Annotated in this window: 43 protein-coding genes and 1 pseudogene; 33 read left to right on the forward strand and 11 right to left on the reverse strand. The window is 33.7% G+C overall.

Translation table 11 applies throughout. The annotated features are described in order from the left end of the window. Nucleotides 1–53: 53 nt before the first annotated feature. The 9 genes from cntK to cntE all read left to right on the forward strand — a co-directional run bounded on the left by cntK (nt 54) and on the right by cntE (nt 9,312). Nucleotides 54–875 carry a histidine racemase CntK gene (cntK, locus tag IDG65_RS09335; RefSeq protein ID WP_001081683.1) on the forward strand — a complete coding sequence of 274 codons (822 nt, stop codon included), beginning with the start codon at nt 54–56 and terminating at the stop codon, nt 873–875. A 10-nt stretch (nt 876–885) separates the two neighbouring features. Then, complete coding sequence (gene cntL, locus IDG65_RS09340; RefSeq protein ID WP_001058843.1) at nt 886–1,704, forward strand: D-histidine (S)-2-aminobutanoyltransferase CntL; 819 nt, start codon at nt 886–888, stop codon at nt 1,702–1,704. After that, nucleotides 1,697–2,998: a staphylopine dehydrogenase CntM gene (gene cntM, locus IDG65_RS09345; protein ID WP_052997674.1), complete on the forward strand. Its 1,302-nt coding sequence runs from the start codon at nt 1,697–1,699 to the stop codon at nt 2,996–2,998. The genes cntL and cntM overlap by 8 nt, the downstream gene beginning before the upstream one ends. 142 nt (nt 2,999–3,140) lie before the next feature. Next, on the forward strand, nt 3,141–4,739 hold the full coding sequence (gene cntA / locus IDG65_RS09350) for a staphylopine-dependent metal ABC transporter substrate-binding lipoprotein CntA (RefSeq protein WP_001229093.1): 1,599 nt from the start codon (nt 3,141–3,143) through the stop codon (nt 4,737–4,739). A 12-nt stretch (nt 4,740–4,751) separates the two neighbouring features. Next, nucleotides 4,752–5,687, forward strand: a complete 936-nt coding sequence (opp1B, locus tag IDG65_RS09355) for a nickel/cobalt ABC transporter permease (protein ID WP_000472245.1) — start codon at nt 4,752–4,754, stop codon at nt 5,685–5,687. Further along, nucleotides 5,684–6,553, forward strand: coding sequence for a staphylopine uptake ABC transporter permease subunit CntC (cntC, locus tag IDG65_RS09360; RefSeq protein WP_000584770.1), 870 nt, complete (start codon nt 5,684–5,686; stop codon nt 6,551–6,553). The genes opp1B and cntC overlap by 4 nt, the downstream gene beginning before the upstream one ends. Continuing rightward, the gene (cntD, locus tag IDG65_RS09365; RefSeq protein WP_000173863.1) at nt 6,550–7,365 is read left to right on the forward strand and encodes a staphylopine uptake ABC transporter ATP-binding protein CntD; all 816 of its coding nucleotides are present in this window, start codon (nt 6,550–6,552) and stop codon (nt 7,363–7,365) included. The genes cntC and cntD overlap by 4 nt, the downstream gene beginning before the upstream one ends. Further along, nucleotides 7,358–8,107: an ABC transporter ATP-binding protein gene (locus tag IDG65_RS09370; RefSeq protein WP_000590511.1), complete on the forward strand. Its 750-nt coding sequence runs from the start codon at nt 7,358–7,360 to the stop codon at nt 8,105–8,107. Before cntD ends, IDG65_RS09370 begins: the two co-directional genes overlap by 8 nt. A gap of 11 nt (nt 8,108–8,118) precedes the next feature. Continuing rightward, nucleotides 8,119–9,312 carry a staphylopine family metallophore export MFS transporter CntE gene (gene cntE / locus IDG65_RS09375; RefSeq protein WP_000675402.1) on the forward strand — a complete coding sequence of 398 codons (1,194 nt, stop codon included), beginning with the start codon at nt 8,119–8,121 and terminating at the stop codon, nt 9,310–9,312. Between the two features lie 465 nt (nt 9,313–9,777). Here the strand turns inward: cntE and lnsB are convergent, their stop codons facing one another. Then, nucleotides 9,778–10,527 carry a CPBP family lipoprotein N-acylation protein LnsB gene (gene lnsB, locus IDG65_RS09380; RefSeq protein ID WP_000072439.1) on the reverse strand — a complete coding sequence of 250 codons (750 nt, stop codon included), beginning with the start codon at nt 10,525–10,527 and terminating at the stop codon, nt 9,778–9,780. A 194-nt stretch (nt 10,528–10,721) separates the two neighbouring features. Here lnsB and IDG65_RS09385 point away from each other — a divergent pair, with 194 nt between their 5' ends. Then, nucleotides 10,722–12,299 (forward strand): FMN-binding glutamate synthase family protein, encoded by a 1,578-nt coding sequence (locus IDG65_RS09385; RefSeq protein WP_000143486.1) that lies wholly within the window; start codon nt 10,722–10,724, stop codon nt 12,297–12,299. 167 nt (nt 12,300–12,466) lie between these two features. Here IDG65_RS09385 and IDG65_RS09390 read toward each other — a convergent pair whose 3' ends face one another. Then, nucleotides 12,467–12,922, reverse strand: a complete 456-nt coding sequence (locus tag IDG65_RS09390) for a YehR family lipoprotein (protein WP_000732082.1) — start codon at nt 12,920–12,922, stop codon at nt 12,467–12,469. Nucleotides 12,923–13,280: 358 nt separating this feature from the next. Here IDG65_RS09390 and IDG65_RS09395 point away from each other — a divergent pair, with 358 nt between their 5' ends. The 6 genes from IDG65_RS09395 to IDG65_RS09420 all read left to right on the forward strand — a co-directional run bounded on the left by IDG65_RS09395 (nt 13,281) and on the right by IDG65_RS09420 (nt 18,593). Next, nucleotides 13,281–13,538: a type II toxin-antitoxin system Phd/YefM family antitoxin gene (locus tag IDG65_RS09395; RefSeq protein WP_000587616.1), complete on the forward strand. Its 258-nt coding sequence runs from the start codon at nt 13,281–13,283 to the stop codon at nt 13,536–13,538. Continuing rightward, a complete protein-coding gene (locus tag IDG65_RS09400) occupies nt 13,538–13,804 on the forward strand; it encodes a Txe/YoeB family addiction module toxin (RefSeq protein ID WP_000074048.1) in 267 nt (88 codons plus the stop codon). Before IDG65_RS09395 ends, IDG65_RS09400 begins: the two co-directional genes overlap by 1 nt. Nucleotides 13,805–14,158: 354 nt before the next feature. Next, on the forward strand, nt 14,159–15,235 hold the full coding sequence (locus IDG65_RS09405; RefSeq protein WP_001076687.1) for a M42 family metallopeptidase: 1,077 nt from the start codon (nt 14,159–14,161) through the stop codon (nt 15,233–15,235). Nucleotides 15,236–15,580: 345 nt separating this feature from the next. Next, nucleotides 15,581–16,243, forward strand: a complete 663-nt coding sequence (locus tag IDG65_RS09410) for an ABC transporter ATP-binding protein (protein WP_000923509.1) — start codon at nt 15,581–15,583, stop codon at nt 16,241–16,243. After that, on the forward strand, nt 16,236–17,012 hold the full coding sequence (locus IDG65_RS09415; protein ID WP_000072155.1) for an ABC transporter permease: 777 nt from the start codon (nt 16,236–16,238) through the stop codon (nt 17,010–17,012). The genes IDG65_RS09410 and IDG65_RS09415 overlap by 8 nt, the downstream gene beginning before the upstream one ends. Nucleotides 17,013–17,405: 393 nt before the next feature. Next, complete coding sequence (locus IDG65_RS09420; protein ID WP_052997677.1) at nt 17,406–18,593, forward strand: MFS transporter; 1,188 nt, start codon at nt 17,406–17,408, stop codon at nt 18,591–18,593. 61 nt (nt 18,594–18,654) lie between these two features. On the opposite strand, the gene IDG65_RS09425 is transcribed toward IDG65_RS09420, so the two are convergent. Both IDG65_RS09425 and IDG65_RS09430 read right to left on the reverse strand, forming a co-directional pair. After that, nucleotides 18,655–20,007, reverse strand: coding sequence for a carboxylesterase family protein (locus tag IDG65_RS09425; RefSeq protein ID WP_000700931.1), 1,353 nt, complete (start codon nt 20,005–20,007; stop codon nt 18,655–18,657). Nucleotides 20,008–20,313: 306 nt separating this feature from the next. After that, complete coding sequence (locus IDG65_RS09430; RefSeq protein ID WP_001030710.1) at nt 20,314–21,951, reverse strand: APC family permease; 1,638 nt, start codon at nt 21,949–21,951, stop codon at nt 20,314–20,316. A 180-nt stretch (nt 21,952–22,131) separates the two neighbouring features. On the opposite strand from IDG65_RS09430, the gene IDG65_RS09435 reads away from it, so the two are divergent. From IDG65_RS09435 to IDG65_RS09480, 10 genes and pseudogenes are all read left to right on the forward strand, one after another. Continuing rightward, complete coding sequence (locus IDG65_RS09435; protein ID WP_001291515.1) at nt 22,132–22,731, forward strand: YdeI/OmpD-associated family protein; 600 nt, start codon at nt 22,132–22,134, stop codon at nt 22,729–22,731. A gap of 34 nt (nt 22,732–22,765) precedes the next feature. Continuing rightward, a pseudogene (locus IDG65_RS09440) lies at nt 22,766–22,875 on the forward strand (hypothetical protein). 79 nt (nt 22,876–22,954) lie between these two features. Beyond that, complete coding sequence (locus IDG65_RS09445) at nt 22,955–23,074, forward strand: hypothetical protein (protein WP_031789445.1); 120 nt, start codon at nt 22,955–22,957, stop codon at nt 23,072–23,074. Between the two features lie 326 nt (nt 23,075–23,400). After that, entirely contained in the window at nt 23,401–24,627 is a 1,227-nt protein-coding gene (locus IDG65_RS09450) for a betaine/proline/choline family ABC transporter ATP-binding protein (protein ID WP_000948977.1), read from the forward strand. Then, nucleotides 24,624–25,259, forward strand: coding sequence for an ABC transporter permease (locus IDG65_RS09455; RefSeq protein WP_000569113.1), 636 nt, complete (start codon nt 24,624–24,626; stop codon nt 25,257–25,259). Before IDG65_RS09450 ends, IDG65_RS09455 begins: the two co-directional genes overlap by 4 nt. A 16-nt stretch (nt 25,260–25,275) precedes the next feature. Beyond that, nucleotides 25,276–26,217, forward strand: a complete 942-nt coding sequence (locus tag IDG65_RS09460) for an osmoprotectant ABC transporter substrate-binding protein (RefSeq protein ID WP_000721549.1) — start codon at nt 25,276–25,278, stop codon at nt 26,215–26,217. Next, the gene (locus IDG65_RS09465; protein ID WP_000398941.1) at nt 26,217–26,912 is read left to right on the forward strand and encodes an ABC transporter permease; all 696 of its coding nucleotides are present in this window, start codon (nt 26,217–26,219) and stop codon (nt 26,910–26,912) included. Before IDG65_RS09460 ends, IDG65_RS09465 begins: the two co-directional genes overlap by 1 nt. A 293-nt stretch (nt 26,913–27,205) precedes the next feature. Continuing rightward, a complete protein-coding gene (locus IDG65_RS09470; protein ID WP_000381259.1) occupies nt 27,206–28,606 on the forward strand; it encodes an MFS transporter in 1,401 nt (466 codons plus the stop codon). Nucleotides 28,607–28,831: 225 nt separating this feature from the next. Next, nucleotides 28,832–29,767, forward strand: a complete 936-nt coding sequence (locus tag IDG65_RS09475) for a 2-dehydropantoate 2-reductase (protein WP_000684063.1) — start codon at nt 28,832–28,834, stop codon at nt 29,765–29,767. A gap of 323 nt (nt 29,768–30,090) precedes the next feature. Continuing rightward, on the forward strand, nt 30,091–30,942 hold the full coding sequence (locus IDG65_RS09480) for an NAD-dependent epimerase/dehydratase family protein (RefSeq protein WP_000034519.1): 852 nt from the start codon (nt 30,091–30,093) through the stop codon (nt 30,940–30,942). A gap of 90 nt (nt 30,943–31,032) precedes the next feature. Here the strand turns inward: IDG65_RS09480 and IDG65_RS09485 are convergent, their stop codons facing one another. After that, complete coding sequence (locus tag IDG65_RS09485; protein ID WP_000208572.1) at nt 31,033–32,529, reverse strand: serine hydrolase FLP; 1,497 nt, start codon at nt 32,527–32,529, stop codon at nt 31,033–31,035. A gap of 231 nt (nt 32,530–32,760) precedes the next feature. Here IDG65_RS09485 and IDG65_RS09490 point away from each other — a divergent pair, with 231 nt between their 5' ends. After that, the gene (locus IDG65_RS09490) at nt 32,761–34,590 is read left to right on the forward strand and encodes an APC family permease (RefSeq protein ID WP_000483052.1); all 1,830 of its coding nucleotides are present in this window, start codon (nt 32,761–32,763) and stop codon (nt 34,588–34,590) included. Between the two features lie 139 nt (nt 34,591–34,729). Here IDG65_RS09490 and IDG65_RS09495 read toward each other — a convergent pair whose 3' ends face one another. Both IDG65_RS09495 and IDG65_RS09500 read right to left on the reverse strand, forming a co-directional pair. After that, nucleotides 34,730–36,808 carry a cation:proton antiporter gene (locus IDG65_RS09495; protein WP_001185680.1) on the reverse strand — a complete coding sequence of 693 codons (2,079 nt, stop codon included), beginning with the start codon at nt 36,806–36,808 and terminating at the stop codon, nt 34,730–34,732. Between the two features lie 137 nt (nt 36,809–36,945). Continuing rightward, nucleotides 36,946–38,355, reverse strand: a complete 1,410-nt coding sequence (locus tag IDG65_RS09500; protein ID WP_000101538.1) for an amino acid permease — start codon at nt 38,353–38,355, stop codon at nt 36,946–36,948. 285 nt (nt 38,356–38,640) lie between these two features. Between IDG65_RS09500 and IDG65_RS09505 the strand changes: the two genes are divergently transcribed. Continuing rightward, nucleotides 38,641–39,447 carry a metallophosphoesterase gene (locus tag IDG65_RS09505; RefSeq protein WP_000690194.1) on the forward strand — a complete coding sequence of 269 codons (807 nt, stop codon included), beginning with the start codon at nt 38,641–38,643 and terminating at the stop codon, nt 39,445–39,447. Between the two features lie 62 nt (nt 39,448–39,509). On the opposite strand, the gene IDG65_RS09510 is transcribed toward IDG65_RS09505, so the two are convergent. Beyond that, complete coding sequence (locus tag IDG65_RS09510) at nt 39,510–40,166, reverse strand: C39 family peptidase (protein WP_001080281.1); 657 nt, start codon at nt 40,164–40,166, stop codon at nt 39,510–39,512. Nucleotides 40,167–40,278: 112 nt separating this feature from the next. Between IDG65_RS09510 and IDG65_RS09515 the strand changes: the two genes are divergently transcribed. Continuing rightward, nucleotides 40,279–40,752 (forward strand): GyrI-like domain-containing protein, encoded by a 474-nt coding sequence (locus IDG65_RS09515; protein WP_000456498.1) that lies wholly within the window; start codon nt 40,279–40,281, stop codon nt 40,750–40,752. Between the two features lie 122 nt (nt 40,753–40,874). On the opposite strand, the gene IDG65_RS09520 is transcribed toward IDG65_RS09515, so the two are convergent. From IDG65_RS09520 to IDG65_RS09530, 3 genes are all read right to left on the reverse strand, one after another. Next, nucleotides 40,875–42,086 carry a putative multidrug effflux MFS transporter TcaB gene (locus IDG65_RS09520; RefSeq protein WP_001191976.1) on the reverse strand — a complete coding sequence of 404 codons (1,212 nt, stop codon included), beginning with the start codon at nt 42,084–42,086 and terminating at the stop codon, nt 40,875–40,877. 178 nt (nt 42,087–42,264) lie between these two features. Continuing rightward, on the reverse strand, nt 42,265–42,924 hold the full coding sequence (locus tag IDG65_RS09525; protein WP_000831298.1) for a membrane protein: 660 nt from the start codon (nt 42,922–42,924) through the stop codon (nt 42,265–42,267). A gap of 59 nt (nt 42,925–42,983) precedes the next feature. Beyond that, nucleotides 42,984–44,126 carry a glycerate kinase gene (locus IDG65_RS09530; RefSeq protein WP_001176863.1) on the reverse strand — a complete coding sequence of 381 codons (1,143 nt, stop codon included), beginning with the start codon at nt 44,124–44,126 and terminating at the stop codon, nt 42,984–42,986. Between the two features lie 267 nt (nt 44,127–44,393). On the opposite strand from IDG65_RS09530, the gene gtxA reads away from it, so the two are divergent. The 4 genes from gtxA to IDG65_RS09550 all read left to right on the forward strand — a co-directional run bounded on the left by gtxA (nt 44,394) and on the right by IDG65_RS09550 (nt 49,302). Next, on the forward strand, nt 44,394–44,780 hold the full coding sequence (gene gtxA / locus IDG65_RS09535; RefSeq protein ID WP_000779356.1) for a flippase GtxA: 387 nt from the start codon (nt 44,394–44,396) through the stop codon (nt 44,778–44,780). 133 nt (nt 44,781–44,913) lie between these two features. After that, entirely contained in the window at nt 44,914–45,021 is a 108-nt protein-coding gene (locus IDG65_RS09540) for a type I toxin-antitoxin system Fst family toxin (protein WP_000482647.1), read from the forward strand. A 759-nt stretch (nt 45,022–45,780) separates the two neighbouring features. Next, nucleotides 45,781–47,544: an ABC transporter ATP-binding protein gene (locus tag IDG65_RS09545; protein ID WP_001064811.1), complete on the forward strand. Its 1,764-nt coding sequence runs from the start codon at nt 45,781–45,783 to the stop codon at nt 47,542–47,544. 24 nt (nt 47,545–47,568) lie between these two features. After that, a complete protein-coding gene (locus IDG65_RS09550; RefSeq protein WP_000486501.1) occupies nt 47,569–49,302 on the forward strand; it encodes an ABC transporter ATP-binding protein in 1,734 nt (577 codons plus the stop codon). Nucleotides 49,303–49,519: the final 217 nt, after the last annotated feature.

Raw genomic sequence — 49,519 nt, forward strand, 5'->3', positions numbered from 1 at the left:
CGAAAATATCATTTCTGTCCCACTCCCTAAAAATACATCTAAAGGAGTGTCGTATGAATCGGCAGGTTATAGAATTTTCTAAGTATAATCCTTCGGGGAATATGACGATACTTGTTCATTCAAAACATGATGCTAGTGAATATGCATCTATCGCCAATCAGTTGATGGCCGCAACACATGTATGTTGTGAACAGGTAGGCTTTATAGAATCAACACAAAATGATGATGGCAATGATTTTCACTTAGTTATGAGCGGTAATGAATTTTGCGGTAATGCGACGATGTCATATATACATCATTTGCAGGAAAGTCATTTGCTTAAAGACCAACAGTTTAAGGTGAAGGTATCTGGCTGTTCGGATTTAGTGCAATGCGCAATTCATGATTGCCAATACTATGAAGTTCAAATGCCACAAGCCCATCGTGTTGTACCAACAACAATTAATATGGGTAATCATTCATGGAAAGCAATAGAAATTATTTATGAAACATATGTACATTATGTGATTCCAGTTAAACAAGTAACAACAGAAATTCAACATTTGGTTGAATCGTATGTTCGTAAGCAACAATGGAATCACAAATATAAAACAGTAGGTATGATGCTTTTTGATGAACAACGTCAATTTTTACAGCCATTAATCTATATACCAGAAATCCAAAGTTTAATTTGGGAAAATAGCTGTGGTTCTGGTACAGCATCAATTGGGGTTTTTAATAATTATCAACGTAATGACGCATGTAAAGATTTTACAGTACATCAGCCAGGGGGCAGTATTTTAGTGACATCAAAGCGATGTCATCAATTGGGATATCAAACTTCAATTAAAGGACAGGTTACAACTGTAGCTACAGGAAAAGCATATATAGAATAAGGAGCCTACAATGAATAACTTTAATAATGAAATCAAATTGATATTACAACAATATTTAGAAAAGTTTGAAGCGCATTACGAGCGTGTATTACAAGACGATCAATATATCGAAGCATTAGAAACATTGATGGATGACTATAGTGAATTTATTTTAAATCCTATTTATGAACAACAATTTAATGCTTGGCGTGACGTTGAAGAAAAAGCACAATTAATAAAATCGCTGCAATATATTACAGCGCAGTGTGTTAAACAAGTGGAAGTCATTAGAGCGAGACGTCTATTAGACGGACAGGCGTCTACCACAGGTTACTTTGACAATATAGAACATTGTATTGATGAAGAGTTTGGACAATGTAGTATAGCTAGCAATGACAAATTATTGTTAGTTGGTTCAGGTGCATATCCAATGACGTTAATTCAAGTAGCAAAAGAAACAGGTGCTTCAGTTATCGGTATTGATATTGATCCACAAGCCGTTGACCTAGGACGTAGAATCGTTAACGTCTTAGCACCAAATGAAGATATAACAATTACGGATCAAAAGGTATCTGAACTTAAAGATATCAAAGATGTGACGCATATCATATTCAGCTCGACAATTCCTTTAAAGTACAGCATTTTAGAAGAATTATATGATTTAACAAATGAAAATGTCGTAGTTGCAATGCGCTTTGGTGATGGCATCAAAGCAATATTTAATTATCCGTCACAAGAAACAGCGGAAGATAAGTGGCAATGTGTGAATAAACATATGAGACCACAGCAAATTTTTGATATAGCACTTTATAAAAAAGCAGCTATAAAGGTAGGTATTACGGATGTCTAAATTATTAATGATAGGCACTGGTCCGGTCGCAATCCAATTAGCGAATATTTGCTATTTAAAATCAGATTATGAGATTGATATGGTTGGACGTGCCTCAACATCAGAAAAATCAAAACGCTTATATCAAGCGTATAAAAAAGAGAAACAATTTGAAGTCAAAATACAAAACGAGGCGCATCAACATCTGGAAGGTAATTTTGAAATTAATCGTTTGTATAAAGATGTTAAAAACGTTAAGGGTGAATACGAAACGGTTGTCATGGCATGCACAGCAGATGCTTATTATGACACACTACAGCAATTGTCGTTAGAAACTTTGCAAAGTGTCAAACATGTCATTTTAATATCACCGACATTTGGTTCGCAAATGATTGTCGAACAATTTATGTCTAAATTTAATAAAGATATCGAAGTGATTTCATTCTCAACTTATCTTGGCGATACACGTATTGTTGATAAAGAAGCGCCTAATCATGTGTTGACAACAGGTGTAAAAAAGAAATTGTACATGGGATCGACACATTCAAACTCAACAATGTGTCAACGAATCTCTGCTTTAGCTGAGCAATTGAAGATTCAATTAGAAGTCGTTGAATCGCCACTGCATGCTGAAACACGTAACAGTTCGCTTTATGTGCACCCACCACTATTTATGAATGACTTTTCATTGAAAGCCATTTTCGAAGGAACGGATGTACCGGTTTATGTGTATAAGTTATTTCCTGAAGGACCGATAACGATGACACTAATCCGTGAAATGCGTTTAATGTGGAAGGAAATGATGGCTATTTTACAAGCATTTAGAGTGCCGTCAGTCAACCTGATTCAATTTATGGTGAAGGAAAATTATCCAGTACGTCCTGAAACTTTGGATGAAGGTGATATTGAGCATTTCGAAATCTTGCCAGATATCTTACAAGAATATCTGCTTTATGTAAGATATACCGCAATCCTCATTGATCCATTTTCACAGCCAGACGAAAACGGACATTACTTTGATTTTTCAGCTGTACCATTTAAGCAAGTCTATAAAAATGAACAGGATGTTGTTCAAATTCCAAGAATGCCAAGTGAAGATTATTACAGAACGGCGATGATTCAGCATATTGGGAAAATGCTAGGTATCAAAACGCCAATGATTGATCAGTTCCTAACTCGCTATGAAGCAAGTTGCCAGGCGTACAAGGATATGCATCAAGATCAACAACTATCTTCTCAATTTAATACAAATCTTTTTGAAGGAGATAAGGCACTCGTCACAAATTTTTTGGAAATCAATAGAACGCTTTCATAATAAGGGTTTGAAGTTTTATAATAGAAAAAAATTATTGAATTATGTTTGACATTTACATAAAAATAAGCAAATAATTGAGAAAAATAATCATTACGATTTGATTAAGTAATGCAACTTATCAATTTAGAAAGAGGAAAAGCAAATGAGAAAACTAACTAAAATGAGTGCAATGTTACTTGCATCAGGGCTAATTTTAACTGGTTGTGGCGGTAATAAAGGTTTAGAGGAGAAAAAAGAAAACAAGCAATTAACGTATACGACAGTTAAAGATATCGGTGATATGAATCCGCATGTTTACGGTGGATCGATGTCTGCTGAAAGTATGATATACGAGCCGCTTGTACGTAACACGAAAGATGGGATTAAGCCTTTACTATCTAAAAAATGGGATGTGTCTGAAGATGGGAAGACATACACGTTCCATTTGAGAGATGACGTTAAATTCCATGATGGTACGCCATTTGATGCTGACGCAGTTAAGAAAAATATTGACGCAGTTCAAGAAAACAAAAAATTGCATTCTTGGTTAAAGATTTCAACATTAATTGACAATGTTAAAGTTAAAGATAAGTACACGGTTGAATTGAATTTGAAAGAAGCATATCAACCTGCATTGGCTGAATTAGCGATGCCTCGTCCATATGTATTTGTGTCTCCAAAAGACTTTAAAAACGGCACAACAAAAGATGGCGTTAAAAAGTTCGATGGTACTGGTCCATTTAAATTAGGTGAACACAAAAAAGATGAGTCTGCAGACTTTAACAAAAATGATCAATACTGGGGCGAAAAGTCTAAACTTAACAAAGTACAAGCAAAAGTAATGCCTGCTGGTGAAACAGCATTCCTATCAATGAAAAAAGGTGAAACGAACTTTGCCTTCACAGATGATAGAGGTACAGATAGCTTAGACAAAGACTCTTTAAAACAATTGAAAGATACAGGTGACTATCAAGTTAAGCGTAGTCAACCTATGAATACGAAAATGTTAGTTGTCAATTCTGGTAAAAAAGATAACGCAGTCAGTGACAAAACAGTCAGACAAGCGATTGGTCATATGGTAAACAGAGATAAAATTGCCAAAGAAATTTTAGATGGTCAAGAAAAACCAGCAACTCAATTATTTGCGAAAAATGTAACAGATATTAATTTCGATATGCCAACACGTAAGTATGACCTTAAAAAAGCAGAATCATTATTAGATGAAGCTGGTTGGAAGAAAGGTAAAGACAGCGATGTTCGTCAAAAAGATGGTAAAAACCTTGAAATGGCAATGTACTATGACAAAGGTTCTTCAAGTCAAAAAGAACAAGCAGAATACTTACAAGCAGAATTTAAGAAAATGGGTATTAAGTTAAACATCAATGGCGAAACATCAGATAAAATTGCTGAACGTCGTACTTCTGGTGATTATGACTTAATGTTCAACCAAACTTGGGGATTATTGTACGATCCACAAAGTACTATTGCAGCATTTAAAGCGAAAAATGGTTATGAAAGTGCAACATCAGGCATTGAGAACAAAGATAAAATATACAACAGCATTGATGACGCATTTAAAATCCAAAACGGTAAAGAGCGTTCAGACGCTTATAAAAACATTTTGAAACAAATTGATGATGAAGGTATCTTTATCCCTATTTCACACGGTAGTATGACAGTTGTTGCGCCGAAAGATTTAGAAAAAGTATCATTCACACAATCACAGTATGAATTACCATTCAATGAAATGCAGTATAAATAAAGGAGCAATTAGATGTTCAAATTTATCTTAAAACGTATTGCGCTCATGTTTCCATTAGTGATTGTAGTAAGTTTTATGACATTTCTATTGACGTATATTACAAATGAAAATCCAGCTGTGACAATTTTACATGCACAAGGGACGCCAAATGTAACACCAGAGTTGATTGCAGAAACGAATGAGAAGTACGGTTTCAATGATCCATTATTAATTCAATATAAAAATTGGTTACTTGAAGCGATGCAATTTAATTTTGGTACAAGCTACATTACAGGTGATCCTGTTGCTGAACGCATTGGTCCAGCATTTATGAATACATTGAAATTAACAATAATTTCAAGTGTTATGGTGATGATTACATCAATTATTTTAGGTGTAGTTAGTGCATTAAAAAGAGGAAAGTTCACTGATCGTGCGATACGTTCAGTGGCTTTCTTTCTAACTGCATTACCATCATATTGGATAGCTTCAATACTTATTATTTACGTTTCAGTGAAGTTAAACATATTGCCGACTTCTGGATTAACAGGTCCAGAAAGTTACATATTGCCAGTGATCGTTATTACGATTGCCTATGCTGGTATTTACTTTAGAAATGTTAGACGCTCGATGGTGGAACAATTAAATGAAGATTATGTACTTTATTTAAGAGCAAGCGGTGTGAAATCTATCACATTAATGTTGCATGTGTTGCGTAATGCTTTACAAGTTGCGGTATCAATCTTTTGTATGTCTATACCAATGATAATGGGTGGACTAGTTGTTATCGAGTATATCTTTGCATGGCCTGGACTAGGTCAATTAAGTTTAAAAGCAATACTTGAACATGATTTTCCAGTTATTCAAGCATATGTATTAATTGTAGCGGTATTATTTATTATATTTAATACATTAGCAGATATCATTAATGCGCTATTAAATCCAAGATTAAGGGAGGGCGCACGATGATAATTTTAAAACGATTATTACAAGATAAAGGTGCAGTGGTTGCTTTAGGCATTATTGTATTATATGTCTTTTTAGGATTAGCAGCACCACTTGTGACATTTTATGATCCTAACCATATCGATACAGCAAACAAATTTGCTGGCATGAGTTTTCAACATCTACTAGGTACTGACCATTTAGGTAGAGATATTTTAACTAGGTTAATTTATGCGATTAGACCAAGTTTGTTATATGTCTTTGTTGCGCTATTTGTTTCTGTACTTATTGGATCTATTTTAGGATTCTTATCAGGATATTTCCAAGGGTTTGTTGACGCCTTAATCATGCGTGCGTGTGATGTTATGTTGGCATTCCCAAGTTATGTTGTAACGTTAGCATTAATTGCATTGTTTGGTATGGGTGCCGAAAATATTATCATGGCATTTATTTTGACGCGTTGGGCATGGTTCTGTCGTGTTATACGTACAAGTGTTATGCAGTACACTGCTTCTGACCATGTAAGATTTGCTAAAACAATCGGTATGAATGATATGAAAATTATTCACAAACATATTATGCCGTTAACATTAGCAGATATTGCTATTATCTCTAGTAGCTCGATGTGTTCAATGATCTTGCAAATATCTGGCTTTTCATTTTTAGGATTAGGTGTCAAAGCGCCTACTGCAGAGTGGGGCATGATGCTTAACGAAGCTAGAAAAGTGATGTTTACACATCCTGAAATGATGTTTGCGCCAGGTATTGCCATAGTGATTATAGTGATGGCATTTAACTTCTTATCCGATGCTTTACAAATTGCCATTGATCCCCGCATCTCTTCTAAAGATAAACTTCGTTCTGTGAAAAAAGGAGTGGTGCAATCATGACATTGTTAACAGTTAAGCATTTGACGATTACAGATACCTGGACAGATCAACCACTCGTGAGTGATGTGAATTTTACATTAACTAAGGGTGAAACTTTAGGCGTTATTGGAGAAAGTGGTAGTGGTAAATCAATCACTTGTAAATCGATTATTGGTTTGAATCCCGAACGACTCGGGGTGACAGGTGATATAACCTTTGATGGTAAGCCAATGTTGTCGTTATCCGAAGCACAATTGAAAAAATACCGTGGTAAAGATATTGCGATGGTCATGCAACAAGGTAGTCGTGCATTTGATCCATCGACAACAGTAGGTAAACAAATGTTTGAGACTATGAAAGTACATACGTCAATGTCTACACAAGAAATTGAAAAGACATTGATTGAATATATGGATTATTTAAGTTTGAAAGATCCTAAACGTATATTAAAATCATACCCTTACATGTTATCAGGAGGAATGTTACAGCGATTGATGATTGCTTTAGCGTTAGCTTTGAAACCAAAGTTAATCATTGCTGATGAGCCGACAACGGCTTTAGATACAATTACACAATATGATGTACTGGAAGCATTTATAGATATTAAAAAACACTTTGACTGTGCGATGATTTTCATTTCACATGATTTAACGGTTATTAACAAGATTGCAGATCGTGTTGTTGTGATGAAAAATGGTCAACTGATTGAGCATGGTACGCGTGAATCAGTCTTGCATCATCCAAAACATGTTTACACGAAGTATTTATTGTCAACCAAGAAGAAGATTAATGATCATTTTAAACATGTGATGAGGGGTGATGTACATGATTAAAATTAAAGATGTTGAAAAGTCATATCAAAGCGCACATGTTTTTAAGCGTCGTCGAACACCTATCGTGAAAGGTGTGTCATTTGAGTGTCCAATCGGTGCGACGATTGCGATTATCGGAGAAAGTGGTAGCGGTAAATCGACGTTGAGTCGTATGATATTAGGTATTGAGAAACCGGATAAAGGTTGTGTAACCTTAAATGATCATCCGATGCATAAGAAGAAAGTGAGACGTCATCAAATTGGTGCAGTGTTTCAAGATTATACGTCATCATTACACCCATTTCAGACTGTTAGAGAAATCTTATTTGAAGTGATGTGTCAATGTGATGGACAACCTAAAGATGTTATGGAAGTCCAAGCAATTACATTGTTGGAAGAAGTCGGTCTATCTAAGGCATACATGGATAAATATCCTAATATGTTATCAGGTGGAGAGGCGCAACGTGTTGCGATTGCGCGTGCAATATGTATTAACCCTAAATATATTTTGTTTGATGAAGCCATTAGTTCACTCGACATGTCAATTCAAACACAAATATTAGATTTATTGATTCATTTACGTGAAACGCGTCAGTTGAGTTATATTTTTATCACACATGATATTCAAGCTGCCACGTATTTATGTGATCAATTAATTATTTTTAAAAACGGAAAAATAGAAGAACAAATTCCGACAAGCGCATTGCATAAAAGTGACAATGCTTATACAAGAGAATTAATAGAAAAACAACTATCATTCTAAGGAGTGAGATAATGAAAGGTGCAATGGCTTGGCCCTTTTTGAGATTATATATATTAACATTGATGTTCTTTAGTGCCAATGCAATCTTAAACGTGTTTATACCTTTGCGAGGTCATGATTTAGGCGCAACGAATACGGTTATCGGTATCGTTATGGGGGCATACATGTTAACAGCAATGGTATTTCGACCATGGGCAGGACAAATTATTGCTCGTGTCGGTCCCATTAAAGTATTAAGAATTATTTTGATTATCAATGCCATAGCTTTAATTATTTATGGTTTTACTGGCTTAGAAGGTTATTTCGTAGCACGTGTTATGCAAGGTGTGTGTACGGCATTCTTTTCTATGTCTTTACAGCTAGGTATTATTGATGCATTACCAGAGGAACATCGTTCTGAAGGTGTATCATTGTACTCGCTATTTTCAACGATTCCAAACTTAATCGGCCCATTAGTTGCCGTAGGTATTTGGAATGCAAATAATATTTCACTATTTGCAATTGTCATTATCTTTATCGCATTAACAACAACATTCTTTGGCTATCGCGTGACCTTTGCTGAACAAGAACCCGATACGTCAGATAAGATTGAAAAAATGCCATTTAACGCTGTAACTGTTTTTGCGCAATTTTTCAAAAATAAAGAGTTGTTGAACAGTGGTATTATCATGATTGTTGCATCGATTGTATTTGGTGCAGTTAGTACATTTGTACCGTTATACACAGTGAGTTTAGGATTCGCGAATGCGGGAATCTTTTTGACAATACAGGCCATCGCAGTTGTTGCGGCAAGATTTTACTTAAGGAAATACATTCCGTCAGATGGTATGTGGCATCCTAAATATATGGTATCTGTACTATCATTATTAGTGATCGCGTCATTTGTAGTGGCATTTGGTCCGCAAGTAGGTGCAATTATTTTCTATGGTAGTGCGATATTAATAGGAATGACGCAAGCAATGGTGTACCCAACATTAACATCATACTTAAGTTTCGTCTTACCAAAAGTAGGTCGTAATATGTTGTTAGGTTTATTTATTGCCTGTGCAGACTTAGGTATATCGTTAGGTGGCGCATTGATGGGACCTATTTCCGATTTAGTAGGATTTAAATGGATGTATCTAATTTGTGGTATGTTAGTCATTGTAATAATGATTATGAGTTTATTGAAAAAACCAACACCACGCCCAGCAAATAGTCTTTAATGAAGTGAATTAAAGCATATTAAGTTAATGAATATTTAAATTTTAAAAGGTATATTGAGCATGGCGATTCATGGGAGTGGGACAGAAATGATATTTTCGAAAAATTTATTTCGTCGTCCCACCCCAACTTGCATTGTCTGTGGAAATTGGGAATCCAATTTCTCTTTGTTGGGGCCCACACCCCAACTTGCATTGTCTGTAGAAATTGGGAATCCAATTTCTCTTTGTTGGGGCCCCTGACTAGAATTGAAAAAAGCTTGTTACAAGCGCATTTTCGTTCAGTCAACTACTGCCAATATAACTTTGTAGAGCATTGAACATTGATTTATGTCTCAGGCTCTCTATATGGCTCGTTTTTAGAACGACAGTATATCTAAATAAAGCACGCTTAGAAGTGAGTTGCGATACTGACTTTTAAGTGTGCTTTTTGATGTGTATGGATAATGGATAATGCTCTGAAAAATTTTACATGAAAATATGCAAAACGAGTATAACTGCTAATTGATAGAAATAGCTCACCATAAAATTACGGTTTGATTTTAAATATAAGTAAGTCGCACTACTAGCTAGTATCAATGCTGGAATGAATTCCCACCATGTATTAATGTATGGATAATAGTACAGTGTTTCAAGGATAACGGATAATACTATTGTAATCTTTAAAGGTATTAATCTGCTTAATTCTTGAATTAAAATATGACGGAAAATAAGTTGACAAATCAAAGTATTTAATATAATGGTTAACGAAAATATAGCTATTAAACTGATGGAACCATATTCTCTAATGAGCGGGTAAATGTCAAAGACAGTAAAGGAATCTACATTTAGTGCGAAAATTTCGAAATGATTTAAAAGTAAAAAGAGTACGATACTTAATGTAAATGATATAAGAATATGCCATTTATATTTGGTGCTGGCAACGATTTGCGAACGTATCATTGGAATAAACGCATCTTCATGCATCCGACGAAAAATAGCTAATGAAAGAATAACTGCGAGTAAATAGCTAATGTTCATTGAAATAGGAAAAGAGAAATCCCACGGAGCTTGTTGAGTGAATATAGCTACTAACCCAAAAGTTAAAAAAACGATAATGATCGGCAAGATGTTAACCAAAAATATGTAAAGGAAAATAAATCCAATATCACGTTTGAAAAAACGCGATTGTTCGGTAGCGTATTCTTCTTCTATGTAATGTTTATTTGTATTTGACATAGTATACCTCTTAAATAGTTGTATTATATAGATACTTTAGCACATATTACTTTGTATTGTATGTTTTATACATTAAAATTTAAAATGAAAAACATATCATAAAATTGTTTTATAAAATGAAGCGCTTCCATTGTGTTTTATTTTGTAAGGTGTATCATAAATATTGAATTGAAATTTTGGGGGGAGGTATTGTAATGACGTTTCTTACAGTCATGCAATTTATAGTTAATATTATCATTATAGGCTTCCTGCTTACGGTTATTGTTATCGGGCTTATTTGGTTAATTAAAGATAAAAGACAATCACAACATAGTGTATTAAGGAATTATCCTTTACTAGCACGTATTAGATATATTTCAGAAAAAATGGGGCCGGAATTACGTCAGTATTTATTTTCTGGGGATAATGAAGGGAAACCTTTTTCACGTAATGATTATAAAAATATCGTTTTGGCTGGAAAATATAACTCTCGTATGACCAGCTTCGGTACTACTAAAGATTATCAAGACGGCTTTTACATACAGAACACAATGTTTCCGATGCAACGTAATGAGATTTCAGTAGATAATACAACATTGTTATCAACATTCATTTATAAAATCGCGAATGAGCGTTTATTTAGTCGTGAAGAATATCGTGTACCGACAAAGATTGATCCGTATTACTTAAGTGATGATCATGCAATAAAATTAGGTGAACATTTAAAATATCCATTTATTTTAAAACGTATCGTAGGACAATCTGGTATGAGTTATGGAGCCTTAGGAAAAAATGCCATTACAGCTTTATCTAAAGGTCTAGCTAAAGCGGGAACTTGGATGAATACAGGTGAAGGTGGCTTATCAGAATATCATTTAAAAGGTAATGGGGATATCATTTTCCAAATTGGTCCCGGTTTATTTGGTGTTCGTGATAAAGAAGGTAATTTTAGTGAAGGTTTATTTAAAGAGGTTGCACAGTTATCTAACGTACGCGCATTTGAGCTGAAGTTGGCACAAGGTGCTAAGACTCGTGGTGGTCATATGGAAGCTGAAAAGGTAAACGAAGAAATTGCTAAAATCCGAAATGTTGAACCTTATAAAACAATCAATTCACCTAACCGTTACGAATTTATTCATAATGCTGAAGATTTGATTCGTTTCGTCGATCAGTTGCAGCAATTAGGTCAAAAACCAGTAGGATTCAAAATTGTAGTAAGCAAAGTTTCAGAAATTGAAACACTTGTACGTACGATGGTGGAATTAGATAAGTATCCAAGCTTTATTACGATTGATGGTGGTGAAGGTGGTACTGGTGCAACATTCCAAGAATTACAAGATGGTGTTGGCTTACCGCTATTTACAGCTCTACCTATTGTGTCTGGCATGTTAGAAAAATATGGTATTCGTGATAAAGTAAAATTGGCGGCATCTGGTAAGTTAGTGACACCTGATAAAATTGCGATTGCACTAGGTTTAGGTGCAGATTTTGTTAATATTGCACGTGGTATGATGATTAGTGTCGGTTGTATTATGAGTCAACAATGTCATATGAATACATGTCCTGTAGGTGTTGCAACGACAGATGCGAAAAAAGAAAAAGCATTGATTGTTGGAGAAAAGCAATATCGTGTCACAAACTATGTAACAAGTTTGCATGAAGGCTTATTCAATATTGCAGCAGCTGTTGGCGTATCCAGTCCTACAGAAATTACTGCTGATCATATTGTATATCGAAAAATCGATGGTGAATTGCAAACGATACATGATTATAAATTAAAACTCATTAGTTAACTTATTTATTTCGGGAAAATGAAAGCAGCGGATTTTAGCGTTACTGCAAATAATTTTATATTAGTAGTGGATGCTGGTCACAGAAGAATTTCAAATATTAAAGCCCTCAGAATATGAATTAAGGTTTGTAACCTTAGTCTTATCTGAGGGCATTTTTAAGTTATAAACTATTTATCGTCCATTTTATCTTTTTCTTTTAAACCTCTGTGCTTTAATTGCTTTTCAAGTTTTTCAAAACTAATATCTTTATTTTCTTTAGTTGAAACACCAAGACGTTTATTTAACTTTTTCATGTCAACTTCTGTGTAATCTATGTCTAAGTGTTCAATTGCTTTTTTATCTTTATAGTCTACTTTGTATTTTACGCCTTTAAGGTCTTTGAAAATACTTTCAGATTTGGCGAATAACTTTTTGGCTTCGTCTTTATCCATACCTAGATCGTCATATTTAATTGTGTTGATTGTAGACTGTTTTAAAACTTTATCATCTTTATATGTGATAGAAGTTAGTACATGTTTACCACTAACATCACCTTCATATGTTTTGGTTTGTTCTTTACCACAAGCTGATAATGCAATGATACAAACTAATGCTACTACAATTAATGAACATAATTTTTTCAAAGTCAGTCGCCTTCTTTCGATATTTGTATTATAAAGAAATTATAACATTTACTAAAAAATGATGTTATTCAAAAATTTAAATTTTGTCATTTTTTTTGGAGATATGAGGTTTTTGAAGCGGATTTCTCACAAAGTTTTTAAAATTATTAAGTCTGAAAATGATAAAGCGGTAGGGAACGTAGTGTGTTCCACTGCTGATTTCTTTTTGAGCATTATAGACGGTATGTTGGAAGAAAAGAACAAAAGCTTGTGTACGATAGCATATAGGTATTAAGAATACGATGAACTCGTTGGTAATATTGACGTACTGAAGTGCGTACGCTATAATTAGAGTAACAGAAGACAAAGGAGGGTTTATATGATTATCACTAGCCCTACAGAAGCGAGAAAAGATTTTTATCAATTACTAAAAAATGTTAATAATAATCACGAACCAATTTATATTAGTGGCAATAATGCCGAAAATAATGCTGTGATTATAGGTTTAGAAGATTGGAAAAGTATACAAGAGACAATATATCTTGAATCTACTGGTACAATGGACAAAGTAAGAGAAAGAGAAAAAGATAATAGTGGTACAACAAATATAGATGATATTGATTGGGATAATCTTTAATGAGCAATTACACGGTTAAGATTAAAAATTCAGCGAAATCAGATTTAAAGAAAATAAAACATTCTTATTTAAAGAAGTCATTTTTAGAAATTGTTGAGACTTTAAAAAATGATCCGTATAAAATAACACAATCTTTTGAAAAATTAGAGCCTAAATATTTAGAGCGATATTCAAGAAGAATTAACCATCAGCACAGGGTCGTCTATACCGTAGATGATCGAAATAAAGAAGTATTAATACTATCGGCATGGTCACATTATGATTAATGAATATTCAATATCTGAATAACTTTAATGATAAGTTAATTAAAGAAACTAGTATTTAAGTGTAGGGAAAATAGCGACGTTAATGCGTTGTTATCTCTACACTTTTTAATTTTATAATAGCGCAAGACTAAAAAGATTGAAATTAGTAACAATAAAAGAATAACGTATTATAATAAGGAATTTTAAATTCTGACTTTTTCGGAATATTAAATTTTAGAAATATGAGGTTTTTAAGCGGATTCCTCACAAAATTTTAAAAATATTTAAGCCTGAAAATGATAAAGCGGTAGGGAACGTTTTTCTGAAAGTTAGTGATACAATAGTTTTAAGTTGAAATACAGGAGGATGAATAACATGAATCAGTCAGTCAAATTACTTAAACATTTAACAGATGTAAACGGCATTGCTGGTTATGAAATGCAAGTTAAAGAAGCAATGCGTAACTATATAGAGCCTGTCAGTGATCAAATTATTGAAGATAACTTGGGTGGCATTTTTGGAAAGAAAAATGCTGAGAATGGTCAATACTCAATTATGATTTCTGGTCATATGGATGAAGTTGGTTTTATGGTAACAAAGATTGATAAACATGGTTTTATTTCATTTACGCCAGTTGGTGGATGGTGGAATCAAGTCATGCTATCTCAAAAAGTAACGATTACAACAGATTCGGGCAAAGAAATTAGAGGTATCATCGGTTCTAAACCGCCACATGTCTTAACGCCTGAAGAACGTAAAAAGCCAATGGAAATCAAAAATATGTTTATAGATATTGGTGTTAGTAGCAAGGGAGAAGCTGAAGAAGCTGGCGTTGAAGTAGGCAATATGGTTACGCCATATAGTGAATTTGAAGTGCTTGCAAATAATAAATATTTAACTGCGAAAGCATTTGATAATCGCTATGGCTGTGCATTAGCTATTGAGGTATTACAACGTTTAAAAGATGAAAATATTGGCATCAACTTATACAGTGGTGCCACAGTGCAAGAAGAAGTTGGTTTGCGTGGTGCTAAAGTGGCAGCGAATACGATTAAACCAGACTTGGCGATAGCCGTCGATGTAGGTATTGCTTATGATACCCCAGGTATGTCAGGTCAAACGAGCGATAGTAAACTAGGCGGTGGTCCAGTTGTTATTATGATGGATGCTACAAGTATTGCGCACCAAGGTTTGCGTAAGCATATTAAAGATGTAGCTAAGAAACATAACATCGAAGTACAATGGGATACGACACCAGGTGGAGGTACAGATGCGGGAAGTATTCATGTCGCAAATGAAGGTATTCCAACGATGACAATAGGTGTCACGTTACGATATATGCACTCTAATGTATCGGTACTCAATGTGGATGATTATGAAAATTCTATCCGTCTTGTTACTGAAATTGTCCGTTCATTGAATGATGAAACTTATAAAAATATCATGTGGTAGTCAAATCCATAAATAATAAAGAAAGTCTTTAATATGATGTCATGCAAGAACTAAGTTAGATGCTTAGTTAGCATGAGATGTCATGTTAAAGGCTTTTTTATTTTCAAAAAGTGAGAATAAGTCACTGCAGTGTACTTCAATTTTGACATAAATGTTAAAAAAATTTCCCGGAATGAAATGGCACTAAATTTTTCAAAAATGGGAATACTATATTTGATATGTCTTATTAGAGCGATTTTAAGGGGTAATAAGCATTGACTAGGTCGACTTATAGGTAAGCACACTATTCAAGAAAAGGAATACCCTATTATATCGAAATAACTCATGATACGAGGAGGGGTAAATATGTTGTTAGAGATAAAAGATTTAGTATATGAGGCAAGTGATAGAGTCATACTAAATCATATTAATTTAAAAGTAGATAAAGGTGAAACCATTGCGATTATTGGTCCTTCAGGTAGTGGGAAAAGTACATTTCAAAAAATAATATGCAATTTAATTAGCCCAACCAGTGGAACACTTTACTTTAAAGATAAACCATATGATGATTACGAACCAGAAATATTACGCCGACACATTAGCTATTTGATGCAACAAAGCGATTTGTTTGGTGAAACGATTGAAGATAATATGATTTTTCCGTCTCTTGCGCGTAATGATAAATTTGATAAGAAACGTGCTAAGCAATTAATTAAAGATGTAGGTTTAGGACACTATCAATTAAGTTCTAAAATAGAACATATGTCAGGTGGCGAGCGTCAAAGGATCGCGATTGCACGCCAATTAATGTATACCCCAGACATCCTTCTATTAGATGAATCAACAAGTGCGTTAGATATTCATAATAAAGAAAAAATAGAAAATATCATTTTTAAATTAGCAGATCAAGGCGTGGCAATTATGTGGATTACCCACAGCGATGACCAAAGTATGCGACACTTTCAAAAGCGTATAACAATTGTTGATGGTCAAATTTCTAATATAGAGGAGTTGAACCAACATGAGTAATACGGCATTAGGACTGACGGCACTGCTATTAGTTATTCCAATTATTATTTCTTATAAAGAAGGTCTACATATTATTAAAGATTTGATTGTGGCGACACTACGTGCGGTCGTACAATTAATCATTTTAGGATTCTTACTGCACTATATTTTTAAAATTAATGACAAATGGCTATTAGTATTATGTGTATTTGTCATTATTGTTAATGCTTCTTGGAATACGATTAGTCGATCATCACCTGTCATGCATCATGTCTTTTGGATTTCCTTTGTGGCTATCTTTGTTGGAACGGCATTACCGCTTGCAGGTACTATTGCGACAGGGGCCATCCAATTTACAGCCAATGAAGTTATACCTATCGGCGGCATGCTTGCAAATAATGGCTTGATTGCAATTAATTTAGCTTACCAGAATTTAGATCGTGCATTCGTACAAGATGGTACTAATATTGAATCTAAATTATCACTTGCAGCTACACCTAAATTGGCTTCTAAAGGTGCAATACGTGAAAGTATTCGTTTAGCTATAGTGCCAACAATTGATTCGGTTAAAACATATGGGCTTGTGTCGATTCCTGGTATGATGACAGGCTTAATTATTGGTGGCGTACCACCTTTACAAGCGATTAAATTTCAATTGTTAGTCGTGTTTATTCATACAACTGCGACCATTATGTCTGCTTTGATTGCGACATATTTAAGCTATGGTCAATTTTTCAATGCAAGACATCAATTAGTAGCACGAAATACGGATGTTAAGAGTGAGTCATGATAGATTTTACCGCATCATATTTAGGCATTAGTTTTAATTGGAAATAAAGTGATGCACATATAGTAATGTTATTATTTAGCGCAGCGAAAATATTCATAAAGGCACGCATACTTTGTAGTCAGTTATCTGTTCTGACATATAAAGCGTGCGTGCTTTTTTGGAGTCATTGTTGAAACTGAAGTAATTATACATAATTATTAAATGACATACTTGTGTTAATTTTTCAAATACTGAAAAACAATTTCAATAATTTTCCAATTAAGCACAGAAAATTAAAGCAAAATATTATATAATAGAACGGTTATATATAAAATTGTGTTGCACACATTTTTTAATAAATCGTTATTCTAAGGGAAATGAATATCGGAAATTTTGTTTGAAAGGAGTTTTAAAATGTCAATCATGCGACTATTTACATTCATTTTAAGTATTTTTATCGTAGGAATGGTTGAAATGATGGTTGCAGGAATTATGAACTTGATGAGTCAGGACTTACATGTATCAGAAGCTGTCGTTGGTCAATTAGTGACAATGTACGCTTTAACATTTGCGATATGTGGACCTATTCTGGTTAAATTAACGAACCGTTTTTCATCAAGGCCTGTATTATTATGGACATTACTTATATTTATCATTGGTAATGGCATTATTGCTGTAGCGCCAAATTTTTCAATATTAGTAGTTGGTAGAATTATCTCATCTGCAGCAGCAGCACTAATTATTGTGAAAGTATTAGCTATTACAGCGATGTTATCAGCACCTAAAAATCGTGGCAAAATGATTGGACTTGTCTATACAGGATTTAGTGGTGCCAATGTTTTTGGTGTACCAATTGGAACGGTTATCGGCGATTTAGTAGGTTGGCGCTATACATTTCTATTCTTAATTATTGTGAGTATTATTGTTGGCTTCTTGATGATGAGCTATTTACCGAAGGATCAGGAAATACAACGAGGCTCTGTGAATCATGAGGCACCATCTCATGAAAATCATGTTACTTCGAAAATATTAAGACCTGCTGAAGTAGCAAAATATTTAATTATTACGTTTTTAGTATTGATTGCAAACTCAGTGACATTCGTCTTTATAAATCCACTTATTTTATCTAATGGTCATGATATGTCATTCGTTTCATTAGCACTTCTAGTAAATGGAATCGCTGGCGTTATTGGAACATCATTAGGTGGTATATTCTCCGATAAAATTACAAGTAAGCGTTGGTTAATGATTTCTGTTTCAATTTTTATCGTGATGATGTTACTTATGAATTTAATCTTACCTGGTTCAGGTCTATTGTTAGCAGGACTATTTATTTGGAATATCATGCAATGGAGTACTAATCCAGCAGTGCAAAGCGGTGTGATTCAACATGTTGAAGGCGACACAAGCCAAGTAATGAGTTGGAACATGTCTAGTTTAAACGCTGGTATTGGTGTTGGAGGCATTATTGGAGGCTTGGTCATGACACATGTTTCTGTTCAAGCTATCACGTATACGAGTGCCATCATTGGCGCATTAGGATTAATCGTTGTTTTAACATTGAAAAATAATCATTATGCTAAAACATTTAAATCATCATAATTCTCATATGAAAAGCACGCCTGCTATCAAATTCAGGTGTGCTTTTTTAGATGCAATAACGTTATTGATATGTGCGATAATAGCGACGTTCATTATGATATATCGGCCAAGGCATTTTACCGCTTTTAGCAAAATTAGCTAAATCATTTTGCATTTGTCGACTTAAAAATTTAAGATGATCAGTGATTGGATACTGATGCGCTGATAAAATTTGTAAGTTTCCGAACCAAAATATCATATCAAGAATATGGTACGCACTGCGATAGTGTGCGCTAGAAGTATCATGCCATGCAAATTCAGCAAGCCATAGTTGTGCGTTTGAATCTTGTATATTAAGTTGTTGTAAAAATTGCTTCATCGGCTGTTTGAAATAACAATGTGTAATCGCTAAAGATTGTTGCTTCGCCGTCTGAACATCTTCGTATTTTAAAGGAATATCATTTAATTCCATAATGTCAATAAAGCGTTGCGGTGATAATTTTTTCTGTTCACTAGTAATATAAATATCGCCTTCATCTTTTGTATAACATGCAAAAATTGGTTTCGTTGTTGGATAATTATTTTGTATATAATCTGTTTTAATAGGCGCATATATTAAATCAAGCCCTTTAGAAGGTCCTCGAGATTGTTTTAGCTTCGCCATCAGCATAAGAATATCATCTGTCGATAATGATGTAACATCATCTGTATCTATATAATCGAGCATCATTTTTTGGAAATGTTGTGCTTTATTGCGTGCACTCTCAAGGGTGTCTAATCGTAGTGCGCCACTTAGTAGAACGACTTTATGGAAGTATGGCTCAATGTCAGGTATTTTAAGTAAAGTCAAAATGCTCATACTGCCTGCAGACTGACCCATTAAAGTAATGTTATTAGCGTCGCCACCGAAGGATTCAATAAATTGATGCACCCATTTTATGACATTGATTTGATCTGAAAGTCCATTATTGGAATGAAACCCTTTATTAAAATATGACCAGTCTAAATATCCTAATGCGCCTAAACGATAATTGCATGTAATAACAATAATGTCGTTATTTTGTACTAAATGTGCCGGTTGATAGAGTTCGGCTGTACCATGACCATTTTCAAAACTACCACCATAAAAATAAATGATGACAGGTTTCTTCGACTGATCATTATGTTGTTTCCAAATATTTAGATATAAACAGTCTTCATGTTCGGTAAAAGTTGCAGATTGTGAGGAGAAAAAATCTTCTAATTTGTTGTCTGGTTGCGGTGGGATGGGTTGTATTTCAGTTGCATCAATTGGCTCTGACCATTGTGTTTTTAACGTAGAATGTTTAAAGCGATTGTCATGAACTGGTGGTTCTGCATAAGGAATGCCTAAGAAGATATCTAAACGATCTTGTGTAATACCATAAATTTGACCACCTGTAGTATTAATCTTCATATTTATTAACCTCCTTTATCATCCCCAATTTAATCATACCACGGTCTATAGATGATAGGTGACAAGTATAACAAGACAATTTTGTGACTGAATCAGACGAGCTTGATATCTGTTTTAACTCAAACCATTTTCAGCATTATATGATGTTCTTCTACAGTGACATTTCATTACAATATCACTCTCGCCATCTTGTTATGTTAGTTATTTATAACCGATTTTCAAAATAAAAAACCAACCAAGATGTTGAAATCAATGGTTGGTTAATGTGTGTGTTGAAATCATATATGGCACTGCATTTTAAAATATTTAATGAGATGACTTTGATTCATTATTTAGTGACTCATGCATCTTCGTATTGATTCGTGTTGCGCGACGGAAATAGACGCTTTCAAATGAACTCGTTGTACCGATGTAATAGAAGATAAGCGCCACAATAATAATAACGATAAAGTCAAATGGATAGTGAATCATATTTAAGCCTTTAAATTCTTTGCTTCCTATAAATGACAGTATTGATAGCACGATTAAATATACAATAATCCATAAGCTACCACCAATTTGTTTCTTTGTATTACGCCAATTCATACGATATTCATAGAAGAAGTAGATTGGTAATCCAAGTATAATGATTAAAATAACTTCAGCCGTTGTTGGCCACATTGCCCAATATATAGCTAATGAAGCTAATACAAATGATAATGGTGCCATTACTTTTAAAATTTTTGCTCTAAATGGACGAGTCATTGTTGGTCCCATTTTTCTTAATGCAATCACTGTCGTTGGGCCAGTTAAATAGGCTACTAAAGTTGCAGTAGAAATAACTGCTGCTAGCGTACCCCAATCTCTAAATAATGTAACCATAATCATACTAATGATGGCATTAAAGATGATTGCTACACGTGGGATATGATATTTTTCATTCATCTTCCCAAGAAATTTAGGGATATGTCCATTTTTCTCCATTGCTCGTAAAACTCGACCTGTAACGGCGACAAATGACACGCCAGTACCGAATGGTGATACAAAAGCTTCAATATATAGTAAAATTGCGAGCCAATTAATTCCTAATAAGATAGCTAAATCAGCAAATGGTGAATTGAAGTTGATGCCATTCCATCCACTATGTTGTAACATTGATTGAGGCATAGAAGTGATAAACGTACTTTGTAAAATGATGTACAACACTGCACTGATTGACAGTGAGATAGCGATGCCTCTTGCGATATTTTTTTCAGGATTTTTAATTTCTGAACCCATATTAATAATTGTCTGGAATGAATTGAATGAAAAAATAATCCCTGATGCTGTTGTTGCAGCAAAAATCGGTGCACTTCCGTAAGGCATAAATGTGCTTGCCGAATGGCCGTAATTTGAAGTGTCGAATCCTGATAACATCAACATGATGATGGTTAACATGGGTACGCCTAATTTAAATACAGAAATTAAACTCGTAAATGATGTTAAAAGTTTTACGGACCAATAGTTTAATAATGAAAAAATAACAATGATGAGATATACAGCTAGCAATCCGTATGTGCTAATAGAGCCATTTTCCATTAAATATCTCATTGGTTTCGCCCAATGCCACGGCCAAGAACTCATATATTGAACAGCTGACACAGCTTCGATAGGTATTATTGTCACCAAAGACACCCAATTCGCCCAAGCAGCAATAAAGCCTAATAATGAGCCATGTGTATACTGGGCATAGTTACTCATGCCACCTGATTGAGGAAACATTGTGCCGATTTCAATGTAGTTATAGGCAATGGTTCCAATGACTAGGAATCCAAGAACCCATGATATGATTGCTGCTGGTCCAGCTATTGATGATGCTTCCCACGCACCAAATAGCCAACCAGATCCTATTAATGAACCTAACCCTAGTAATACTAATTGGGATAGATTGATTTTGTCGTTGTGCAATTGCTTGTCTTTATTCATAAATACTCCTTCGTTATTGCCGAAAATTCAAAAAATAATATGCGAAAAATTATACGCTTATTATAATAATAGTCAAATGCATTTTTTGTAAGAACGCAAAAGCATTTGTAAAATTAGTTTTTTATAAAATTAGGATATATAATACAATGTGTATTGAAAAACAAAATGGAAGTGATGACTATGAGTGAGAAACAATCAAATGAACAAGTTGAAGCATTTTTAAATAAAGAGAGTCAATGGCAAGAAGAATATAAATATTTGAGAGCGTTAATCTTTAATGAAACAGAATTAGAGGAAGCGTATAAATGGATGCATCCTTGTTACACGTTGAATAATAAAAATGTAGTACTTATCCATGGCTTCAAAAATTATGTTGCACTATTATTTCATAAAGGTGCCATTTTGGAGGATAAATATCATACACTCATTCAACAGACTGAAAAGGTGCAAGCAGCTCGTCAGTTACGATTTGAAAATTTAACAGAGATTCAAGCACGTAGCGAAGAAATTAAATATTATCTAGCCGAAGCAATTAAAGCTGAAAAAGCTGGTAAAAAAGTTGAAATGAAGAAAACAGAGGAATATGTTATTCCTAAAGAGTTAGAAGCTAAGTTCGAAGAAATGCCACAGCTAGAGTCGTCATTTTATAAATTAACGCCAGGCAGACAACATCAATATATATATCATATTGGGCAAGCTAAACGCAGTGAAACAAGACAAAAGCGTGTTGAAAAGTATATTAACCAAATACTAGAAGGTAAAGGGATGCATGATAAGTAATTAATGAGTAAAAGCATACCGGTTATACAACAACATACAAGATGACACGAAACAACCAATGGCTCATGCTGTTGGTTGTTTTTTTAGGTGTGCTGTCATGGGCAACACTTTGACGTTGGAATTCCGTTACAGGCTTGGGAGTAGGAACTGTTAGCAAAAGGTAATGGTGTCTACAATGAATGATGAAGATATTAAAATATAAGGATGACTTTGTGGGTGGCGGATGGGCTTTTGTCCGCCTGTAACAATGGATGCGTGTGCATTATTACAAAAATTCGACTTTTGTAATAATATTTCACATTTTCGACACTTTTTTGCTATAAAACAACCAATTGAGCGATAATAAATTCGCTTTTAAAAAATATGAGTTATCTATTTAGTTGCCAAAGATAAAATAATAATGTTTAATAACATCATATAGAGTATGTTAGTTTTAAATGTCGAATATACGAATGTGCAAACAAAGTAATCGGTAGAAATTCAACATACATAGCGCCGTTTACTGTTAAGTATTCACATTACAGATGAAAAATATAAAATTCTACATAATCAAGACCATGATGTGTACTTGTTTAACTTATGACTCTATTTGTTTAACAATTGCGATGATGGTCTTTTTATTTTATGCGTATCATTCGTCATATTTTTTATGAGGAAGGAGAAATGATTATGTTAAGTATTAAGCATTTAACAAAAATTTATTCTGGTAATAAAAAGGCAGTAGATGACATCTCTTTAGATATTCAATCTGGGGAATTTATCGCATTTATTGGAACCAGTGGAAGTGGTAAAACAACTGCTTTAAGAATGATAAACCGTATGATTGAAGCGACAGAAGGACAAATTGAAATTGATGGCAAAGACGTTCGGAGTATGAATCCTGTCGAATTACGTAGAAATATTGGCTATGTTATTCAACAAATTGGCTTAATGCCTCATATGACGATTAAAGAGAATATTGTGTTGGTACCCAAGTTGTTGAAATGGACTAAAGAAGAAAAGGATAAACGTGCAAAGGAATTAATTAAACTTGTGGATTTACCGGAGTCATTTTTAGAGCGTTATCCAGCAGAACTATCAGGTGGGCAACAACAACGTATCGGTGTCGTAAGAGCACTTGCGGCCGAACAAGATATTATTTTAATGGATGAACCTTTTGGTGCATTGGATCCTATTACGAGAGATACGTTACAAGATTTAGTTAAAACGTTACAACGAAAATTAGGCAAGACGTTTATCTTTGTAACACATGATATGGATGAAGCGATTAAATTAGCAGACAAAATTTGTATTATGTCAGAAGGTAAGGTGGTGCAATTTGATACGCCAGACAATATTTTAAGACATCCCGCAAATGATTTTGTACGTGATTTTATAGGACAAAATAGACTGATTCAAGACCGTCCCAATGACAAGACTGTAGAAGGTGTAATGATTAAACCAATCACGATACAAGCAGAAGCAACACTGAATGACGCCGTTCATATTATGAGACAAAAACGTGTTGATACTATTTTTGTAGTAGATAGTAATAACCATTTACTAGGTTTCTTAGACATTGAAGATATAAATCAGGGTATACGTGGACACAAAAGTTTACGAGACACCATGCAACAACATATTTACACCGTTCAAATTGATTCTAAATTACAAGATTCTGTACGTACGATTTTAAAAAGAAACGTTAGGAATGTACCTGTCGTAGATGATAAGCAACGTTTAGTAGGACTGATTACGCGTGCCAATGTTGTTGATATTGTATATGACACGATTTGGGGCGATAGTGAGGATGCAGTGCAAACAGAACATGTGGGGGAAGACACTGCGTCCTCAAAAATGCATGAGCAACACACTACTAATGTCAAAGTACGTGACATAGGAGATGATAAATCATGATCGAGTTCCTACATGAACATGGTGGACAGTTGATGTCGAAAACACTGGAACATTTCTATATTTCTATAGTGGCATTATTACTTGCCATCATTGTTGCAGTACCTATAGGCATTTTATTATCAAAAACAAAGCGAACTGCCAATATTATATTAACTGTGGCAGGTGTCTTACAAACGATTCCAACACTAGCTGTACTTGCTATTATGATACCGATTTTTGGTGTTGGTAAAACGCCTGCAATTGTAGCGCTATTTATTTATGTGTTATTACCTATTTTAAATAACACGGTACTCGGCGTTCAAAATATTGATAGCAACATTAAAGAAGCTGGAAAAAGTATGGGAATGACACAATTTCAATTGATGAAGGATGTTGAATTGCCGTTAGCATTGCCGCTTATCATTGGTGGCATTCGTTTGTCATCTGTGTATGTAATTAGTTGGGCTACACTTGCAAGTTATGTAGGTGCGGGTGGATTAGGTGATTTCATTTTCAATGGTTTAAATTTATATGATCCACTGATGATTGTAACTGCAACGGTACTCGTTACTGCACTAGCATTAGGTGTTGATGCCTTATTAGCTTTAGTTGAAAAATGGGTAGTTCCCAAAGGCTTAAAAGTATCTGGATAATTAGGAGGCTAAGATAATGAAGAAAATTAAATATATACTTGTCGTGTTTGTCTTATCGCTTACCGTATTATCTGGATGTAGTTTGCCCGGACTAGGTAGTAAGAGCACGAAAAATGATGTCAAAATTACAGCATTATCAACAAGCGAATCGCAAATTATTTCACATATGTTACGGTTGTTAATAGAGCATGATACACATGGTAAGATAAAGCCAACATTAGTAAATAATTTAGGGTCAAGTACGATTCAACATAATGCCTTAATTAATGGGGATGCTAATATATCAGGTGTTAGATATAATGGCACAGATTTAACGGGAGCTTTGAAGGAAGCACCAATTAAAGATCCTAAGAAAGCAATGATAGCCACACAACAAGGATTTAAAAAGAAATTTGATCAAACGTTTTTTGATTCGTATGGTTTTGCGAATACGTATGCATTCATGGTAACGGAGGAAACTGCTAAAAAATATCATTTAGAGACAGTTTCAGATTTAGCAAAGCATAGTAAAGATTTACGTTTAGGTATGGATAGTTCATGGATGAATCGTAAAGGCGATGGCTATGAAGGATTTAAAAAAGAGTATGGTTTCGACTTTGGTACAGTGAGACCAATGCAAATAGGTCTAGTCTACGACGCATTAAACTCAGAGAAGTTAGACGTTGCATTAGGTTATTCTACAGATGGTCGAATTGCGGCGTATGATTTGAAAGTACTTAAAGATGATAAACAATTTTTCCCACCTTATGCTGCGAGTGCTGTTGCAACAAATGAATTATTACGCCAACACCCAGAACTTAAAACGACGATTAATAAGTTGACAGGAAAGATTTCGACTTCAGAGATGCAACGCTTGAATTATGAAGCGGATGGTAAAGGTAAAGAACCTGCTGTCGTCGCAGAAGAATTTTTGAAAAAACACCACTATTTTGATAAACAGAAAGGTGGTCATAAGTAATGGAAGGTAATTTATTACAGCAATTATTCAATTATTATGTTACGAACTTTGGTTATCTATGGGATTTATTTTTCAAACACTTATTAATGTCTGTCTATGGTGTGCTGTTTGCAGCTTTAATTGGTATTCCATTGGGAATCTTGCTTGCAAGATACACAAAACTTTCTGGATTTGTAATTACAATTGCAAATATAATTCAAACAGTTCCAGTCATTGCAATGTTAGCTATTTTAATGTTAGTCATGGGCTTAGGTTCAGAAACAGTAGTTTTAACAGTGTTTTTATATGCGTTACTTCCAATTATAAAAAACACTTATACTGGTATAGCTAGTGTTGATGCGAATATTAAGGATGCTGGCAAAGGTATGGGAATGACACGCAATCAAGTGCTACGAATGATTGAATTACCGTTATCTGTTTCGGTTATTATCGGTGGCATTCGTATTGCCTTGGTTGTTGCGATAGGTGTTGTTGCCGTTGGATCATTTATAGGAGCACCTACGCTTGGTGACATTGTGATTCGTGGTACAAATGCGACGGATGGCACAACGTTTATTTTAGCAGGTGCGATTCCGATTGCTATCATTGCAATCGTCATTGATGTACTATTAAGATTTTTAGAAAAACGATTAGACCCAACAACACGACATCGTAAAAATCAATCTAATCATCGGCCGCAAAGTATTAATATGTAATAGTAGAAGATGTTTATTATTTAGCGATTTCGTTTCATGATTTATAAAAAATGAGGCTACTCAAGGAGCTCAAATAGTCTTTGAGTAGCCGTTTTATAGGTTGTGTTTGTATGCGTTTACACTAAAATAGCAATTATTATCATGAAAGTTTTTGGATAAAAAGCGTTGATTATTGTAAAAATACTAAAGAATGAGATGTTTTATTTATAATTTTCTGCAAATTTATGATATTGTTTCTTAATATATCATATTAAAAATTTGTTTTTCTTAAACATAGGAGGCTTATCTAATTCATGGACACATCAAAACAATTTAGAGGTGACAACCGATTGCTTTTGGGTATCGTTTTAGGGGTTATTACCTTTTGGTTATTCGCGCAGTCACTTGTTAATCTTGTTGTCCCATTACAATCAACATATAGTAGTGACGTTGGAACGATAAATATCGCTGTTAGCTTATCTGCCTTATTTGCTGGTTTGTTTATCGTAGGTGCTGGTGATGTTGCTGATAAATTTGGTCGCGTCAAAATTACTTATGTAGGATTGATATTAAATGTTATAGGTTCGTTACTCATCATTATTACACCTTTGCCAGCATTTTTAATTATAGGTAGAATAATTCAAGGTTTGTCTGCAGCATGTATTATGCCATCCACACTTGCTATTATTAACGAATATTATATTGGTACAAGACGACAACGTGCCTTAAGCTATTGGTCTATTGGTTCTTGGGGTGGTAGTGGTATTTGTACGTTGTTTGGTGGCTTAATGGCTACATATATAGGTTGGCGTTCAATATTTGTTGTTTCAATTCTATTAACTTTATTAGCAATGTACTTAATCAAACATGCACCTGAGACTAAAGCAGAACCAATCAAAGGTATGAAAGCAGAAGCTAAAAAGTTTGACGTTATCGGTTTAGTCATTTTAGTAGTGACAATGTTAAGTTTAAATGTAATCATCACACAGACGTCTCATTTTGGTTTAGTTTCACCGTTAATTCTAGGTTTAATTATAGTGTTTATCTGTTCATTAGTTGGTTTTGTATATTACGAAAATAAAATAAAGCATCCACTTGTTGATTTTTCAATTTTTAAAAATAGAGGATACAGTGGTGCAACTATTTCAAACTTCTTATTAAATGGTGTAGCAGGTGGTGCACTTATCGTCATTAACACGTATTATCAACAACAATTAGGATTTAATTCTTCGCAAACGGGTTATATTTCATTAACGTATTTAATAGCAGTGTTGTCAATGATTCGTGTAGGTGAAAAGATTTTATCTCAACATGGTCCGAAGCGCCCACTATTACTAGGAAGTGGCTTTACAGTGATTGGGTTAATCTTATTGTCGTTAACATTTTTACCAGAAATGTGGTATATCGTATCTAGTATAGTTGGATATTTATTGTTTGGTACTGGTTTAGGATTATATGCTACACCATCAACTGATACAGCAGTTGCAAGTGCGCCAGATGATAAGTCGGGTGTTGCTTCAGGTGTATATAAAATGGCGTCATCATTAGGAAATGCATTTGGAGTAGCAGTATCTGGTACGGTTTATACTGTGTTAGCAGCTAATTTAAATTTGAACTTAGGTGGTTTCACAGGTATGATGTTTAATGCCTTGCTAGCAATTGTTGCATTTTTAGTCATTTTACTATTAGTTCCTAAAAATCAAACGAATTTGTAAAACCGAAATGAAAGCAAGTTATTATGTAGGGATTTTAAAGGAAATTTTGTGAAAGTAAGTTTATCATACACACTTAATGTTGCGTATTGACGTTTAATGTTAGGTGTGTTCTTTTATAGACGATAAAAGCTGTGTGCATATTAAGCGAATGATTTTCAAATTGACGCTAATATGCGAAAGTAGTATTTTTAAAATGAACAACAACGATGAAGAGGGGTTTATAGGATGAAAATTGCAATTGCTGGATCGGGTGCATTAGGAAGTGGCTTTGGTGCCAAACTATTTCAAGCAGGATATAATGTCACCCTTATTGACGGATATACATCTCATGTTGAAGCGGTTAAGCAACATGGATTAAATATAACGATTAATGGAGAGGCATTCGAGTTAAACATTCCGATGTATCATTTTAATGATCAACCGGACGAGAGCATTTACGATGTTGTCTTTCTATTTCCAAAGTCTATGCAATTAAAAGAAGTGATGGAAGCTATGAAATCACATATTGATAATGAAACGATTGTCGTATGTACGATGAATGGTTTGAAGCATGAAGAAGTCATTGCGCAGTACGTTGCTCAATCACAAATTGTCAGAGGTGTTACGACTTGGACGGCAGGTCTTGAAAGCCCTGGACACAGTCATTTACTTGGTAGTGGACCAGTTGAAATAGGTGAACTAGTTGATGAAGGTAAAGAAAATGTTATAAAAGTTGCTGAGTTACTTAACGAAGCGGAATTGAATGGTGTCATTAGTAAAGATTTATACCAATCGATTTGGAAAAAGATTTGTGTTAATGGTACGGCAAATGCATTAAGCACAGTGTTGGAGTGTAATATGGCATCACTGAATGAAAGTAGTTATGCGAAGTGTTTGATTTATAAATTAACGCAAGAAATAGTGCATGTAGCGACGATTGATAATGTTCATTTAAATGTTGATGAAGTCTTTGAATATTTAGTTGATTTAAATGAAAAAGTTGGTGCGCATTATCCATCCATGTATCAAGATTTAATTGTTAATAATAGAAAAACTGAAATTGATTATATTAATGGCGCAGTTGCAACATTAGGTAAAAAACGTCATATTGAAGCGCCAGTCAATCGCTTTATTACTGATTTAATTCATACTAAAGAAAGTCAGCGACACGCACAGGATTAATTAGTGTTTTTAGCTATGATTGCAAGGAAATGACAATCACGTGATAATTACGGTCATTACTAAGATTGAAATGTAATAAATAAAGAACAGCAGTAAGGTACTTTCAAATTGAAATGATCGTGGTGCTGTTTTTCTTGATTGATCTTCGTCATAATTCAGATTTGTCATAGGTCTACGACATACTATTAGTATTTACTAGACAGTTTTTACGACGACACTTTGAAAAATTTTGAGGCAAATCATTTGGAAGTCTCACGTGAATTTTGTAAACTCATCAAGCAAGTAATTATATTAAAAAGACAAATAGAGAAAAGGTGTTTATAATGAGTAAAATTTTTGTAACTGGTGCAACGGGCCTTATTGGCATTAAATTAGTTCAAAGACTAAAAGAAGAGGGGCATGAGGTTGCTGGTTTTACTACATCTGAGAATGGTCAACAAAAGCTAGCTGCTGTTAATGTAAAAGCATATATTGGTGATATATTAAAAGCTGATACCATTGATCAAGCGTTAGCAGATTTTAAACCAGAAATCATTATCAACCAAATTACGGATTTAAAAAATGTTGATATGGCAGCAAATACGAAAGTACGTATTGAAGGTTCTAAAAACTTAATTGATTCGGCGAAAAAGCATGACGTTAAGAAAGTGATTGCCCAAAGTATTGCCTTTATGTATGAACCTGGCGAAGGATTAGCAAATGAGGAAACTTCACTTGATTTTAACTCAACTGGTGATAGAAAAGTAACGGTTGATGGTGTGGTTGGTCTAGAAGAAGAAACGGCTCGTATGGATGAATACGTTGTCTTACGTTTTGGCTGGTTATATGGCCCAGGTACTTGGTACGGAAAAGATGGCATGATTTATAATCAATTTATGGATGGTGAAGTGACACTTTCAGATGGCGTAACATCATTTGTGCATCTTGATGATGCAGTTGAAACATCTATTCAAGCTATTCATTTTGAAAATGGTATCTATAATGTAGCAGATGATGCACCTGTTAAAGGTTCTGAATTTGCAGAATGGTATAAAGAACAACTTGGTGTTGAACCAAATATTGATATACAACCTGCGCAACCATTTGAACGTGGCGTAAGCAATGAGAAGTTTAAAGCGCAAGGTGGTACTCTGATTTATAAAACTTGGAAAGATGGCATGAATCCAATTAAATAATAATTTATCCGTTTAATATACAAAGAATAAAGACTTGGTCGAATCGTGGATGATATATTATCAAACGCACGGCTCGAACAAGTCTTTTTATTATGTCTTCGTTATCTTTGTATGAAGGAATAACAGAATTACAATTAATGTACTGAATAATGCAATTAATATTGTGATTAGTGCTAATTTAATTTCTATTGGCAGCCAAGTCAGTACAAAAGACCAGTTATTGCTACCGAGAATGAGATATGGTAATGCATATAATATGAGCGCTATAGCGATACATAAACATAAAGTTAGCCAACTTGAAAATGTGGTAAGTTTTGATTTGCGCAGGATGATTTTCCCGTGACGCATTTGCCAAGCACGATAAGCTGAGAATATAAATGCTAATAAAATAAGTGTTGTCATCAAAACGGTAACAATATTAAATTGATTTTTATATTGATTGAGCATAGACGCAACTGTCGAATATCGCTTGTGATTTACAATTTGTGTGTTAAGATGCTCAACTAATTTGGGTACATATTCCGAATTTAGATTTGCAAGCACAACAATTCCATAATTTTGTTTTGGATTTAGTAAAATAAATGATGAAAAGTTATCGAGCGTTCCTGAATGAAACACTAAATGTTCATCATTATTGGTAAACCAGCCGGAAGCATATGCATTGGCATTAGGTTCACCAATTGTTGATGATAAATTTTTATGTGATTGTTGAACTAATGATTTGTATTTATCAGGTGGATTAAGTTGGAATTTTATCCAATGTTCCAAATCTTCAGTTGATGTCATCATATATGCTGATGGTGTATCCCAAAGGTTAAATTCAGGTTTAGAGACGACAGGTGTCGAACCTTGTAATTCGTAGCCAATAGCATCATGTTTTGTTTTGTTATTGGTTTGTTTGAATGATGTATGTGTCATATTCAAAGGCTTGAGCCATGAATTTGTAATATATTTTGTATAGGATTGCTTCGTAACGTTTTGGATAATTAAACCTAATAAATCATAGTTCATATTTGAGTATTCAAATTCTTCTCCGGGCTTATGATGTAATTCATCACCCATAATTGCACGGGTTACATCATTTAAACGATTATTTTTATTTGTTACGGAGTCTTCGCTTGTAATATCACTAGGTATACCACTTGTTTGAGCCAAAAGTTGCTTAATCGTAATAGTTTCATTTTGACCATTATAGTTCATTTTAAAATGAGGCACATGTTTAGATACGGCATCATTTAAGTTTAATCGACCTTCTTGAGCTAATTTTAAAATTGCAAGACCTGTGAAAGCTTTCGTATTAGAAGCAATTTCATACTTTGTTGTGGGAGAAGCTTTGACTTTTTTATCAACATCTTGATAACCATAACCTTTATTTAAAAAAACTTTGCCATTTTTTACTATTAAAATTGATGCTCCAGGAATGTGTCCCTTTTGTAGATCATGCTCGATAATTGTATCTATTTGTTGTTGCGAATCATTGGTTAACCGTGTCTTCGTATTGCTATTTAATGTTATATATATAGCAATTGAAATGGCGACTAAAATGATAATAGAAATGGATAGAAAATATAGTTTTTTAGTAGTCATAAACGTTCCTTTTTATATGTTAAATTTACTTAAGTGCCTAATGAGATTTATTTTATTATACCAGTTCTATTGAATAAATTAATTAAAGAGGTATATTTACCATTATTTTTGACACCTTATATGTTAATAGGTGTATAATTACATAAAAAATATTAATTAACTCTCTATACTTTTCGGAAAGATAGGCGTATAGTGATATCCATCAAAAAGTATAAAAAGGAATAGGAGATTATGTTCAATCAATTTAAAAGACTTATTATAGGGCAACCTAAAAAAAACAGAGAACTAAAAGACGAAAAGATATCGAAGTTTAAAGGGTTAGCGATTCTTTCGTCTGATGCATTATCTTCAGTGGCTTACGGTCCCGAACAAATACTGATTACATTATCAGTAGTGGGTGCAGTTGCAACTTGGTATACTTTACCGATTGCAGGTGCTGTTCTGATCTTATTAGCTGCTTTAATTATGTCTTATAGGCAAATTATTTATGCATATCCTAAAGGTGGCGGCGCTTATATGGTGTCCAAGACCAATTTAGGAGAAAAATGGGGATTGCTTGCAGGAGGCTCATTATTAGTCGATTACATACTGACTGTCGCTGTTAGTATATCATCTGGTGCTGATGCATTTGTTGCTGCATTCCCAAGTTTATATGGGCATAAGGTACTGATTGCATGTTTACTTGTACTTTTTATTTTAATATTAAATTTACGTGGTTTAACTGAATCTGCCACCGTATTATCCTATCCAGTATATCTTTTCATTATAGGGTTAGTGATATTAATATTTATAGGTACTTTCCGTGTGGCGACAGGAGATATTCAACCACATATGCATGCATCAGTAGGAACTGCGGTTCCTGGAGTAACATTATTCTTGCTATTAAAAGCATTTTCATCAGGGGCTTCATCATTAACAGGTGTTGAAGCTATTTCAAATGCGGTAACCAATTTTAGAGAACCAAGTGCTAATAATGCTGTAAAAACGTTAATTGCTATGGGTTCAATTTTAGCGTTTTTATTAGTTGGTATCGTTGGTTTAGCATATGTTTATGGGATTATGCCACAAACGGAAACGACAGTTTTATCACAATTAGCTATGCAAATATTTGGTGATAATGCTGCCTTCTATTTTGTACAGGCAACGACTGTGATGATTTTGGTATTAGCAGCCAACACTGGATTTACAGCTTTTCCGATGTTAGCGGCTTCAATGTCTAAAGATAAATATATGCCTAGAATGTTTACTGTTAGAGGTGATCGCTTAGGCTACTCTAACTCAATTATTATTTTAGGTGTATTAGCCATCATTTTAATTATTGTATTTGATGGTATGACTGAAGATTTAATTCCATTGTATGCTGTTGGTGTATTTATTCCATTTACACTAGCACAATTCGGTATGGTTATTAAATGGATTCATGAACGTCCTAAGAATTGGTTGAGTAAGTTGTCTGTGAACTTACTTGGTGGTATCGTGACATTTATTGTTTTTATGATTTTACTCATAACTAAATTTAGCCAAGTATGGCCGATACTTATTTTCTTGCCGTTCGTGGTGATTTTCTTCTTGAAAATTAACAAACATTATCGAGATATCGCAGAACAATTACGTTCTGACATTGATGTTCTTAATGTGGACGTGGTAGATCGTAATTTAGCAATTGTGCCGATAACAAGTATTACAACAGCAGTTGATAAGTCTATTTATTACGCACAAATGCTTGCGAATAATGATGTCATTGCGGTACATGTATCATTTGGAGATGAAGATGAAAAAGCATTCCAAGAGAAATGGAAACGTCATTTCCCAGATGTAAGATTAGTTATTTTACACTCGGAATATCGCAGTATTATACGACCAATTTCACGTTTTATCGATAAGATTAATCGTAAAGCCAACGATCAAAACTATATGATTACAGTAGTGATACCAGAATTTATTACTAAGAAACGTTGGCATAATTTATTACACAATCAAACTAGTTTGCGTATGAAATTGTATTTAATTTATCAAAAGAATGTTAACGTATGTACAATTCCATTTAAACTTAAAAAATAGATTCTATAATCAAATCGGATTGATGAAAGGTTATTTACTTTTCGTCAATCCGATTTTTTGATGTTGAATATAAACACCCCGTACATATGAGATGATAATGACTTTGTCTCATATGTACGGGGGTGTTGTTATGTCTTGCTTAATGTTTGGACTGTAAAGACAAGACAATTTCGTTGTAATTGATATTTTCTCGAATTTGAGCTGCAACGATATTGTTGATTTTGTTTTTGCGAATTAATTCATCTAAAAGATGACGTTGTAAGTACAATGCTTCCAATTTGTGGTTATGGAACATAGCTTGCGGTATGATTTGATTGCTGTTTTCTTGACGTTCTTTTCGACGTTGTGCACGCCACTTTAATGAGCGACTCATATCATAGTAATGATTAATGACTAAACTAACCTCAAGTACATTTGTACTATTTTGTTCTTCTTTTAAGCGTAAAATAATATTGTGATTCACAATACGCATAATTTTTTGAACATCTTTGAATGAATTTTCAAATTCTTGCTTCTTAGATTCTTTGTTTAAGGCTTTGTAGTGCTTCATCGCTTTAAGTCTAAGCCATAACATCTTGAAGAAGTTTGCAAATTTTTCAACAAATGAAGCAGTACGGTGTGTCTCTGTTAATTCGACAATATTGCGGTAATTATTTATATCTTGATATGTTGCCTTACCTTTATCAATTAAACGCTCAAGTGTAGATGTTTCGATTACTTTTGCAATATCTTCTAAACGTTTGAGTTCTTTTGTATTTTGATTATCAGGTTCTGAATTTAATAAAAATAACAATTCTCCATAGTATTGGTTTAATACTGGGCGATAATTTGTATCGTTTTTGTCTTTTTTACTTTCGTTTTTAAAATGTTCGATAACTTTTTGGACAATGAAAATTTTGGCAGATTGATAAGTCATACCTTTAAAAGTAGTATCTTCGGCAGATGGTGTAATTAAAGGTAAAACAATTTGCGCTAAAATTAAACTAATTAATACCATGAATGATGCAATAAACAATAGATCATTACGGTATTCAAAAGCTTGCCCTTGTGTAATAATAAACGGCAATGTTAAGGCCATAGATAACGAAATGGTCCCGTGTATGCCACACATCGTCATGATAAAAGCGTAACGTACACGAGAAGGTGGTGTTTCATGTGAATCATGTTCCTCATCTAGGTATGATTGGATATTTTTCGGGAAATAAAAATCTTTATACCAAAAATAAACCCAGATAAAACGGCAGGCGTAAATTGCTATAGCGATTAATATAGTAATCACTATTAAAAATGAAAAGTTGTCCGGCTCTGTTTGGAAAATATCTATGACTACAGTAGGAATCATAAAACCTAATACAACAAATACAAAACCATTTAAGGCATAACTAAATGTGTTCCAAATTTGATGGTAATTCATTTGTAGTTCCGTTTGTGCTCTAATTAAACGGTCGCGTTCTAAACCATGGATTAGACCTGCGATTACAACTGCAATGATACCTGAAGCATGAACTTCTTCTGCTAAAAAGTATACGACAAAAGGTGTTAATAATTGAATAAAAGTTAAGGTATTGTTATCTTTTAAACCTTTATTAGCGGTTAAGTCTATACGTATTCTAACGATAACGAATCCAATAATTGCACCAATAAGTACACCTAGTATTGTTGAAATGATAAATTGTTCAACAGCTTGGAATAATGAAAAGGTACCAGTTACTAATGCAGTAACAGCAATTTTAAATGAAATGATACCTGCTGCATCATTGAGTAAAGATTCACCTTCTAAAATCGTCATAGAACCTTTAGGTAATAATTTTCCGCGTGTAATAGCAGATACTGCTACTGCATCAGTAGGACATAAAATTGCTGCTATTGCAAAAGCGGCTGGCATTGGTAAGGCAGGCCAAATCCAATGTATAAAATAGCCAACACCGACTACAGTTGCAAATACTAGTGCCATTGACATTAATAGTATAGGTTTACGATATTCTAGTAATTTTGTTCGAGAGACGTGGGTACCTTCCACAAAAAGTAGTGGCGCGATAACGGCAAACATAAATACTTCAGAATTGAATTGGAAATCAACTTGTATAGGAATAATGAAAATAACGACACCTAATGCAATTTGAATAAAGGCAGTAGGAATTTGTGGGAATCGATTATTGATAACCGAACTAATAATCACAGCAAAAATAAAAATTAAAAATGCTTCTAATAGTGCCATACAATACTCCTCAAAATTTTAATAGTTAATATTTTATCACTTTTAAGGCATAATGACATAGATATATTGATAAAATGAAGTTATTTTCAAAAAAACTCTAGTATCGGTTGAACTGATACTAGAGCGAGATGTTTAAATTATTGATTGTCATATCTGAAATGACCGCTGTCATTTTGTCGTTGTTCATACGCGAGCTTTTCAGCATTCGTTTTGTATTTTTTATAAAAGAAAAATAAAAATATAAACCAGAATGGCGAAATATAAATAGCTGCTCTTGTTTCGTCACTAAAGAATAATAAAATGAATACAAAGAAGAAGAACGCTAGAATAATGTAAGCAATAGGCTTACCACCAATCAACTTAAATTTACTGTTTTTATGTGCCTCAGGATGTTTTTTCAAATACATTAGATAAGCGACAATAATCATTGCCCAAACAACTAAAAACAACACAGTTGATAACGTTGTAACGTATATGAATAGTTGAATTGCATTAGGGAAAATGTAGTTTAACAAAGCTGCTATAAGTAATGCAATTGATGAAACTAACATTGATAAATAAGGCACGCCATGACTATTCGTTTTATTTAAAACTTTAGGACCTAACCCTTGTTGTGACAGTCCGAATAAGATACGACTATTCGAATAGATACCACTATTTGTAGCAGAGGCCGCGGCAGTTAGCACGACAAAGTTAACGACACCTGCTGCAAATGGCACGCCGATTAATGTAAAGAGTTTAACGAAAGGGCTACTATTTGGATCGATATCATTCCAAGGTATGACTGACATAATTACTAATAGACCACCGATATAGAATAATAAAATACGGATAGGTACATTATTAATTGCTTTCGGTAAGGTTTTTTCAGGATCTTTCGTTTCACCAGCAGTTACACCTATAAGTTCAATACCAATGAATGAATATACAGCAATTTGGAATGACATTAAGAAACCAAATGTTCCACCAGGGAACATGCCACCGTGACTGATTAAGTTTGTGAATGATGCATGTCCATAATGTGTTTTAAATGAGAAAAAGATTAATACAAGACCAACGATAACCATCGCAATAATTGTGACAACTTTAATAATAGAGAACCAAAACTCCAGTTCACCAAATAATCTGGCACCTAATAAGTTGAAGCTAATCAAGATTAAAACAATAAATAGCACGGTAATCCAATTTGGGACTTGTGGATACCAAAATGCAAAGTATTGTCCCATCGCAGTTAGGTCTGACATACTTGATACAATCCAACATAACCAGTAAGTCCAGCCAATGACAAAGCCACCAAAAGGGCCTAAATATTCATTTGCAATATCAACAAATGAATTAAATCTTGTATTGCTCAACAACAATTCGCCTAATGCGCGCATAAAAGCGAATAGTACAACCCCAATAATCATGTATGTGAATAACAGTGATGGACCAGTTAAAGATATTGTTTGACCTGATCCTAGGAATAACCCAGTTCCAATTGCGCCCCCAATTGCTATCAATTGGATATGTCTGTTATTCAACTCTCTATGCAATTTTCTTGCCATAATTTTCCTCCTCAGGATAAAGCAAATAAAAAAGTTGTGTGTAAGCGTTTTCTTAATTATAAATACTAAAGAAATCCATTTAATAAAGCAATTATTTTTTTAAATATAAGAAAAAACATTTGATAGGTAAGGGTATGATAACTAAAACTTATCGATTTTTTGAAAAGATATAAGTTTTTATGCAAAAATATAAAATAATCATCTAAATGAAGCAGTTAACTATATATATTAGATAAGCTATGGCATAATAAATAACATTTTAATTTGAGTAAAGAAGGTATGGGTATGAAGATAGGGACAATCGCCGATTTACATATTGATCGTCATAATAAAAAAACATCCGAAGATTACTTAGAGGCATTGGTTGAAATAGTTAAGTATAAGAAATTGGATATATTGTTGATTGCGGGGGATATCTCAAATCATTATCAATTGACGCACCAATTTATAACGCAATTGACAAAACAATTAGATATACCTGTGAAATTTGTACCTGGAAACCATGATTTATGGGAAGTTGAAAGTATGACTACGCAAGACATTTGGAATAATTATAAGAGGATGTCACAGTGCTTGGTAGGAAAACCATTTATAGTAAATGAAGAATGGGCAATCATAGGACATACTGGTTGGTATGATTATAGCTTTGCAGCACAACGATTTTCATTAGATGAGTTACAAAAAGGAAAACATTATGGTGCGACTTGGCAAGATAAAGAACGAATATCTTGGGGCATATCAGATCAAAATTTATCTAAAATAGCGGTTGAACAAGTGAAGAAAGATATATTAGAAGTAGGAAATAGACGAGTGATTTTAGTCACACATGTTGTGACGCACCCTGATTTCATTGTTCCTATGCCACATCGTATATTCGATTTTTATAATGCATTTATTGGGACAAGTGATTTCAATCCTTTGTATGCGATGTTCGATATACCATATAGTATTATGGGCCATGTTCATTTTCGTAAAAGTGTGATGGATGATGGCAGATGTTATCTCTGTCCGTGTCTAGGCTATCCAAGACAATGGCGTTCAGAAGATATTTACCAGGAAATAAATGAGACGATACAAATAATAGAAATTTAAAATGCGCAAACCTGACCCAGTTTGCGCATTTTATGTTTTACACACGCGAGTAATGTGTTTACTTACGTGTGTTTATTTTGTTGTTGATTTTCAATTGTATATGAATGTGGTTGCACATAAATGCACTTTCTTCCTGGTGAATTAAAGCTATATTCCATTTTCTCTTTACGAATTTTAATAATTTGTTTGCGATTTGGAATGATGGCAGGTAAAACTAGGCCACGACGAATATGACTCCAAAGTGGATCGATATAATAGTAATAATAATCATCGTACCCAATGAGTAACGTTACGTGAATATTTGAAACTTGTTTCGCTGGCTTGTTATCAAAGCGGAAAACACGTAGTAATGGTTTAGAACCAAGATTAGTATGGTATATTAACACAGGTTGACCTTGATCGATAATACCTTTAAGATCTTCTAAGGATTTACCAGTGCCGTCTACGATATTAGGATTGTATTTTTGTAAAAATGGTACATATGCTTCTGGAAATATCGTTTGATGATAATTGCCAAGCTTAATGAATAAGTGATGTCCAACATAACCTTTATGTGGATTGTTCGGATGTGTCGGCCAATGTCTCATAATTTCTGTAGCAGGGATATGTTGGTTATTGTATTGCAACATCATGGCTGCGGAAACACCTTCACACCCCATGACCATAGGGATAGGAAATAGCTGACTGATAGGTTTAACTGGTAATATTTTTCGGTTCATAATATAGTCCTCGCATTGATTCAATAAATATTTAATATAATTATATAGCGTCAATGCAAAATGTCCTAAACATATGTTTTACATGAGTGAATAAAATTAATGGAGTGATAAAATGGAATATCAATTACAACAACTTGCGTCGTTAACGTTAGTAGGTATTAAAGAAACGTATGAAAATGGACGACAGGCTCAGCAACATATAGCAGGGTTTTGGCAAAGATGTTATCAAGAGGGAGTAATTGCGGATTTACAGTTAAAAAATAATGTTGATTTAGTCGGGATACTTGGCTTATGTATACCTGAATTAGACGGTAAGATGTCATATATGATTGCAGTTACCGGAGATAATAGTGCTGATATTGAAAAATATGATGTCATAACATTAGCAAGTTCAAAGTATATGGTATTTGAAGCACAGGGAGCAGTACCTAAAGCAGTTCAACAAAAAATGGAAGAGGTTCATCACTACATACATCAATATCAAGCAGATACGGTAAAATCAGCACCATTTTTTGAGTTGTATCAGGATGGTGATACTACAAGTGAAAAATATATTACAGAAATTTGGATGCCTGTTAAAGGGTGATTGAATAGAAATGTACTTGATATGAAGGCGTAATTTTAGTTGAAGATTGGATCTCATAATTCATAAAGAAGAACCCTGACAAAGATAGATATCTTTGCTAGGGTTCTAATTATGTTGAAGTGTTATGCGACATGTTGCTTTTTAATCATTTTAAAGTAAATGATTTGTAGACTGACTAATAGAATGGCTGTAATGAAGATAATAATCATATATGGTGATGTATTAAATTCGCCTTTTAAGCCAACTAATGGTGCAACAGTGCCACCTAAGATAAATTGGAATAAGCCAAGTAAACTTGATGCGTTACCACTGCCACCTGTTCGTTCTTCCATAGCCATTGTGAAACCAAGCGGTCCAATTGACGTCACAGGACACACATTTAAGAAGAATGCGATGAGTAAGACCCAAAGTGGTAAATGGAATGTAAGTGTCAGGATAATTAAAGCAACACCTACCACTTGTATAATAGTTAAAATGATTAATAATATGTGGCGATGTAATTTTTCTACTAATAAAGCAACGACTTGACTGACAATGATTAAACCTACACCGTTAACAGCAAACATGATACTAAATTGTTGGGGTGTCATATTATACAATTTTTGAGTAATAAATGGCGATGCAGATGAATAACTAAATAGCATTACATAAGTTAAACCTTGTAATAGCATTGGAATAATAAATGCTGGTTTTTTCAAAAGACTTCCAAAATCTTTAATGACGCTACTAAAATTCACCTGCTTTAATTCTTCTTTAGGTGTTTTAGGTAATTGAGAAGCGACGCCAATTAAAATGATAAGTGCCACAATCGTTAAAATTGTGAAAATAGCACGCCAAGTTGCTACGGATAAAGCTAATCCACCGGCTAATGGTGCAAGAATAGTGATAATACCATTAACTACCATTAAAGATGCTAAAAATTTAGCGAGTGCGTTGCCACTAAATTTATCACCAGCAGAGGCTTTGGCAATAACGATGACGCCACCACCAGTTAAACCTTGAATTAAACGTAAAGTTAAAAATAGAGGTAATTGGGTAACGAACACAGATAATCCGGATGCCAAGATGAAAGTGATTAAGATCGATACAGCAATACGTTTACGACCAAAGGCATCGGATAAAGGTCCGAAGATAAATTGACCAAGTGCAAGACCAATCATTGTGAATGATAAGGTTAATTGAATTTCTGATGTTGTCGAACCAAAATCACCTTGCACTTTAGGTAATGATGGTACGTACATATCTATAGTTAGAGGGCCAAAAGCTGTCATGACACCTAACGTGATTAACAATAAAAATGAAAATTGCTTCGTTTTGGAACTCGAAGATTGCATAAACAGACTCCTTAATTTATATAATTATGTAAATTATATACGTTTTATGTGCATTTGTATGTAGTTAGAATATAAGTTTATATAAAAAGTCCTATACTCGCAATGTATCATCATTAATAACGTAGTGATACAGATAAAGTATAGGACTTAATGTTTATCATCAAAGCAGGTGTAATAATTAATTAGCGCCACCATTGTCATCTTTAAATAAGCTTTCTAATTTAGATTTAATACTGTCGAATTTTGTATTAATATCATTTAACATGCTTTCAATTTTACCTTGGCTTGCATTGTTTTTAAGTGCATTATTTGCCTCTGTCAATTTGTTGATTTGGTCTTGATAAAATTGAGTTAGCTTAGAATCAGCTTTGTTTTGTTCTTGCTGCTTCAAGTTGTCGATTTGATTTTGTAAATTTTTAATAATGTCATCAGTTTTTTGGTTGTTTTTAATATTTTCTTTAGCATTGTCGACTTGCTGGTTAATTTGGCCGTCTTGATTTTCAACTTGTTTTTTATAATTTTGAGAGACTTTAGGGTCATTACTAACTTTATCGCTATCATTGTTAAGTAAGGCGCGTGTGACAAAAATAGCGACAATAATTAAGAGAATAGCAATAATGATATATAACCATTTTTTTGAACGGCGGGATTTCTCGTTTTCTTCTTCAAGAATTTGTTCTCTTCGATAATCTCTACCATTATAGTATCGTTCCGGGTGTTCTTCAGGATCGCCTTTAGCATATTGTTGTCTATACGATGCGTCTTCAGATTGACGACGATGATTTTGATTTTGATTGTCGTATTGATATGAATCACGGTATTTATCAGTTCTTTTCATGGGTTTCACCTCATTCAAGTTTTAACTGCAAATAATAAAGCTGATGATTTACTTTGACATTATTGTAATTTCAGAATACGAGCAATGTCAGTTGCAGTGTTTAATAAATTTTGTTCGCTATTTTGTAGGACATCTTCTAAAGTGCTAGGTGAAGAGATTATAGAATAGGCACTATCAATACCGAAATCGTAAACATGTTGATAATTTTCGCCTAGACTTCCACAAATCGCGATGACAGGAATATGATATTGTTTTGCAGCTAACGCAACGCCTACGGGTGTTTTACCAAAGATGGTCTGATAATCCATGCGTCCTTCCCCAGTAATAACGAGGTCTGCATCTTTAATTCTTTGATGAAAATCTGTAATGTCAAAGACGACATCAATACCTTTTGTTAAAGTTGTCTCACAAAACGCTAATAATGCTGCGCCCATACCGCCAGCTGCACCAGAACCTGGTATTTGATTAACGGACTTTCCTGTGCACATTTTTATCTTATCATGATAATGCGACATTGCGAAATCCAACTTTGGTATCATCTTTGCATCAGCGCCTTTTTGAGGACCATAAATATAGGTAGCACCATTTTCACCCAATAAAGGATTTGAAACATCACAGGCCACTTTAAAGGTCACCTCTTTTAATCGCGAATCTAGATTGGTTATATCGATTTGTGCAATGTGAGCAAGATTAGCACCATTCATTTGTAATAAGTCCCCGTTTACATCAGTAAACTTTACGCCTAGTGCACTTAGCATACCTGTACCACCATCATTTGTTGCACTGCCACCAATCCCTAAAATAATGGTCTTAGCACCATGATTTAATGCATCTTTAATTAGTTCACCGGTACCATATGATGATGTGTATAAAGGATTACGTTCCTCTTTTTCTAATAAATCCAAACCTGACGCTGCCGCCATTTCAATAATTGCAATTTGTTGTTCGTCTGCGCGTGCATAACATGCTTCAATAGGTCGCATTAAAGGGTCATTAACGATGACTGTATACTTAGTGGCACCTGTTGCATGCATTAAAGCATCTGTGGTACCTTCACCACCATCAGCCATCGGAATGATATCATAATGAAGGGTATTCCCATAAACATTAGTAAATGCCTGCTTTATAATATTGCCAACTTGCTGTGCGGTCATACTTTCCTTAAATGAGTCAGGAGCGATGACAATTTTTTGTAATTGCATAGTAGACATCCTCTCATTACTGTTGTCGCTCTTATTGTATATAAAATTACTAGTGAACTAAAGTAATCTCTATAGTGCTAATGAGTCGCGCGATAAATTAGTTACATTATAATGGCGTATAAGGATGAGGGGAAAGAGACTAAATTTGCTGTGAAAGGGTATAAAAATTGAAGTAAGTATATTTGAAGAGAAGCGGATTGGCTCGCATATTCGAGTATGTTGGAGAACGTAGTTATACATATATTTTGATGTTGAGGAGTTACACATATGAAACTAACACAAACGCATGCTGAAATTTTAAAATTTATCATTGTTGGCGGCATTAATACGTTAAATTATTATGTTGTCTATTTATTGCTGTTAAAATTATTACACATTGAATATATGATTAGTCATATTACCGGATTTATAGTCGCTTTTGTGATTTCATATTATTTGAATTGTTATTTTGTCTACAGAGTAAAACCTACTTGGAGAAAATTCATTAGTTTTCCAATTACGCAGCTTGTCAACGTAAGCTTACAAACAGTTTTATTATATGTTTTTGTATCCTGGCTAAATTTGCCAGCGGAAATTGCGCCATTTGCAGGTTTAGTGATTACGATACCCATCACATTTATATTATCTAAATGGATTTTAAAAGATAGTAATTAAAGTAGCGTAAACCACTAAAGAATACTTTGCTCAGGCGTTAATATTGCGTGAAATATAATAAATAAATGATATAATATAATGGTCGCCTAACATCTCGGGCGTTACTTTAACGCAGAGAGGAGGTGTATGACGGATGTTCAATTTATTAATTGACATCATGACTTCAGCTTTAAGCGGCTGTCTTGTTGCGTTTTTTGCACATTGGTTACGAACGCGCAACAATAAAAAAGGTGACAAATAACCAACACCTAAATAAATCCCCTCACTATGGCAGTAGTGAGGGGATTTGGTGTATTTAGATGTTCAATTTATTATGTAACTAATTATAGCATTGATGAACAAGGTGTGCAATGTATTTTTTGCAATATTACAATAAATGAATTTAATTATTTTAGAATTAAGTATTTCGAAAAATGATTTAATAGTTGAGTCATAGGATCATTAGATAAAGCGAATAATCAATTATAGGGACATTGGGATACAAATCAATGTACTAGACTCTACAAGGCTATACTCAGGGACCCAACATAGAGAAATTGGATCCACAGTTTCTACAGACAATGCAAGTTGGCGGGCCCCCAACACAGTAGCTGGCGGAAAGTCAGCTTACAATAATGTGCAAGTTGGCGGGCCCCCAACACAGTAGCTGGCGGAAAGTCAGCTTACAATAATGTGCAAGTTGGCGGAGCCCCAACATAGAGTTTTACTCATGTATTCCTATTTTTAAGTACATATTAGCTGTGGCTAAGGATAAAGAATCATTACATAATAAATCATTAGTGGCTCTTTATCATTTCTGCCCCATAACCTTGTGAATTTTTAAAAGAAATGTGTCACAAATCCACGCGACATTGATAATCGTTATCAACTAATATATGATGTACTTGTAATAAGTATTAATTTTTAACAAATAACAAATTTATATTTTATCATCATTCAATGAAATAAATAATATAAGTGGCTTAATTTAGCTTATAAATTGAAAGGAGTTACATATACGATGAACAATCAGACAAATTGGATAAAGATACTCAGCGGATTTGCTTCTGATAGTAAATGGAAAATTATGTTATCAATTTTGTTGTCTATCATCAGTGTCTTTTCTGGATTAGTTCCATATTGGGCAGTCTTTAAAATTATTTTAATGATGATTAACAATGCATATACGATTAATTCGATTATGGTTTATATCTTTATTGCTTTAATCGCTTATATTTCACAAGTGTGTTGTTTTGGAGCGTCAACGATGCTATCACATATTACGGCATATGAAATTTTATCTGAAATTCGTAAAAAATTAGCTCAAAAATTAATGCGTCTCCCTTTAGGCATAGTGGAATCTAAGAAAATAGGTGAATTAAAAAATATATTTGTCGATAAGGTTGAAACAATAGAATTACCTTTAGCACATATGATTCCTGAAGTTATAGGAAACTTACTTTTGTCAGCTACTATCTTTTTATACATAATGCTCATTGATTGGCGTATGGCTAGTGCCTTATTAGTAACGATACCAATTTCAATTTTCGCTTTTAAAAAAGTTATGTCTGGATTTAATGAGACATATGCTGAACAAATGAAATCGAATAATTATATGAATAGCGCGATTGTAGAGTTTATCGAAGGCATTGAAGTGATTAAAACATTTAATCAATCTCAAAGTTCATATAAAAAATATAAAGATGCAGTAGATAATTATAAGATTCACACTTTGAATTGGTTTAAAAATACATGGGGGTATATGAATTTAGGAGCTAGTGTATTACCTTCAACATTTTTAGGGATTTTACCGGTCGGCATGTATTTGATATCTATCAACCAATTAAACTATGCGGAATTTTTCCTATGCATCGTATTATCTTTAGGTGTAGTAGCACCGATTAAGAATTTTACTAATTATGTAAATCATTTAAAGTCTATACAATACGCATTAACTGAAGTGAATCAAATATTAAGTCTAGAAGAGTTAGTATTGTCAACAAAATTTAAGAAGCCTCAACATTATGAAATTGCTTTTAATAATGTTGGATTTTCATATAACAAAGATAAGGACGATCTGGTCTTTAAGCATTTATCATTTACAGTACCAGAAAATAATTTCACAGCAATCGTCGGGGCATCTGGTAGCGGTAAGTCAACCATTGCCAAGCTTATATCACGATACTGGGATGTGACTTCAGGTGAAATTACGATTGGCGGTATAAATATAAAAGATATTGAATCGAAACAACTTAACGATTTAGTTGGTTTTGTTGGACAAGATAACTTTTTATTAAATCTTACTTTTAAAGAAAATATTAAACTTGGCAATCCAGAAGCTACGGATGAGGCAGTTGAAAAAGCTGCCAAGTTAGCACAATGTCATGAATTTATCAAAAAGTTACCAGATGGATATGATACGAATGTTGGTACAGTGGGAGATGAATTGTCTGGTGGTGAAAAACAACGAGTCACTATTGCAAGAATGATATTAAAAGATGCGCCTATCATTGTATTAGATGAAGCGACTGCTTACGTTGATCCAGACAATGAACAAAAAATTCAAGAAGCATTAAATGTGTTGACGCAGGATAAAACATTGATTGTTATTGCACATCGGTTATCTACGATTCAACATGCAGATCAAATTATTGTTTTAGGTAAACAACAAATTTTAGAAAAAGGGTCACATCACTTATTGCTAAAATTAAACGGTAATTATAAGAAAATGTGGGATACGCACATGCATACAAAAGATTGGGGAATCAATACTGGACATAATTAAACTAATGAGAAAAGGAGGTCAAATATGTTTCAAATTACATTTAAAATTTTAAACTGGATAAGACCATATAAAGCAAGAATGATTTTAGGATTTAGCATGTCATTTTTAAATGCTATTTTTATTGCGTTACCTATCTTTTTAGCTGCAAAAATATTTAATAATGTGCTATCTCATAAACCTATTTATATGAAAGATATATTGAATGTTGTAATTATCATGGTTTTATTAGTGATTGGACGATTTATTACAGCATATTTCAAAAGCAAAAGCCATGAGAGCATCGCTTATGAAATGAGTGCGAAAGAACGTTTAGATATAGGGGATAAATTGAAAAATGTAAGGTTAGGTTATTTTAATTCGCATCATTCAAATGAGTTAACAACAATAGTAACAACAGATTTAACCTTTTTAGAAAACTTTGCTATGAAAATGGTGGACGTTGTTGTTAATGGATACATATTAATTACAGTACTCATATTGTCTCTACTTGTAGTTTCGTGGCAAGTATCATTATTAGCATGCATTGGCGTATTACTATCATTTTTAGCTATTCAATTATTAGAAAGAAAGAGTCGACAAAATGCGCCAGCGTATCATAATGTACAAAACCAATTAGTGGAAAAGGTATTGGAGGTTATTCGTGGTATTCAAGTAATAAAATCATTCGCGAAAGAAAATACGAGTCTTAAAAGTTTTAACCAAGCAGTCAATGAAAGTAAACGTATAAATACAAAAATAGAAATGCAATATATCCCATTCAATTTATTGCATTTACTTAGTTTAAAAGTTGTTTCAATAATGATTGTATTAGTTGCATGCTTATTATATATGAATCATAGTATTGATTTACCTACCCTTATTATGATTTCAATTTTTTCATTTGTGATATTTGATAGTGTTGAAAACATTAATAGTGCAGCACACGTACTCGAAATGATAGATATGACGATAGATGATATTGAAAAGATAAAAAATGCTCCAGAACTGGATGAGAATGGAAAAAATTTGACGATTAAAAATGAAAATATCGCTTTTCAAAACGTGAATTTTTCATATGATGATAAACAAGTGATAAAGAATGTGAATTTTGAGGTACCTACACAAACATCAACAGCAATAATTGGACCTTCAGGAAGTGGGAAATCTACATTATGTCACTTACTCTTGCGCTTTTATGATATCGATGATGGAAATATTCGCATCGATGGTGTTGATATTAAAGATATGACATTAAGTACGTTAATGTCGAAAATTAGTGCAGTATTTCAAAAGGTGTATTTATTTAATGATACGATTGAAAATAACATATTGTTTGGCAATCCAGGTGCAACGAAAGAAGAAATTATTCGTGTAGCGAAGCAAGCATGTTGCCACGACTTCATCATGTCATTACCTGAGGGATATCAAACAATGCTAAATGAAAAAGGTAGTAATTTATCTGGCGGAGAAAAGCAAAGGATTTCTATTGCTAGGGCGATATTAAAAGATGCACCAATAATTATTTTAGATGAAGCAACTGCAAGTATTGACCCTGAAAATGAACAGCTGATTCAAACGGCAATTAATGAATTAAGTAAAGGCAAAACAGTAATTACAATTGCACATAAACTTGAAACTATTAAAAATGCAGATCAGATTATAGTGCTCAATGATGGTGAAATAATACAAAGAGGAAGTCATAATGAATTAATTCAAAAACCAGGGATGTATCAAGATTTTATAAGAATAAAAAGTAAGTCAGCAGGCTGGAAATTATAAATAATAGTTTAATATGGAATCAGAATGTGGAAATAAAAAGGGTGATAGATAATCAACAGAAAAATAAACAGGCTGGGATATAAATCCCTAAAAAAAACAGCAGTAAGATAATTTTCAATTAGAAAATATCTTACTGCTGTTCTCTATTTATACAATACTTCGTATTGAATGGCTTCGCTTTCCTAGGGTGCCGTCTCAGCCTCGGTCTTCGACTGGC

Source organism: Staphylococcus sp. EG-SA-17, assembly GCF_017151845.1.
Classification (GTDB): Bacteria; Bacillota; Bacilli; order Staphylococcales; family Staphylococcaceae; genus Staphylococcus; species Staphylococcus aureus.

Bases quoted from the DNA above. Each gene is read 5' to 3' on its own strand.
- cntK (WP_001081683.1), top strand. From the start codon at position 54: ATGAATCGGCAGGTTATAGAATTTTCTAAGTATAATCCTTCGGGGAAT.
- cntL (WP_001058843.1), top strand. From the start codon at position 886: ATGAATAACTTTAATAATGAAATCAAATTGATATTACAACAATATTTA.
- cntM (WP_052997674.1), top strand. From the start codon at position 1,697: ATGTCTAAATTATTAATGATAGGCACTGGTCCGGTCGCAATCCAATTA.
- cntA (WP_001229093.1), top strand. From the start codon at position 3,141: ATGAGAAAACTAACTAAAATGAGTGCAATGTTACTTGCATCAGGGCTA.
- opp1B (WP_000472245.1), top strand. From the start codon at position 4,752: ATGTTCAAATTTATCTTAAAACGTATTGCGCTCATGTTTCCATTAGTG.
- cntC (WP_000584770.1), top strand. From the start codon at position 5,684: ATGATAATTTTAAAACGATTATTACAAGATAAAGGTGCAGTGGTTGCT.
- cntD (WP_000173863.1), top strand. From the start codon at position 6,550: ATGACATTGTTAACAGTTAAGCATTTGACGATTACAGATACCTGGACA.
- IDG65_RS09370 (WP_000590511.1), top strand. From the start codon at position 7,358: ATGATTAAAATTAAAGATGTTGAAAAGTCATATCAAAGCGCACATGTT.
- cntE (WP_000675402.1), top strand. From the start codon at position 8,119: ATGAAAGGTGCAATGGCTTGGCCCTTTTTGAGATTATATATATTAACA.
- lnsB (WP_000072439.1), bottom strand. From the start codon at position 10,527: ATGTCAAATACAAATAAACATTACATAGAAGAAGAATACGCTACCGAA.
- IDG65_RS09385 (WP_000143486.1), top strand. From the start codon at position 10,722: ATGACGTTTCTTACAGTCATGCAATTTATAGTTAATATTATCATTATA.
- IDG65_RS09395 (WP_000587616.1), top strand. From the start codon at position 13,281: ATGATTATCACTAGCCCTACAGAAGCGAGAAAAGATTTTTATCAATTA.
- IDG65_RS09400 (WP_000074048.1), top strand. From the start codon at position 13,538: ATGAGCAATTACACGGTTAAGATTAAAAATTCAGCGAAATCAGATTTA.
- IDG65_RS09405 (WP_001076687.1), top strand. From the start codon at position 14,159: ATGAATCAGTCAGTCAAATTACTTAAACATTTAACAGATGTAAACGGC.
- IDG65_RS09410 (WP_000923509.1), top strand. From the start codon at position 15,581: ATGTTGTTAGAGATAAAAGATTTAGTATATGAGGCAAGTGATAGAGTC.
- IDG65_RS09415 (WP_000072155.1), top strand. From the start codon at position 16,236: ATGAGTAATACGGCATTAGGACTGACGGCACTGCTATTAGTTATTCCA.
- IDG65_RS09420 (WP_052997677.1), top strand. From the start codon at position 17,406: ATGTCAATCATGCGACTATTTACATTCATTTTAAGTATTTTTATCGTA.
- IDG65_RS09425 (WP_000700931.1), bottom strand. From the start codon at position 20,007: ATGAAGATTAATACTACAGGTGGTCAAATTTATGGTATTACACAAGAT.
- IDG65_RS09430 (WP_001030710.1), bottom strand. From the start codon at position 21,951: ATGAATAAAGACAAGCAATTGCACAACGACAAAATCAATCTATCCCAA.
- IDG65_RS09435 (WP_001291515.1), top strand. From the start codon at position 22,132: ATGAGTGAGAAACAATCAAATGAACAAGTTGAAGCATTTTTAAATAAA.
- IDG65_RS09445 (WP_031789445.1), top strand. From the start codon at position 22,955: ATGGGCTTTTGTCCGCCTGTAACAATGGATGCGTGTGCATTATTACAA.
- IDG65_RS09450 (WP_000948977.1), top strand. From the start codon at position 23,401: ATGTTAAGTATTAAGCATTTAACAAAAATTTATTCTGGTAATAAAAAG.
- IDG65_RS09455 (WP_000569113.1), top strand. From the start codon at position 24,624: ATGATCGAGTTCCTACATGAACATGGTGGACAGTTGATGTCGAAAACA.
- IDG65_RS09460 (WP_000721549.1), top strand. From the start codon at position 25,276: ATGAAGAAAATTAAATATATACTTGTCGTGTTTGTCTTATCGCTTACC.
- IDG65_RS09465 (WP_000398941.1), top strand. From the start codon at position 26,217: ATGGAAGGTAATTTATTACAGCAATTATTCAATTATTATGTTACGAAC.
- IDG65_RS09470 (WP_000381259.1), top strand. From the start codon at position 27,206: ATGGACACATCAAAACAATTTAGAGGTGACAACCGATTGCTTTTGGGT.
- IDG65_RS09475 (WP_000684063.1), top strand. From the start codon at position 28,832: ATGAAAATTGCAATTGCTGGATCGGGTGCATTAGGAAGTGGCTTTGGT.
- IDG65_RS09480 (WP_000034519.1), top strand. From the start codon at position 30,091: ATGAGTAAAATTTTTGTAACTGGTGCAACGGGCCTTATTGGCATTAAA.
- IDG65_RS09485 (WP_000208572.1), bottom strand. From the start codon at position 32,529: ATGACTACTAAAAAACTATATTTTCTATCCATTTCTATTATCATTTTA.
- IDG65_RS09490 (WP_000483052.1), top strand. From the start codon at position 32,761: ATGTTCAATCAATTTAAAAGACTTATTATAGGGCAACCTAAAAAAAAC.
- IDG65_RS09495 (WP_001185680.1), bottom strand. From the start codon at position 36,808: ATGGCACTATTAGAAGCATTTTTAATTTTTATTTTTGCTGTGATTATT.
- IDG65_RS09500 (WP_000101538.1), bottom strand. From the start codon at position 38,355: ATGGCAAGAAAATTGCATAGAGAGTTGAATAACAGACATATCCAATTG.
- IDG65_RS09505 (WP_000690194.1), top strand. From the start codon at position 38,641: ATGAAGATAGGGACAATCGCCGATTTACATATTGATCGTCATAATAAA.
- IDG65_RS09510 (WP_001080281.1), bottom strand. From the start codon at position 40,166: ATGAACCGAAAAATATTACCAGTTAAACCTATCAGTCAGCTATTTCCT.
- IDG65_RS09515 (WP_000456498.1), top strand. From the start codon at position 40,279: ATGGAATATCAATTACAACAACTTGCGTCGTTAACGTTAGTAGGTATT.
- IDG65_RS09520 (WP_001191976.1), bottom strand. From the start codon at position 42,086: ATGCAATCTTCGAGTTCCAAAACGAAGCAATTTTCATTTTTATTGTTA.
- IDG65_RS09525 (WP_000831298.1), bottom strand. From the start codon at position 42,924: ATGAAAAGAACTGATAAATACCGTGATTCATATCAATACGACAATCAA.
- IDG65_RS09530 (WP_001176863.1), bottom strand. From the start codon at position 44,126: ATGCAATTACAAAAAATTGTCATCGCTCCTGACTCATTTAAGGAAAGT.
- gtxA (WP_000779356.1), top strand. From the start codon at position 44,394: ATGAAACTAACACAAACGCATGCTGAAATTTTAAAATTTATCATTGTT.
- IDG65_RS09540 (WP_000482647.1), top strand. From the start codon at position 44,914: ATGTTCAATTTATTAATTGACATCATGACTTCAGCTTTAAGCGGCTGT.
- IDG65_RS09545 (WP_001064811.1), top strand. From the start codon at position 45,781: ATGAACAATCAGACAAATTGGATAAAGATACTCAGCGGATTTGCTTCT.
- IDG65_RS09550 (WP_000486501.1), top strand. From the start codon at position 47,569: ATGTTTCAAATTACATTTAAAATTTTAAACTGGATAAGACCATATAAA.